We start from the raw sequence: 57,671 nt of genomic DNA on the forward strand, positions 1-57,671 counted from the left end.
ACGGTCTCGGTCTGCTCGGCGTTGACCACCACAGTGATGATCACGTCACACTCAGCGGCCATGTGCGACGGTGACAGGCAAGCCACACCGCCCTCTCCGGCGAACTGTTCTGTTACGACAGCGCGCACATCACAGGCATGCACATTAAAACCGCTGCGCAACAACGAGCGGGCAATGCCCAGCCCCATCGCACCCAGACCGACTACACCGACATTCTTGTTATTCATGGGGTACTCCAGTGGAAAGCAGCGACTGTCGCCTGCGAGACACAGACGTTGGCCGCGTTGTGAATAGGGCTAGACAGAATCAGCACCGTGCAGACCAACCAGCTGAGGGACGCTGTGATTCATGACGTGAGTCGGGATCTCATTGAGCATCAAGGCCATCCTGTTTTTGTCGTGTTATCAGGTTGTCATACCGGCTGGTGCAGATCATCTACCAGTGATCTGATTATGTGAAGTATTTTTTATTAATAACATTTTTTAACATCGCTCTCGCCGCGAAGGAACGAGATGCGTGGGCCGCTAAGAGTGGCTCGTCCAGAGTGATGTGAGAGTGGCTCGAAAGACTGGGTACAGGATTAGATCGACGCACCTGGTGGTCATGGACCGGGCAGCCGGTGACTGGCTGGCAATGCATTGCGCAGTGAATGGTGAGCCTTCAAGAACGAGCGTTCGCACGTTACCAAAGCCAGCACCATCATCTTCCGCTCCAGGCAGACCGACTGCGTAGCGTGTCCGATGAAAGCCAAATGCTGCCCGAACACATCGTTGCGCAAGATTGCTCGCAGCGTCCATGAAGCCGCTCGTGATGTGGCTCGGCGCATTGCAGCAACGCCGGAGTACGTGCGCTCTCGCCACGAACGCAAGAAGGTCGAAATGTTGTTTGCCCACCTCAAGCGCATCCTGAAACTGGATCGCCTGCGACTACGTGGCATGAGTGGTGCGACCGATGAGTTCACGCTGGCGGCCGCGGTGCAAGCCCCAGTCACGGTGACATCGGACGTGCACATTGTCTCTTCGCGTAACGGAGCTTGAACAAAACAAGCAATCGAGTCTATGGCAGTATCTGGCCCATTGCACTCTGGAGCCCCCTGCGACAAGTCTGCTTGATTTGTTCGGCAGACTTGGCATTGGATAATGGGAATCTGCTTCAAGTGTTTCGATCAGCAGCAAAGGTGCTACTTCATCAGATCGAATTGGATCCATTTAGAGCTGACTTAGTAGAAAATCAACTAGCTCAGCCGACTAACTAACTAAGCATCAAGCAGAATAGCCACCATACTCAATCATTGAGTTGCGCGAGCACAAACGCTCGCCGGAGAGCAACTCGACCATAACTCCAGGATCTGGGCATCCACTTGGGGTGAGGAATTTGTTCAGCTGGATAAAGGCGCAGGCAATCGGGGCATTGAGACGGCAGATACTATTGCATCTCCTTTACAGTAGCGCAGCCGACAAGAAGTAACGCAATTCCTTCGAGGCAAAGTGTACCAACTACGTTACAACTTACTCTGTTTAATATAGATGCAGTTGAACAACGGCGCCAGTGCTAGAGAGTCATATTGCGTAGCTGCATAAACGATCAACGGCAGTTTCCCGGTTTTCAATGCCCGCTCGATTCAAGCGTGACAATCGGACGATTGGGCAAGATTCGACTTTGGATGTCGATTGCATGGTGCAGGTAAGTGAACTTCGGCTGACAAGCGGGCGACAGTTGGCCAGTACGCGTAAACCCGGCTCGAAAGGGTCCAGGCCAAGAGTTCCCGCCACCCACAAGTAAACTGTACTCAGCAAAGGAAGACACTCATGCACACCATTCGCAACACGTTGGTGGTAGTGGATTCACAGCAGTCCAGGGATCTGATCTTGAACAGAGCCAAAATGATTGCCGGCGCTACCCGGTCGCACCTGCATTTGCTGGCCTGCGACAAGGGAAACCACCATGGCTCTTACCTGAACGACATTCAAGGCGAACTGACACAGGAAGGTTATAGCGTCAGTACCCAGCAGGCCTGGAACGGAAGTTCACACAAAACCATCATCGCCGCCCAACAGGCGGTGGGATGCGGCTTGGTAATCAAGCAGCACCTACCCCACACATCACTGATGAAAGGCCTTCTCACCCCCGAGGACTGGAAGCTGTTGCGATACTGCCCCAGCCCGGTACTGATAGTAAAAACCGCAAGACCCTGGACCGGTGGCACCATTCTCGCGGCCATTGATGCCGGTAACAGTGATGTGGAACACCGCGTCCTGCATTCCGGCATCGTTAGCCACGGGTACGACATCGCCGCAATGGCCGGCGGCACTCTACACATGATGAGCGCCCACCCCTACCCCCTGCTCTCGGCAGCCAACCCCGTACTCCAACTCAAGGAAAGCATTCAGGCTCTATATCGCGAACTGTGCAAGACGTTCCAGGCAGAATTCAACATCAGCGACGATCGCCTGCATATCGAGGAAGGCTCAGCCGAGGTGCTGATCCCGTACATCGCGCACAAGCTCGAAGCCGCACTCACGGTAATCGGTAGCGTGGCCCGTACCGGGCTGTCCGGCGCATTGATCGGCAACACTGCCGAGATGATTCTGGACACACTGGACAGTGACGTACTGGTGCTCAAGCCGAACGACATCATCGCCCACCTTGAAGAACTGGCTGCCCCGCCACCGAGCCCATCGGCCGATACCGCGACATCTTCCTGGCCGTATAACCACCACAACCATCGACCACATACTTAGGAGCAAGTAACTGCTCCGGACAACATCCTCGCCCCAAGCAGGGTGCCAGGGCGTTACTGGTTGATCCACCCCCTCACAGGAGTCCCATCCCATGCCCTCAGTCCAGTCCAACCAACAGTTGTGCCGCGACCTGAAAGCTGCTTCGCATGCCATAGCACAGGCTGCCCATGACTTGTTCGCAGCAGCAAAGCAGTACAACGAGGCCGAGATGAAGGAAGCGACGCTGAAGATCGAAAAGCTGCGCCGGCTGGCAGCCCGGCTGATTGCGCATGCGGACGAGGTGAAGGCAGGAAAGATTGTGCGCATTACAGAGATGGGTAGCTGGCCTGGCGGTGATATTTAGGTGGAGATCATGGGGCTCACCAAACCGAACCAACACCTGCGCCGAGACCTGAAGCAGGCGGCCGCCCTGCTCAAATAGTCGGGCGTGGATCTGATGCAGGTAGTTGTGAGGCTTTCGGAATCTGGCCTTGAGGCTGACGCCCAGGAACGGCTAAAGATCGCGCAAGTATTTCAGGAGGCTGAGGACAAGCTGGCAACCGATGAGACCGCCAACTCGTTAGCTAACCTGGCGCCCCTAAATGGGCATGATCCGTATGTGTATCAGTAAGACGTTCTCACCCACCTTCCGACTCAGCGGGCAAGGACTATTGAGGACTTGTTGCCGCATCGCTCGGGAGCAAGATGCAAACCAGAATGATTTCGGCAACAGTTACACCAACTCATTCCACTCGCGTACCATCACCAAATCTCGTTGGATATCCTTGCCGCATTGAAAACTCGTTTCTCCCACTGTTTGAAACCCATTACGTTGGTAGAAGCCTATGGCCCTGGCATTCTGATCATTCACCGTGAGTCGGATGCGATTGGAAACAATAGCAAGCGTTGCGGTTAGTAAGCACTGCGCAGCGCCAGTGCCATGATGCTCCGAAGCGACATAGCATCGTTTCAACTCAGGAATGCCGTCTGCCAGTGCGATCCCTAATCGATCTGGTGTGTAGTCGATCAAGCTGAAACCCACGACATCTCCGGCTTTCTCCAGCACCAGTACCTCTTGACTTGAGGAGGTCAACGCGGTCTGAAAGACCAATGGAGTTAGATTTTCACTGATGTAAAGCTCTAGTTCTTCCGTTGGAGTGTCTGCTGGGCACGCCATCGAAAAGGTATCCTTCGCGATTCTGCTGATGACGTCAGAGTCATCAATTATCGCTGAACGTACACGCATTCATCGCTCCTTGGGTTGGTAGAGGGTCGCGCGCCCCCTCGGGGACGCGATTGTGCAACTCAAGTGTTACGAAATGAAATCAGGAAAGGCAAGCTTCCATGAATGGATATGTTTTGCCAAGAGCAGCCAAATAATTATCAGGAATACATTGATACAGAAAGGTCTGATAGACGGAACATGACGGCTGCCGCTAACCAGCAAATGATTTAAGCGGAAAAAAGCAGATTCCATAGGCCGCTTTGGGTGAACGCACAACAACCGAGTGCTAACGGCTCTGCAGCCCCAAAACATCCTGATGCGGGAGCAGGAAATAAAAAGCCCCGGCGTTATGCCGAGGCTGGGTGCGATACTTCTTTGTGGCTTCGAGGCTATTAATCACCTGGCTTGGGGCTGGCGCCAGGATTCTTCTCTTCCTCTTCCAACTTCTTTTCGTGCAAAAACTGCCTCGTTTGCTGCGCCCAATAAAGCGCACCAACAAGGATGCTCGCCTCCTCCCAATTTGAAAAAACTCCTACAATCTTCTCCCCTTCATAAACCACCCAAAGCAACTTCGGAGGATTTTCTGGAATCGTTACGCCATCAATCCATTTGCTCTTCAGGCTTTGAATTTGAATGACGTTACGCTGCTTTACTTCAATTAAGCTCATTTAAGCTACTCCACGGCGGCAGTCGCTAGCGTAAAGGCTGAAAAAAATCTGGGCAAGAAAAAGCGCAGTTCAATGGCCAGGCTTCTGAAGTCGCGTCTCATAACGCGCAAGATCGACATAACGGGGTTAATTCACGGCCAATTGGCCACTATGGTCAAGCAGCGTCTACGAAGATTTGTTCCTGATCGAATATCTCGGTCTCATGGATCACTGCGACCTCTTCAAACTGCTCCAGGCGCTTTCCGTCAAGAAGACTGCCTCCCCGCACCGGGCGGCCTTGAGTACAGGCGTCATTTCCTCATCCACACGTGGGATTTGCGGCGTCGCGTCCTTGCGTCCACATCCCGTTTCCGCCTCCAGGTAGTCCGAATTTCCTGCCCCGATTGGGAGTATCGGGCCATGCCCAATCACCCGGCCGTTCTTCATAGTGATGGCATATAGCAATGCAAGGTCAACGGTCAGACCTCGATGACCGGAACTCCACTGGAGAACACCATGGCTATCACCTTGAGCGGCAGCATCACCACTGATGAATCAGGCGGTTTACAGAACCTCACTGCCACATCCCGCATCTTCGGCGACAGCGACGATAATGACATTGCCGTTGCCGCAATCAACAACTCCGAAGATGCCAACGACCTCCCGTTGGCGTTCGAGTCCCGATTGTTCACGCTGTTGGGCGTCGTTACTCCAATGCAGACAGCGCTGAGTGGCTATACCGGCGACGCTGGCAACACCGGTACCGACCTGATCACCATCACCGGCGGCTACCTCGATCTCGCCTTCACCGATGCCAAGGGCAGAGCGCTCGGCGACCCGACCAATCTCAATGCCGGTACGGACTGGAGCGGTCTCTATACCCTCGATGGCAGGAGAATCTTCCTGTACACGGACTTCCACCAACAACATCGTCCTGGGCCACATAGGCGCTGAAGGGACCACTGACGCGCCCGAGGACGACGTGGCAGATCCGAACGGCACCATCGTTTTCTCAGTCTATCTGGAACAGACCGCAACCGGCGCCAAGGTCTGGATGGCGCAGTTCGCACCGCTCAAGAACCCGGTTACCTAGAACCCCGACGACGTGGTCGACATGACGGACCACCTCTGGGTCACCACCAGCCAGGATGTCGCCTTCGACTACGCCGGTGTGCCGTCCGGGCAGAACAAGTTCCTGATGTTCAAAGACAGCAGCTCTGACGTGGGGATCGTCGTCACCGGCCTGGATCCGGACAAGATCGTCAATGGCAAGGACGCGGGTGACACCGTCAATACCAGCCAGGGCGCCGGCGCCACGACCATCGGCACCAACAACCAGGGGGTCGATCCTGGCGAAGGGATGATCTTCACCTTCGTGTCCAAACCCAACCCGCTCTACACCGTGCCTGACCTGACGCACGGCGAGGCGATCGTCGAAGACAACATCGACTTTGGCGCACTCTTCGGCGCGACGGGTGCGACCTTTGTCATTGCGCAGCAGACACCGCCCAAGGCGTCCACGGCCAGGATCAGCGCCTACACCACGGATTTCGAGGAGAAGAATCTCTACTACGAGGGGCTCCTGGACGCGGACGACGAACTGGCCTACATCTCCAGCGTCACGATCCGCGATGGCAACGGCAATATCATCGCCGGTCTCGGAGGTGTCACCGCCAACACGACGGTTGGCAATATCACCGTGACGTTCAACCTCAGCAATAACAACGCCGATCGCACCGTGACGATTGCTGGCTTCCAGTCCAAGTACTCGATCGAATACACCACCAGCGAACTGCACAACCGCGTGTTGATCGAGAACATCGGAAATGCAAATCCCCAGCTCAACTCCCCCTTCGATATCGGCGGCTTCCGTTTGCCCAACATCGAACCCGCGACCCAGGAAATCGGCAGCCAGGTGTACTTCGAGGACGATGGTCCGACAGCCTCGGCGGCGCTCGGTGCCGGCCTGGACACCACCGAAGGCAATAGCATCCTGTTGACCAAGGAAGGCGCGCTGGTGGTCGGCCGCATCTCCGGCGGCCCCGATAGCGGCGAAGCCGCCTTCGCCGTGGCGATCGACGCCATCACTGGCGTGCTCAGCGTCGTGCAGTACCACTCGATAAAGCACCCCACCGGCGGCGCCAGCTACGATGAGTCGCTCGCCATCGACAACGCCGCGCTGCTCGCGGTAGTCACCGTCACCGACGGCGATAGCGACACCGACTCGGTCGGCATCGGCGCCCGTGTCGCCTTCCAGGACGATGGCCCGACGGCAACCGGCACGCCCGAGACAGCGACAGTGGACGAGGACGGCTTGCCCGACGGGATCGCAGGCGGGACCAACGATGTAAGCGGGGAGCTCGCGTCCGCTTCAGGCAGCATCGCCTCGATCTTCCAGTCCGGCGTCGACAATCCGCTGACCTATGGCCTGGCCACGGACACCAGCAATCTGGCGCAGACGCTGACCTCCAAGGGCGAGGCGGTGAAATATAACGTGACCGGCAACACGCTGACGGCCTACGTGGACGTCGGAGCCAGCGACGGTTACCAAGCCGCTGACCGCGAAGTGTTCACCTTTGCGCTGACCGCGGCGACCGGCGCCTACGTTTTCACGCAGCTCGACCAACTCGACCACCCGAGCCTCAATGGGGATCCGGGCGACAACACCGAGAACGATCTTGTCCTCCAGCTCGGCACCATCCTGCAGGCTACCGACGCAGATGGCGATACGGTGACGGCCACAGCCGAAAAGCTGATGATCACGGTCGATGATGACTCGCCGGTGGTAACGGCCAAGTCGAACCTGGTCTACCCGAACTCCGCCAATCCGACCCCCGGTGGCACCGGCACCTTCGCTTACGACATCGGCGCGGATGATCGACTGGGAACACTCTACAGCGCCTTGAACAGCGACTTGTCCGTGAGCATGACGGGCGTCAAGGTGGGAGCGAACGCCTTTACCCCTGGGTCGGTAACCTGGGACTCGGAAAACGACACCTCGGCGGTGTTCAACATCGCCTTTAGCTATATGTCCGACCCGACCCAGGGCACTACCACCAATGCGACCGGTACGCTGAGGTTCGACAAGGTGGCCGACACCTACACGCTGAGCCTGACCGACGAGATCGAAAGCTTCAGCATCCTGAGGACATCGACTGCGAAGGGTTTCACCGGCTACGCGATCAACGGCACGACGCCGATCAACCAACAGCCGCCGGTCTCGGTGGCCGAGCTGGCCAGCGACTTCTTCGTGCAGTTCAGTGGATTCGCCGAAGCGGGCGGCGGAACCGGAGCCAACAACATCAAGGCGGGTGGCGACAACGCCTTCAGCGCTAATGAGCTGTTCTCGGCGGCGACGTCCTGGGTGAGTGTTTCCGGGACTGCGGCCGGCGTGGCCGGCGACACCATCCAGCAGGGCGAGGTGATGGACCTGGACTTCTTCACCGCCAATCCATTCGGCGACACCGGCTTGGCGCCCACCGCCACGAGCAACGGGATTTTCATCAAGTTCGACGGCATCGGCAACGAGGATCTGGTGCTGGTGTTGAAGCTGGTCGATTCTGACGACCCCAACAATCAGATTACCCGGGCGATCATTGTCGACAGCCAGGACATCATTCTGAAAACCCCCTCCACCACCAACAACAACTTCCATCCAATTGCGAATCCCGCGGCATACGGGATCACACTGGATCAGAACGACGGCGCGGTGATCCTCGAGCGCAATGACTACAACTTCGGCGACGACGACTACGTGATCCAGGGCTTGCAGGTGCTGGTTTCGACCGAGGGCGTCACCGGCGACGGGTACAACCTCAACGGCAACGTCGGCCTCGGCGGGGCAAGTACCGGTGCCACATTGGCATTCGGGAACGAGTCTGGTGAGGGCAGCAAGAGCAATCCCGTGGAGGCTGGCGAAGCAGGAACCTGGGACGGCGACGTGGTCAAGATCGTTGACATGGGCTTTGTGACCTCGTCGACGCCTGACGCCAGCCTGACCTTCAACGTGACGGTGACGGATTTTGACGGAGATTCGACCACTGCCGAGACCCTGGGCGTGACCATCGCTGGCGGCAAGACCTTCACCGGCGGCACGGAAATGGACACCTTCAGCTTCAAGGCCCTGGATGCCGATACCGACGGGGCGCTGTCCGCACCGACTAGCGTGATCTCCCCCGGCTTCGTCTCCGGCTTCGACAAGCTGGACTTCACGACGGCAGGTACTGGAGCCAACTACAGCGAGTCGCTGAATTCCGTTGCCGACCTGAACGCATTCATCTCGAATGCCAATGGCGCGCTGAACAGCACCACCCACTACTACTTCGGCGTCGTTGGAGGCGACGGCTACCTGGCACATGACAGTGACGATACGGGTATCACCAACATCATCCAGTTGGTCGGTGTGACCAACATGGAAAGCACTGACATTGTCTGAACGCTGCTGCAGGTAAACGGCCTGGCTCCCCCAAAGGGGGCCAGGCCGTTTTCATTGGGCGGCTGCGTTCCTGAACCCATGCGGCCACCCTTTTCCCGAGCCACCTCTTAGAATCGCCCCCAGACTGCGCTCCAGCCCCCTCAAAACAGCCCCCCCTTGCAGGGATTCGCAGGCTTCTTCGCCCCAATCAATACCAGAGCAAGCCCAGCCAGGCCCGCGCCGCAGCACCTGCAGGGAGTGCGAAAAAAGTGACCTGTTTAGCCTGCAGGCGTGGCGGGGGGACGACGTGAACAACGAATGGGCACGGATCATGCTTGGGCAGAGAAACAGTTCAGGGGTTGATCGAGATGAGCTGCAAGCCTTGCCGGTGATCGATGGGCCGTTTAAAGGTATGAGTCAGCGCGATGGCCGGAAAGTCTGGAATCAGGAGGGAGTTCGGCATGCTGCTTTTCAAATCCAAGCGACAACTAGCGCTTGAACGAGACCTCGAGGGACTCTTGCTCCGTCTCAAATCCCTCAGTACCGCCACCAAGCTGATGACGTCTCATAAGCTGCGCAAGTATCGACGGACCCTGGAAAACGACATAGGTGGACTACCTGGGTTTATGGCGTTGTCGGTTGACGGAAAAGTCAATTACATGATTCCTATAATTTCGCAAATGAACGAAGCCAAAGATCAGCAGAATGAGGTCGATTTCATGGCGGCCTACCTGACCGTCATGCTGCTGGAAAGCATCAGCTGTGGCTATCACTCGACGATGAACATGGTCTTTGGTGTGATGGAAAAGTTCGCCGCGTTCCGGTGGGATGAATCATAAAAATCCATCCAACAAGAAATCCTGGAAGCGCTTATCAGCGACCAGGTGCTGCGTGAGCTGCGCACCTTGGCGAGCCCAAGCGGCTTCGATCCCTCATGAACAGTAAGCATCGCCCATAAAAAGGCCCTCACACCCGACTCAAGTGTGGGGGCCTTTTTGTTTGGTTCTTCACGGATTACCGGGAAAGACGCTCTTGATCTTCATGAAAAAGAATTCGCTGTCCCGGTAACCGTACGCCATCCGCTTGATGACCTTGATTCGATTGTTGATGCCTTCCAACTGGCCCGTATGCATCGGCCAGCGAACCCGGCTGACGATGCCCCGCCAGTAACCCTTCAGTCGTTTGGCAAACTGGATCAGAGGCGGTATTTCGCTTTCATGCGCATGGCGCAGCCATTGCTGCCAGGCTGATCGCCAGCCCCAGGCGGTGCTCGGTGTCCAAAGCGTTTTGAGTTCAGCCTTCATCAAATAGACCGTCATTAACGCTTGGTTGGCCGCCAGCAGATCCTCCAAACGCACCTGTTGCTCCGGCGTTTTCAGGTTCTGCGGGTTGCGCAGCAACAGCCATCGCGCTTGCTTGATGACCTTTCGGGCAGGCTTGTCATGACGTAGCCGATTAGCTTCATCGACGCGGACTCGATCAATCACCTCTCGGCCATATTTGGCCACCACATGGAAGAGGTCGTAGACCACGCGCGCTTTTGGGCAGTGCTGACGAACCTCCAGGTCAAAAGCGGTGTTCATGTCCATCGCCACCGCTTCGATGCGAGCGCAACCCTCTGGGCCCAGCTCTTCGAAGAATGGCCTGATCGCCGCACGGCTGCGACCTTCGCCAATCCACAGCACTCGCCGGGTATCGGCGTCCAGCACGACGCTGGCGTAACGATGACCTTTGAACAGCGCGAATTCGTCCATTACCAGGCGCCGTGGCTGCGCCTTTGGCAAAACACTCAGCGCCGCTTGCAAGGCTCGACGCTCCAGCAACCGCACACTGTCCCAATGCAGCCCGAACAGTTGAGCCACGTGTTTTGTGGGCAGGCGCTCGCAGGTTTGAATGACGGCCTCGGCCAGGCGGCGTGTCATGCGGGCATAGCGATCCAGCCAACTGACCGCTTCCATGCGTTTGCCACAGTCGCGACACCCGACACGTCGGAGCAACACGCTGAGGCGCACTGCTCGGCCGAGAATGGGCAAATCACGAATGACTCGCTGGCAGTACTCATGCGTGGTTGAACACGGTTGTTGGCAGCCGCCACAGGAAGGAAACCGGGTGGCGTGAGGCATCAGGTCGATCTGTAGCGTATCGCCATCGGGCTTGATCGTAACGACAGAAAAGCCCTCCCAAAAGGGAAGGAAAGTATTAATATCACGCATAAGAACGCCGGTTTGTTAGATGTGTTTGCTCGCACGAACATCATCAATCAAATCGGCGTTCTTGTTTCTGTGTTTCCCGGGATTCCGTGAAGAACCTTTTGTTTGCCCCCCCTAAACTGGGTGACCAGACCCCGGCCCTCTGGTTTTACGCAGAGTCGGCCACTCACTCGAAAAAGGTATTCACCATGTGAGACTTGTTACCCCTCTTCAAACTCAAACGGTTTGAAGCGAACAACCACTGACCTATTCAATGCTCAGGGGAGATTTGATCTGGCAAGGGAGAAAGCCGGGATCGACAAGGCCGAATTCCAAATGCGCGATTCGCGGGCAAAAGCAGCTACTGATAAGGAAGAGTCGACTGGAAACATTCGAGAGGCGATGGACCAACTGGGCCACACCACCGCCGTGATGACCAAGCACTACATCCGCAATCGGAAAGGCAAGAAAGTGACGTCGACAAAACAGGAATTGCGGCAAGATTCAAAAATTGCGGCAATAAAAAACTAAGGGCCTGCATGAGGTATCTCACGCAAGCCCTTGATATTCATGGTGCCCGAAGCCGGAATCGAACCGGCACGCCCTTACGAGCGGGGGATTTTAAGTCTCTTTTTGTACGGTTTACCGAGCTTTATAAAAACTTACCAACCCTTGTTTTGCATGGGGTCTAGGCATATTCTCCCTTTATCAAAACCTATCACTTGCCACCTTTGGTGATTGACCGGTGATTGACAGACCACTAGGGGGAAGTCGTTTGAAATCGCAAGAAAAGTGTTTCGACTTCAGCAAAACCACTTTGAGCAGAATCGTACCAACGGCAAAGCGAGTCTGGTATCGAGATGCCGTTACGCAGGGGCTAGCCCTGTGCGTCACCCCAGCCGGTAGCAAGACCTTCTATGTAGTGTGTCGTGTCAGCGGCTTGGGCCGTAAAGGGAATACCGAGTTCATTCGGCTTAACACGTTCCCCGGTATGACGGTTGAGCAAGCCCGTGCTGAGGCCAGAACCAAGCTCAAGACATTAAACGCGGGCGATAGTGTGCGTGCTAACACGCTCGCCAAAAAGCACGAGCTGACCCTTGGTGACGTTTGGGACATTTGGAAGGCTGAACGCGCACTAGGGCCAAATCCCGAGCAGCCAATTAAGCGAAGCTGGAAGAAAGACCAGCGTCTATATGACTGCCACTTGAAGGCGAAGGCTAGCCGGCGAGTAAGCGAAATCAGTACCACGTTGGCGAGCAAGATTTTTCGCGACGTGACAGTGCTGAGTGGGCCAGTGGAAGCCAATCATGTAAAGCGCCTGGCGCGAGCCATGTGGAATCATGCGATTGAACGTCACGGGCTTAAGGTGAGCAATCCCTGGTCAGGCATCAAAGACAATTACGAGTGCAATCGTGAGGAATGGATTGAGCCTTCGCAAATGCCAGCGTTGTTCAAAGCGATTGACTCTGTAGGCAATCAGGACGCCGCCGACATGATTCGACTATGTCTGTTCACGGGCGCCCGCTCTGGAAACGTAAAAGCTATGACGTGGAAGGCTCTAGACCTAGATGCTGCCATCTGGACTATTAGCAGCGCTCATCATAAGAACAAAAAAATCCTGACGATTCCTCTTGCTCCACCGGTGGTGGAGATTCTTAAAAGTCGTCAAGGCGTGAGTAAAGAGTGGGTTTTCCCGTCAAGCACAAGCAGTACCGGCCACTTGACGGACATACGTCAAAGCTGGAAGGCAGTGGTCGCCGCATTTGCTAAAGAGTTGGATATGGACGCAGTGCCGGACCTCCATATTCACGACCTGCGCCACACAACGGCGAGCTGGTTAGTGACCCAGGGCGTTTCGCTTCCTATGGTTGGCAAGTTGCTAGGTCATACCACGACAGTGACTACGGCTAAATATGCACACCTTGCAATCGACCCGATTCGTGAGGCGCTGACTCACACTACAGCCGCAATGGGGCAGGCCGCCGGCATTCAAAAATAAGCAGCCATTATTCAAGGCGCGGTCAAAAGCGTCTAACCGTTTCGGCTGGTCGTAACTAGCTGCGAGGCCTGCCATCTACTCAAGATGCGCGCGCCCGGAGGCGAGAGAATGAGCAAGAAATCAGAGCCACTAGACACACCAACTTACCGAAAAACAAGAGCTGCTGTTCTCGGGTTCACTAAGGGCCTCTCCATTTCTAGCCCTACTACTTCTGAGCCCGAAAGCCGTCTAGAAATGTTGCGTTCAATGTCGCAAATCATAGGTGCATCTCAAGACGGCGAGTTACAAAAGACAACAAAGGAAGGTGTAGCGAAAGGTTTCGCTATGATCGAAGGCGTCATTCATAAGTACCCGGAAGCCCGGGGTGAAATAGAAGAAAGCCTCACCTGTTTGCTAGTAGCGGCGGTCGGCGAACTTGTTTTCTGTCATGGCCAAAAGATTAAAAGTGAGCGACGCCGGATTGCCCCTCTTGCAGCGCAAAATCAAAGCAAAGCTGATGTTAAGGATCGCGCAATGAGCATTGCAGCCGAGCTCTGGAGCCTCGATGAGGCCCGTGAAATCAAGACGTCAGAGATGGCAGACAAAATTTACAGAGCGCTTAGTGCAGAGGGTTTTGTAAAAGGCCCGAAAGGGCTGCCGGATACCGTAAACACTATCAATGGATGGATAAAGCCCATTGCACCTGAGTATGCCCGAAAAGGTGGCCGTCCCCGAAATCCCCCCCGAACGTAACGCTTAATCCCATAAGCGTAACGGGCGGGGGATTTTTTAACCTCGCCAGTTAACGTCCAATGCCCGAAATGCTTTTGCATTTACAGGGCTTGATGAGAGCCCGTTAAATTTCACCTTTACGGGGCTACATCATGCCAAACACCCACACCGCAAACATCGAAGCCATGATCGAAACCATGGAGGCCGAGATGCTCGCCGCCCTCGGTTTTGACCCAAAAAAACCACCGCCGTATCTGGACGACAAGCAGGCCGCCGCTGCGATTGGAGTAAAGCCTGGGACGCTGTCTGTCTGGCGCTCAACTGGTCGCTACAACCTGCCCTATATCAAGGTTGGCCGCCTGGTGCGGTATCGACCGAGAGTCCTGGCCGAGTTCATGGTGCGCCGCACTGCCTGCCATACCGGTGAGGTCGCCTGAAATGAACAAGGCACTCCGTCCTGAGTACAAAGCAGCCAAACGCTACGGCTTACCAAAGAGTGAGCACCGCCGCGCACGCAACGTGCTGAAGATGCTGGTGCGGCGCGAACCAGCCCGTCGCCTGTCAATCGTCAGGAGCTAACCCCTTGAACAATAACCAACCCTGCAACTCGTCCGGGGCGGCAAAGCCGTACCCAAAATCAGGCCGGCACTACCTGTTCAGGCTGCCCGCCGCTGCTGCTTATCTATTCCTAGGCGCACACAACGCACGCCAGCTGTGCGAGGTTCAAGAGTGGGTGCCCACTCTCATCGCTATGCGAGTGGTGGTCCGAATGAAAAAGACCTCGATTCACCAAGCAACGGAGGGTCTGCAGTGATGGCCTTTCATGTCGAGATTCAGCGCATCGCTCACGCAGCCCTGGCCGTGGCTGAAAACCTACTTGCCGATTGGCTACCGGACGGCAAGCGCCGCGGCAAAGAGTACTGGCCGATCAACCCTGTACGCGGCGACCGCAAGCCGGGATCGTTCAGCATCAACATGATGACTGGCACCTGGCACGACTTCGCCTGCGGCGACAAAGGTGGCGACCTTGTATCGCTGCTAGCCTACCTTCGTGGCTGCCGGCAGATGGAGGCCGCCCGGCTGATCGCTCAGCAGCTCGGTATCGCCTTCAACGCTGACCCGCATAAGCATGACCACCTGCAAGACGAGATTGAGCGCCAGCGCATCGCCCGTCTGCGACAGCATCGGCAGCAGCAGGACGAGATCGAGCAACAGGCCAGGTGGGAGCAGTCCGCCGCACGTGCTCAGCTTCTGTGGGGTAAGGCCAAGGCTGCCGATCCGGACTTTCCCTACCTGATGCGCAAAGGCATCAAGCCGCACCACCTGCGCCAGCTTGGCAAGCTACTGCTGATTCCAATCTATTGGCGCGGCGAGCTGGTTTCGCTCCAGTTCATCACCGCCGACGGCGAAAAACGGAACCAGAAAGATGCACGGATGGCCGGTTGTTATTGTCCGTTTGGTCACATTGAAGTTAGCCGCGAATTACTGATCGTAGAAGGGGTTGCCACGGCCGCCACGCTCCACGAGGAAACCGGCCTGCCGGTCGCCGCCGCCATGAGCTCTGGCAACCTGCTACCGGCTGGCCTGGAGCTGCAACGGCGGTATCCCGAGGCCGTACTGATCGTCGGCGGCGACGATGACCGCAGCAAGGCGGCCGAGGGCAAGGTCAATACAGGCAAAGCGGCTGCGATTCACGCGGCTGCCATGCTCGGTTGCGGGGTGACCTTTCCGAGCTGGCCGGCGTATGCGCCGCTGTATTTGAGTGACTACAACGACCTGCGCCAATGGCTGGAAGGTCGTAAATGAAAAAGTCACTAATGACCAAAGTGCAGAAGCCCATCACCGAATGGCGCGTGCCCGATCAGCTGCCAACCGAGCCGCCACCCAAACCTTACCCAACCGACAGCTTGCCGTCGATCATGCGCGATGCCGTGCGCGCTATTGCTAAGCACGTTGCCGCCCCGGAGGTACTGGCCGGTCAATGCGCCATAGCAGCTGCCGCCTACCTGGTACAGACGCGCATTAACGCCCCACACCTTCACAATCCGGACGGGATGCCCTGCGCGCTGTTTCAGTTGGCCCTGGCCGGCTCCGGTGACCGCAAGACCGAATGCTACCGACTGGCCTTCAAAGTCATCGAGGAAGCCGAGCGCACCGCGCGAGATGAGTATGCTTTGGCTATTGCCGAGATTCGCCAGATGCAGGAGGGTTTGAACGGTAAGGCGCTGCAAGAGTTCAAAGAAAGCGTCACGCCGCCATCCGATCCACGCACCCTGTACACCGACGCCACTTTCGAGCGTATCGCCGGGGACTTCATCAAGGGCATGCCTTCGGCCATGTGGGCAACCGATGAAGGCGGCCGCATTCTCGGCGGGCACAGTATGAAGTCCGACACCATCGCGGCCACCTTGGGCGGCTTGGTCAAGCTGTTCGACAACGGCAGAGCCGAGCGTGACCGGGTAGGCGAGTTCGGCAACGGCATTGCCTATGACCGTCGTTTCAGCGTCCACATGCTGGCGCAGGAGGTCACAGTACGGCAGGCATTAAATGATCCGTTGTTGCAAGGGCAAGGCTTCTTGCCGCGCTTTCTGATGAGCGCCGCACCCTCGCTGGCCGGTACACGACTAATGACCATTGAAACGATGAAGGACAGCGCCTATAGCGACCCGGCAGTGCAACGCTATTGGAAGCGCTGCGAAGAGATCGCTCGAATGAAATCGTTCGCTGGTCAAGATGGCGCAGTAACACCCCCCGTCATCGAACTAACTCCCGGCGCCGAAAACGGATGGCTTAAGTTCTACAACCGCGTCGAAATCGAACAAGGCAGCCTCGGCGAATACGGTGGACCGCTAAAGCCATTTGCCAGCCGCAGCGGTGAACTGGCGCGTCGAGTCGCTGCTGTGTTCGCTCTCTTCGAGGGCGAACAGCAGATCAGTGAGCAGACTATGAAAGCTGCCTGCGAGATCGTTGAGCACTCCTTGCAGGAATGGGCGCGGTACCTCGGCCACCACGCAGCAGAGTCAAACAACAACCGCGAGGCACTTGAGCTACTGGGTTGGTTGCAGGCTCGACCTGCCATACGCAGCGTGACGGGCATTCTAAAGGGCGGGCCGCGCAAGTTCCGCTCGACAGCCAAGGCACGCGGGGCATTGCATACCCTGACTGCAGCTGGATGGCTGGCTTTTCCTGCAGGGGATAAACAGGAATTCGAGATCAATCCGCACAAGCCTACCGATGAAGTGGCGAATGTGGCGACTCCGGCGAAAAGCGGTGTCATTCCTGTCGCGGTGATTGGCGAAAGCATGGCGAACGGTGGCGAAACTGCCACCACCCAAGATCATGTCGCACGCCCGGACCAAGAAATTCGCCACGATTCGCCACTCCCTCGCCACGGCGAAAACCAGCTAAACCGGGCGCTTTCGCCGGATTCGCCAAATTCGCCGCCACCTACGCCAGTAGATGATTCCGGCCAGTGGTGCATGACAATATGACCATCGCTGACCTGATCCGTCGCGTCACCGATGCCGGCGTGACAATGACGCTCAGCACAGCCGGCCTTGAGCTTAACGCTCAGGGTCAGCCGCCGGCCTCGCTGCTAGCAGAACTGATCGTGCACAAGACCGAGATCATCGCCTCACTGACCGTCGCCAGCGTTCCAAGGCAGGCCAGCGCCTGGTTGTGGCTACTGGTGAAAAATAATGGAGACGTTATCCAGTGTGGCGTCACTGGCAAGGAGCGACCCGCATTCGACATCACAACTGTGCGCATCCTAGCAGTGCCCGGCTTCAATCGCTGGCTATCCGAGCAGGAGGTCGCCATGGCCTTGGCCGGCACGCTCGAAGCGCCAACACCGCCACCTACCCCGTCATGCACCTAGCTGCCACACGTTGCGCGCCGGCTGGGCGTGCTGCCTGTCGTACTACTGGAAGAAAAACACCTCGGACCGCACGGCCTGATCGAGTGGGCCGGCACCGACCCTGAGCGAGTAGCAAATTCAATCCGGCACAGTTCGGCATGGATTAACCGATCGTTCCGTGATCCGCCCCAATAACGAACAGACAGGACCTTCGCACGGACTCAACAGATAGACACCGTCTCAACGCTGGCCAAGACAAGCTAAACAGAGGACTAATTGATGCGAACCATTGCCGCGCAAACAAACAACGAAGCGATGCTGATAACCCGCGACCAAGTGCCAGCGGCAGCAACGAATGGCAACTATGAGCCAGTACGATTTAACGCCGTGAAGCACGGCATTCTTTCCAAGCTGGCGGTACTGGCACATGAGAATCATGCCGAGTTTGATGATCTCCTGGCAGCACTGATCGATGAGCACCGGCCAGCGGGCATGACCGAGCGGCACCTGATCGAAGAGCTGGCCACGATCATCTGGCGCAAACGGCGGGTGCTACTGGCTGAAGGTGCCAAGATCAACGAAGGGCTGAACACTGCCGTAAATAGCCCGGAGTCGGTTATGCCGTCAGCGGCGCCTTTTCAGCGTGGCTTGTCAGGTGAGAGTGCCAACCTGCGGGAGCTATTGGACTCAACCCAGGATGAAATAGCCGAACGCAAACATGAAGCCGAACTCGACCTTGCTGCTACCCAAAAGGCGTCTTCGATACTTCGCAAGGGTGGGCCGAATGCCTACGCCAAAGCCCGGCGTGCGCTGATCCCTGAGTCCCGAGACTGGTGGGACGGGCACGTTGAGGAAGGGGTCCACCCGGCAACTGCCGAAGGGTTGACCGCATTCATCCGCGAAACGCTGGAGCCGCTCTGCGACCGCACGCTGCAAGAAGCCGCATTTACCCCCGCAATCAAAGTGCAAATCTTGGGCAAAGGGCTGCAAGCCAACCTATTGGAGAAGCTAAACCGCTACGAAACGCACCTTGATCGTAAATTTGAACGAACACTTGCCATGATTTTGAAGCTGAAAGACCTGCGCGGCACATGAATTCCTACATCACCAAAATCGGCACAAGGCTAGAAGGGACATGGTTCTCAGTCAGTCCTGACGAAAACTTCACTGAAAATTGCCAAATGATTTCGACAAATCCCTGGGAGAGAAAATGGGTGGATGGGGTAGCGGGTGTGGACAGGTTGGCAAGGACACCACAGACGACATGCAGGCGCTGGATGTTCGTCGCCTGCAGCGTGATGGACTGTTTTCACCGGGCAGGATCGTCGAGAGGTACTGGTCGCTCAATGGCGAAAAAGTCGGCTCCATCCAAATTCAGGTAAAGGCTGAGCAAGTAACTCTCAACTACCGAACCCGAATCAGTGGCGACGAATGGCAAACGGTGGAGTATCCCGTCTTTCTGGAATGGACAGACTGCACCTATGGTGGGCGGCGGCCATGGTTTATTTGCCCTGGGCACAATTGCGGGCGACGGGTGGCGATCCTGTTCGGCGGATCAGTCTTTGCCTGTCGGCACTGTCACAAGCTGGCGTATCCAAGCCAGCGATGCCGCTTCCGTGATAATGCTATGCATCGTGCCGACAGAATCCGGGAAAAGCTGGGTTGGAAGCCTGGCATCCTCAACGGTGACGGAGTCAAACCCAAGGGGATGCACTGGAAAACCTACACTCGCCTGAAGACCGAACATACGCAGTGTGTGGTGGCAACGCTGATGGCTATGGAAGACCGCTATGAGATGTTCGAGCGCGAACTGGCCTTTATCGAATAACTGTAGAAGTGTGCCGACTGAATCTGTTTCGCAAAACGCACTCCGTGGAGCCAGAGGCACACTGGCCCACGTTTGCACACCAACCCTAAGAAACTCTTTGGGAAAGATGTGCAGCCTTTGTTTGGCGCCCTTCTGTCCGCTCTGGTGTGCGTCCTTTTGAGTAAAGGAACTGACATCCTCGCAAATCTGAAGCTCGTCCTAGCGCCCGATTCGACCTGCAACGATTTCCAAACAGCGTACCCGCAACTCATCCCGATCAACGCCGAAATGGGCTTGGCGATGGGCATCCGCAGTTAAGGCTATGACGTTCTCAACTGTATCAGGGCCGCCCTCTGAAAGTGGAATGATGTGATGGGTTTCCAGATAGACACCGCCATTCGCCATCAGAAACCCGGAAACCTCCGTGAGCTCACAGGCACCTCCTGAGCGTTCCAATACCCGCCGACGAACACTTGGATCACGATAACGTTGCACGCCGCCATAGGTATACGTATCAGGCCTTTCATCAGTAACAAACTGATCTCTAACGGCTGCATCACTGATCATACCCAGGCCCGACTCAACGGGAATCTCCTCAACATCAGTTGTTCGGAGACTGACACTCACTTGATTGCGATTGCCGCGAAGCAATACGAACGCCCCAGTATCATCATCAAACGACTCGACGAACCATTGCTGATCATCCAATTGACGCCCAATCGCTCGATCATGCTCTGATCCTTCATCTTCCTTTTCACGAACGGGCCCCGACACTATCACTACCCGTACGGGGGTCGAATTCATGTAGGCCAGTTGGACGGTAGTGCTGAAATGCTGTGCACGACTGATACGTGGATCTTTGATCGTTCGATTTTTGTTTTTTGGGTCTTTCTCAAGCTGTTGAATCAACGTCTCGGCGTACGCCCTCAAGTTTTCGGCAAAAAAAACCCGTCCCTGGCTGTCGATACGTATTCCTTCGAACCAGATGCACAACAGCAATATGCTTCTATCATCGCTGCGGAAAGACCACTCATAGCAGTAGCCACCATTTGATTGAGGTTGGGCGACAGGCTTTCCGTCTTTTCTCCTGAACCCCCATGCCTGGACATCAATACCCGCGCCTTGAACGCAGTCCATGATCATCGATTTGCTGACAGGTCTTAAATATTCCAGTGCAGTGCTCATTACCAATTCTCTATCGATTCCGTGCGTGGCTGAACCTGAGGATATCAGGGCATCATCAACCGGTCGTTAAACGACACGTTCCAGATACGCGGCATTAAGCATCATAAAAATATACTTTGTGAATTGATGATCCTTTGGTACGCTGATGCCACGTTAAATGACACCAAGGAGCCAGCCGCCATGTCCCGCATCTTCCTTTATGCACGAGTGTCCACATCCAACCAGTTCACAGAGAACCAGTTGCAGGAAGTGAAGAACGCTGGCTTCGATGTACAGGCGAGCCGCGTAGTGGAAGAGACAATCTCAGGTAGCATCGCGGCCAAGGAGCGCCCCGGCTTCCAACGGTTACTGGATCGTATGGAATCTGGAGACGTGCTGATCGTCACCAAGCTTGACCGGCTGGGGCGTAACGCCATGGATGTACGCGCCACAGTTGAGCATCTGGAGTCGAGTGGTATCCGTGTTCACTGCCTCGCTCTCGGTGGTGTAGACCTCACCAGTGCAGCGGGCAAGATGACAATGCAAGTGCTGGGTGCTGTAGCAGAGTTCGAACGTGATTTGCTGATTGAGCGTACACAAGCTGGGTTGGCACGTGCCAAGTCTGAAGGCAAGAGGCTCGGCCGTCCTGAGGCTCTGGACACAACAGCCGCTGTGCAACGTCTGAAGGCCAAGGACATGACACAGAACGAAGTGTCGATTGAACTACAGCTTGGTATTGCCACAGTCAAGCGTCATTGGAACAAGGTTATCTGAGTCAGTGCTACGGGGCTCTCAGGAGCCCTAGGGTTATTATGAAATTGCGCAGCTTTCTCATCTAGCAGGTTGCTCAGCGTTAACCACCCCTAACACAAAACCAACAAATAGTGGAGTGTACCCAATGTCACTAACCCCTAACCACTGACGTCATCTAGATATCTGGTAAAAAAATCAAAATATCGACTGCCGCTTGGTAACAATACAGCAATATTTTCTTTTGCCCTGGTCAACCCTGTGTACACCAACTCCGGTCCATCCAAATCATTTACCAGGACAAATACCGTAGGCGATTCAAAGCCCTTGAAACTATGCAGGGTCGAGAGTTTCATTACTCCGCTATTCAGATTAAATCCTTGCTTCCGAATTGAACTTAACCGGCGCAGCTCCTTTCTTTCCTCCACCGGGCCAAGCCTTTTGCTGCGGACCCACTCAACATCTTCCTTAGAGGCAAAACTCGTGATCGTCCTTTCCTGATGCAGAGGGCCATTTCTGATAAAAAAATCAATCCCTCTCAGCACATCTTCCTTTGACGACACAATGGTGATGTCATTCGGATGAATGCGCTCTCGCTTCGCGATAGAGATAATAATCTCAGCAACATCGCGCAATTTATCCGCAGACCAAGTTCCGACAGCACTCACCCCAAATAAAGAGGCTGTATTCTGATAGGAGTCATCCCCATCAAAATTATATTTCTCTGACAAAAACTGCTCTTGAAAAGCAACAGCCAATCGCAAAATTGGAGAATCCTGTTTGTACCTGAAGCTCTTTGACAAACGCTGCCAACGCCCGAATCCGGAAATAACATTTGCTCTTTTTTCTTGATCGACTGCACGCTCATAAATATTCTGCTTTTCATCCCCAAACAGAACCATTTCACCGTCTTCAGCCAGGAAGTATTTTCTTATGATCCTCTGCCACTCAGGCTTGTAATCCTGAGCTTCGTCGATGAGGATGGTTTGGTACCTATCAGCGGCATAATAATCTAGAACAGCCTCATTCGAATAATAATGCTCCTCAAGGTACGCACTGGGATCCACCAAGCCCTTTGGCACCTGCACATCGATTCCGGCGCTATTTAGAGCAGCGCTAATAAATTTGTGATAATTGAGGATATGAAAATCCCCCCAGCTGAAATCTTCGCGAACCTCATTAAGTTTATCTTTGATAAACATGCGAAGTGTCAAATTGAATGTGAGTATCAACACGGGCTCGCCATGTCGCCTGTGGGCATTGACAGCACGCTTCGCCAGGACGGAGGTTTTACCGGATCCTGCTACTCCGCAGATCTTAACTCGGTCACCCACTGAGCTCTCGGAAAGCCGCTCCTGTGGCTTTGTATAAGGAATGGGTTTGCCTTCATTGGCATAGTGGAATGGCGGCTGCAGCAAGCGCATGAGCTCTGTATATACGCCCTCCTCGAACTGAGGGTTTTGCTTGCCACCTGCGAATGCAATTTTTTTCAGCGAGTCTCGTGTAATCGCTACAGTTCCCACATCACGTTCAAGCTGTTTCTTCTTGTTGGCAAGGTAGAGCCGCTTCTTCTCATACGGCTCATACCCGACCTTTTGCTCGCGAAATGCCTGTTGATTTTCGTCCAACTCACTTCGCAGCTCACGTATTACGGGCTCATAAAATGCTGCAATCGTATTTCTTGTAGCATTGTGGAAGTACACATGAACCTTTATTAGGCCGTAAAAAGTTTCGCTGGCCATGCTTTTTTCAAGCAGACCGTTTGTGTGCACTTCAAAAAGGTTCTGCTTGTAGGAGAACGCCTGAGCAAAAGGCGACCTCAATAGAGTCTGATTTTTCGCCAGGTGCCATTTATTTTTCGTATCAACACTGTAGTTGGCAAGATTCCAGTCCTTGACCTCAACAACAATAGCGCCAACTCCTTTTTTGATTATTACGACATCGGGACGCTCGCCATTAAAGCAGGGTTGGAAGTAAACCTCAGCATCCGGATCAAAATTGTCTTGAAGGTAATTTAGTAAGAAAATCTCACCTTCCGTAGGCGGCTGCTTGGAAAGCTTTGCTTTTTTAATATCTGGAATAATCTTAGCCAAGTCTTCACCACAACTATTTTAACGGTAAAATAATAGACACAACGTTAGCCAGACCATTTTCAGTTGCCAGATAGCGACTATTCAGTTCAGCCACCCGGCTTTCATCTAAGCAGGCAACATCAGTCAGGTGCTCGCGCTGCCCATGATCGGGGGGTTCAACAAAACCACGATCAAAGCGCAAACCGGCACGCTGGCTGAACACATAACGGGCATGAAAATCCTGGCCTAAAGCAGCATCTGGTAATAGGTGAATATGTAGGCAAACACCCTGATCCAGCACACCTTCAAGCATCCTTTCATAATCGGCAGCAATAAGATCAACGCGACGCTCATCCGTGCTTTGTGCGGTAAAAATGCTCACTTCAACCAAGCGATGCTCCTGCTCGCGACAAAGATCAACCATCGCCTGCAATACCTTGCAGCATTTAGGTTTGGCCTGAAAATAAGGGTCAACCAACACAATGCGATCAGAGCTCAGTAGCACATAGCGCGCAGCCTCGGCCAAAGCTTGAGCATTACGCTTAACCTGCACATCGCGGCGGTTATCAAACAGCGCCTCATCGACCTCGGCCAAACAATGAAATCGCTCTGCCTCAAACTTATCCCGCACCAAAATCGCTGACAGGCTTTCGCGTACAGCATCGTTTTTGGCATTGCCCAGCCAATCATCACCGGCAAATGGCAAGCCCATGCGCACCAGGCGGTCGTCTTTGGCTTGGCGCAGCTTTTCCTCGATACGCTTAAGCTCCACATCCCCCAGGCCGTTACACTGGCAGGCCTCCATCACCAAGCGCATCCAGGTTTTGGGAAAGCGTGCGATTAGCAAGCCTTTGCTGTACCCGAACTTCTCCAGCGCGTAGCGCAGGTCGTGCCAGTTATTAATGGCTTGGGGCTCAATCGCAAAAAGCGCATGCATTAGAACAACTCCTCACTGCGCTCAGCAAAAAAGCCACTTGGCCAGCGGCTGGTGAACTCGCCATAGCGATCAATTGCAATGCGCGTGGCCTTTACCCCGCCTGCCGCCGTGTCGAGATAGATAATCGACACGTCCTCAGGCGTCAGTGGCTGTAGACCATCGGGCAGCTCGCCCTCTGTGCTTTCGCGAATGCGCCGCAAAATCCGCAAAATCAGATGTTCGCTATGGGTTTCAATCAAAAAGCTGCACTGGCGATTGGCCTGGGTGAGCAAATCACCAATGCCCACCTGAATCCGTGGGTGCACATGCAGCTCTGGCTGCTCGCAGGTAACCAGCCCTTGGCGCGCCACCACAGCAGCCACAATCAGCGGAAACAACTGCGAAATACCAACACCCACCTCGGTAAAGGCTACTTCACACTGTCGCGCTTCATCCCACAGACCCCATTGATTACGTACCTGCTCAATAACCGCGCCCTTGGGCGCCTTGCTTTCAGGCGCTAGCTCCTGCAGTAGCGCTTTCAGCTTTTCCATGTCGATCGGCGCTTGTTGCTCTGACGGATTCTCTTCTTCATCGGCACCACTAAGGCTGATTTCAAGCTTATCCCCGTGTGCATCAAGCATGGCGCGCAACTCACCCAGGCTGTCGTCACCGCCGGAATAAACCACCTTGCTCACCACCGACTTAGCCCGTAGCGAATAGCCAAGGCCGAGATGTTTCATCCACTGGTTAATCTCCGCCAGCAAAGCCGGCGCCTTATGCTGGCGGCTGAGAGCGCTGACCACATCCCAGGCAGCAGCACCGCTGTACCAGTCTTTTTGCTCGGGGTAAGGATTAGGCTGGCGCAAGGCATCAGGCACCATGCGCAACGGACCGATGCACAGGCTCTGATTAAGCAGTGTCAGCAGGTTGTCTAGCGGGGCTACCAACACATCCGAGAGAAATTCATGCAGCCGCGTGGTAATACGCAGGTCGTCATGTTCGAAGGTGCTTTCCAGTCGTTTGCCCAACACTGGCAAAGCACCGGCAAAGCCTTTGAACCCCAACTCGGCATGGGCAAACGCCATTTCAGGGGTATGCCAGGATTCGCGGCGGCTACACAGTTGGGTGGGGCGGTGAGCGTTTAACAGCTCATGCAAGATGCTCACAAAGCCATCGGCTTCGCGCTCCGGGGCTTCATCCAAATCAAGCTCTGCCAGCAAGGCTGGGTGCTGGTAATTGAGCCAGGCCAGCACCGGCTGCTTCATCCCTGCATCGCTGGTCAGCTCAGCAATTAGGCTGTCGTCCAGCCAAAGCTTGTAGCAGGCAACATAGGCGGTTTCGGCCGATTTAGACCAGCCAATATGCAACTCAACGGCAAAGCATGCGGCATCAGCTGTTGGGCTATCGACAGTTAGGCCAAAGTCTTCATTGATCAGCTCATACAGCTGGTTGTAACTGGCGCCGATACTGCCGGTTTTGTCGATCTGAAGCTTGATGACTATGCGCTTATCCAGATCGCCGACATTAACCAGGCTGGCGAAGCCACCAATGTGTTTTTCACCCAGCACATCAATGCGCTGCGGGTCGCAGTGGCCTTTGGCCAGAATTTGCTGCAGATAAAACAGCGCCAGTAGCACCGAGCTTTTGCCGACGCTATTAGGGCCAAACATCAAGGTCACCGGCGCTAGCTGGAGGCTTTGCGTGGCTTGAAATGAGCGGAAGTTGGTGAGGGTGATTTCCGTAATGCGCATGGCTTTTATGCTCTAGCTCGGCGGATGGCCGGCAAATGACTTTGATGTAATGTTTAGGTCGCGATTGGCTATCCGCCTGATGGCGCACAAGATGCCTCGGCCTGTAACCGTGCCGCGAGCAGGTTGTCGAACTCACCGGCAATCTCGAACTGATCGATGCCTTCGGCGAGGCTAAAGCAGTGCATATCGCTCTTGTCGGCCTTGACGTCGCCGCTCTCGAAAAAGATCGCCAGGGCTTCGAGGATGGTCGATTTGCCATAGTCATTGCGACCGACGATGCCGGTCATGGCTTCGTCAATGGGAATAACCGTGGTGGCGCGGTAGCCACGAAAATGGGTGAGTCTGACGGACTTGAGGCGCATTGGGATTTCCTTATCTATAGCTGACCAGAGAAGGCTTTCTGGCTGAGCGAATAAAATAAATGCTCTGCCTCAAGTACTGACTTCCTATATCTATCGATTTTCGACTCGCACTTATTTATCTTCAGGGAAAATTCATTCTGAAGACTTATTGGGGGGACACCAACCTCAAAATCTCTGAACATTTTCAGGTTGAGATGAGCCACAGTTCCACCAACCTTATTCCCCACCAGCTTCTCTTTGAATCCTTTATTCTGAAGGAGGTGAATCAGATAAAAAACATTCAACCTTGACGCAATAGGCCTTACGGTGAAGATACTTTCGTAAGTACTGAACTCCCTGTCAGTCCGCACCAAGGCACAAGTTCCAAGCGTGCCCGACTTACTTACTAGTAAATCTCCTTTTTGCGTCAAGTGATGCTTTGTTAATTTTTTATGCTGCTCCCTAGATATGTATTTAACATCCTCAAAGCTCAGCTCTCCAGAGTTAATATCTTTTGCCCTAACCAGTGGATATCCGTCCACACCATCGACATAGTCAACCGTTGACGTTAATCCCAAAAACAAATCTTCACACAAATCACCAAGCCTGATTGGTGAGAATCCCTTCGGATTGGTCACCGGGTCACCGAACATGTCCAGAAACACGGCGCGGAGGAAGTCGTCGGCGAGCTGGATGGCTTGCTGGCGTTTGCGGCGGATGGTGTCGGTCTTGTCGAGGATGGCGGCGATGCGTTTTTGTTCGGGTAGGGGGGGAGAGGAATTTCATGCTGCCAAAATAGCTGCATGGAAACTCGCGGCATTTTTGCGCCGGCCACCTGTGAGCTAACCCAGTCGACAAAGCTTTTTGAGCGCAAATAATAGGATAGATATTTACGATCAAGTCTCAGAACATCTGGCAACATCGGCACCAGCTCAGTAGTAGCCAGCCCTTTTTCGTCAGGAAGAACCACTTTATTCAGATATGGGCGGAGCTTTGAATAGAGAACATGTCGCTCATCAAAGCCATGTGTAGAGGATCCGGCCTCTGAAACAGGCGCCATGATTTTCTGCAGAACCTTGCCTGTGTCTGCTTCTACCTGATCCAGATTTAGTGTCCACACCTCGTCACTCTTGGCAAAAGCATGCTTACTCGCCTTTGCCGGCGCAACATCGCCCAGTCGAACCAAAGGCCAACTCACAGCATCCCCTCCAGCTCATCCAGATCCGCCAGAATCTCCTGCTCCAGCCCTTTGAGCCTTTGTAGAATCACTTTTGGGTCTTCGTATTGCTCCTGCTGATACACCACTTCCTTGTAGCGGTTGATGGATAGGTCGTACTTATTGGCGGCAATCTCTTCAGCCGGTACGACAAAGGCCTTTTTGCTCTTGTCACCGAACACGGTATTGATGGTGCTGCCGCTGATATTGCTCTCGACCATCTGCCGATAGCGATGCCACTGAGCGATGGCATCGGGTAGATCGTTACTGCCCTCGCCTTTCAGCTCGGTGCGCTTGTCGTCCAGGGAGTAGCCGTCTGCCTGTAGATCGTAGAACCACACGCGCTCAGTGCTGCCACCTTTGGTGAAGATAAGGATGGCAGTACTCACCCCGGCGTAGGGTTTGAACACGCCGCTGGGTAGGCTGACGATGCCTTCGAGCTGGTTGTTGTCGAGCAGCTCCTGGCGCAGTTGCTGGTGGGCCTTGCTGGAGCCGAACACGACGCCGTCCGGCACGATCACGGCGGCACGGCCGCCGAGTTTGAGCGAGCGCAGGATATGGGCAACGAACAGCAGCTCGGTCTTCTTGGTTTTCACCAGCCCGAGCACGTCTGGGTTGGTATTGGTTTCGTCCAGCGTGCCCTTGAACGGCGGGTTGGCCAGTACCACATCGAAGAAGTTCTGCTCCTGACGCGGGTAGTGCTCCTTGATGGATTTGCTCAGGGAGTCCTGGTAGCGGATGTTCGCGCCGTTTACGCCGTGGAGCATCATGTTCATGCTGGAGACGCGCAGCATGGTGGTGTCGAAGTCGAAGCCCCAGAACATCTGGCTGTTGATGTGCTGGCGATAGGGTTCCAACAGGTCACCGGTGAAATGCTGATTGCCCTCTTCATCGGTAAAGATACCCGACTCGCTGGAATGCTCACGGTTGAGGTATTCCATGGTGCGGGCGAGAAAACCTGCGGTGCCGCAGGAAGGGTCGCAGATCACGTCCGTCGGCTGCGGGGCGATCAGTTCGATCATGGCATCGATGATGTGGCGCGGGGTGCGGAACTGGCCGTTGATGCCGGCGGTGGTGAGCTTGCTCAGCAGGTATTCGTAGATATCACCCTTTACGTCGCTCTGGGTCAGCGGCAGGTCGTGGACCATCTCCACGGCGGAGGTCAGCACCGACTCGTTCTTGATCTCCAGGTCGGCGTCCTGCATGTACTCGCTGATATGGCCAAGCCCTTTACGTTCGTCACCCTCGCCTTCGGCGCTGCCCAGTTTTGCGAAGAAGGGATAGACGTTCTGCTTGAGGTGCTTGTGCAGCTCCTTGCCGCTCATGTTGCGGAAGTTCTTCCAGCGCAACAGTTGGCCTTCCGGTGTATCCAGGAACAGACGGTCAAAAGCCTTGCCGGTGCGGTTGGCTTTGCGCTCGTCCACGTCTTCCTGCATATCGAGCATGCGGGCGAACATCAAATAGCTGATCTGCTCGATCACAGTCAGCGGGTTGGTGATGCCGCCGGTCCAGAACTTCTCCCAGAGTTTGTCGATATCGTTGCGAATTTTGCCGGTGAGCATTAGATGGTCTCAGTTTCAGTATTGGTTTCAGTTAGTAATTCTTCAGATTTCTCATCACCGATAAACAGAACCGGGTCAGGGTCTGCAGGGATAAAGTCGATTTCCAACGAGGCCTTGTCGACAAAATAACTTGGCAACTCGGCTTTAATCGCCGGTGCGAGGTTCTTGAACTCACCCACCTGTTTCACCAAGTTACCCTTGCCGCTGACCAGCTGCCCTTCGGCGGTGACGTAGGCATCTGTCGCGCTTTCCAGGCCTTTCTTGATTCTCTCGAAGCTGCCGAGGAAGGTATTGAGCTTCTTGAAGACTGCCTCGGCCTTGCTGGCCAACGCCGCGGTGTGTTTGTTCTGGTCCTCATAGCGCCACAACTGGCGCACGATATTAAGGCTGGTCAGCAAGGTGGTCGGTGTTGCCACCAGCACATTGTTCTCAATGGCCTTCTGAAACAGGGTTTCATCGGCCTTTAACGCCTCGACAAAAGCCGACTCAATGGGGATGAACATGAACACCATGTCCGGCGAGTTCAGGCCTGGCAGTTTGTAGTAGTCACGATCCGCCAACTCCTTGATTCGATTGCCGACCGCCTGCACATGCTCTTTCAGGGCAATCGCGCGCACGCCCTCATCTTCGGCATTGACGTAGCGCGTGTACGCATTGAGCGATACCTTGGCATCAATGATCAGATGCTTGCCCTGTGGCAGGTAGACGATGGCATCGGGGCGCTGCCGACCATCCTCGGTAGTGATACTGACTTCGCGCTGGTAGTCCTTACCCAGTTCCAGGCCGGAGCGATCCAGCACGTTCTCCAGGACCAGCTCGCCCCAATTACCCTGAAGTTTTTTCTGACCACGTAGGGCGGTGGACAGCTCATGTGCTTCAGCAGTGATTCGCTGATTCAGCTCTTTGAGGTGTTCAAGCTCCTTACGCAGCTCACCCTGCTGGGTGGTTTCGCGGTGATGGATCTCCTGCACTTCCTTCTTGAAGCCCTCGATGGATTGCTGGAAGGGATTCATCACTGCGTTCAGCGAGAGCGTGCTGCTTTCCTGCAGGGATTTGGTTTTGGCGTCGAGGATTTCGTTGGAAAGCACCTTGAAGTGTTCGCTCAGGCTGGATTTTTGCTGCTCAAAGTTAGCCACCTCGCGAGCATGGCTGGCCTCACGTTCGTCTTGTTCAGTCTTGAGCTTGGTGTACTGACTGCTGAGGTTTGTTAGGCGCTCCTGCTGGGTATCGTATTTTTCACCTGCAGTGACTAGTTGTGCCTTCAGCTCCACAAGCTGCTCGCGAGTCTCCTTTTCACCCGTCTCAGAGGTCTTGGATTTTTTACCTTCCTCTGCCAGCACTTCTTTCAAGCTACTGACCGCGCTGCGTTCATTCTGCAGTTCTACTTGGGTTTGCTCTAGCCGCTCTTCAACCCCAGCTAACTGCGCCTTTAAACCCAGACTTTCAGTTTTGGCTGTTTCGTTTTGCGTTTCGGCTGTATGGCGGTGCTGATTGGACAGTTCCAGCTTCAGATCCAACGCAGAGACTTCAGCCCTACTTCCTTTCAGCTCTTCAAGCAGCCGCTCTACCGTGGTTCTGGCCGAGATGAGCTGCTCATTTAGACGACTTTCCGTCAGTTCCAGCTGATGGTTTTTCGACTCAGCAGCCTTGAGCTGTCCTTGCTGCACACTCTGTTGTGCCGCTGCATTGGTGAGCGCCTGCTGACTTTGCTCTAACTGAGCAGTCAGCAGCGTGAGCTTACGATTCTGCAGCATTATCGCAAGCAAATAACCAATGCCCAGGCTGGCTATGGCGGCAATCACGCAGATTGTAATAATTTCAGTCGTCCATTGGCTGGCTAGCATGATCACTCCTAGAGGTTGCTTGGCGAGGTGTCCCCGCGCAGAAAGGGTTTAAGCACAGTCACTAAAGCGGTGACATCGCCGGGCGCGAATACACCGTCGATACCCTCGTGGGAAATACTAGAGAACGGCGCGTCGTAGAGTGTTTCGATGACGATGCTGCCGTGCTGGGAGATGTAGTTCTTCAGCAGGTTCATAAAGCGCACCTGCTGTGCAGTAAGGCTGGGGTGAGCGTGGAGGAAATTTTTGAAGTGTTCCTCAATGGCCTCCAAATCAAGGCCGATGATCTCGCGCACGGTAAGGTGCAGCTGATCCGCCGTGCGACCGTAGAATTCGTTGAGCACCTCAAGGCTAACGCCGGGGTGGCTGGTTAGGATGGTCGAGGTGAGCGTCTTCAGTTCAGACTCGGCTATCGGCTCGCCCTTGTGGATTTTCTGCAAGGTCGGGTTGGCGGAGAGCATGTCGTCGAGAATGTTCTTGAGACGGCGACGGTAGTTCATCGCCTCGCTGGCTCCAGCGATCTTCACCTCGCGCTCATTCACTAGCAGACCGTCATCGCCGGTACGGGTGCTGGGCATCGCATAGCCGCCACCGCTGCCGGTCTGGCGGTATTTCATGATGCCGCGCAGTTCCTTGCGGGCATTTTCCAGCTTGTCGATGCTCGGCTGCTGCCAGAAATCGGCGCTGCGCACTTCTGCAATCAGCACATCCTTCTGACGTACGGCCTGGATGTTGACGGCGAGCTTGTCCAGTTCGGCCAGCAGCGTGATCTTGCCATCCTCGAAGCAACTGGCCTGCTCGACCAGGCAGCGCTGGATGCCTGCGATCAATTTGTCCAGCGCGGTGGCGTGCTTGTCACGCAGCACCCGGGCGGACATCAGCGGGGCAATGGTATTGCTGAGCAGGTGCTGGGTTTTTCCGTCGAACCGCTGCAGCAGATTTGTTTGCTCCAACTGGTGGACGACGCGCAGCTCACGCTTTACGGCCACGCTGGACTCCGGCAGGTCATTGATGTCTGCACGCAGCAGTTCAATTGCAGCGTCAAATGCCGCGGCATGATTGTGACGAAGGGCGGCTTGGGCAAACTCCAGGCGTGCTTCGAAGGTGGTTTGCAGCAGTGATTTGCTGCCGGTGTCTTCCGGCTCCTGATATTCCTGCTCGAAGAAATCGAAGTTGCCGTAGTGATCGAAGATCAAGAACTCGCTTTTGTGTTTGCCAGGGCCGAACAGATTGGGGCGCAGGCGCGTGCCACGGCCAATCATCTGCCAGAACTTGACCCAGGATTTGACCGGTTTGGCGAATACCAGGTTGACCACTTCCGGCACGTCGATGCCGGTGTCGAGCATGTCCACCGAGATGGCAATGCGGAAGTCGTTATCCGGTTTTTTGAACTCTTTGATCAGGGTATCCACGTGCGGAATGGCGTTGTGGATGACCTTGCAGACCTTGGTGCCGTACTGCGGGTAAAGCTTGCAGAAGAGTTTTTCCAGATGCTCGGCGTGGTCCTGACGCTGGGCAAAAACGATAGTCTTGCCGACGAGTGAACCGGTCTCATCCTTGATGCCGTTGTTGATCAGGTTTTCCAGGATGATGCGGTCGGTGTCTTCACTGAAGATCTTGCGACCGATGTCCTTGCCAGCGATGGTGGTGCGCTTGGCCTCCTCCTCGCCGAGGTCTTCTTCCAACTGACGCTTCTGCTCTTCACTCAGGTCGTTGTAGTGGATGCCGTCGCGCAGGAAGTCGGTGGTGAGATCCTTGACGCGAAACGGTGTCAGATACGGCGGTTCATTGTTGATGGCAGCATCCAGACCGAACTCGAAGGTGGGGTCGGTGGTTTCGCAGTCAAAAATATCGAAAGTGTTGCGGGCGATAAACTTCACTGGGGTGGCGGTGAGGCCGATTTGCAGAGCATCGAAGTAATCGAACAGGTCGCGGTACTTGTTGTAGATGCTGCGGTGGCTTTCGTCGGCGATGATCAGGTCGAAGAAGCCCACATCCAGCTGAGCGAAGCGGTTTGTCATACCTGGGTAGGTGGCGATATAGATACGCGCGGTCTGATCCACCCTGTTGGTTTCACCAATCACACAGCGCGGCTCGCTGGGCAGGTTCTGTTTGAAGGCCTCATCGGCCTGCACGCGCAGCTCCTTGCGGTCGCAGAGAAACAGCACGCGCTTTGCCCAGCCGGTGCGCAGCAGCAATTCGGCCAGGGCGATGGCCACACGAGTTTTGCCGGTGCCAGTGGCCTGGATGATCAGGGCCTTGCGGCGCTGCTTTTGAAAATGCGCAGCGACGGTCTTGATCGCCTCAATCTGGTAAGGCCTATCGGCAATGCTCAGTTCGGGGTTGTGCCTTTCCAGTTCGGCGATGCGGTATTGGCGCTGGTAGGTCAGGTATTCAAGGCTGTCTTTACTGTAGAGGCCATACACCGGGCGGTAGGTGTTGTACTGCTTATCGTCCCAGATGAAGGTTTCGTAGCCGTTGCTGTAGAAGATTACCGGGCGCCGCATGCCCATGCGCTCGAAGCCGTCAGCGTACATACGGGCCTGTTCGCGCCCGGCCTGCAGGCTGACATTGCCGGATTTCTTGGCTTCGATGACAGCCAAGGGCTGACCGTTGTCACCCCATAGCACGTAGTCCGCACGCCCCTTGCCGGAGACGTTGTCGGGAAAATCGACTTCCACCTCATGGCCGACCTGAGCCGGGTTGCTGACATCCCAGCCGGCCTGCAACAGCATGGCGTCGATCAGCAGTGTGCGGGTCTTGGCTTCACTCCACTGCAGGCTGTCGGCAACCTTCTGGCTTTGCTGCTGACGCTTTTGCTGATCGGGCTTGGCTGGCGGGTCGATCTTGTCGAGGTGGCGGGTGCGCTCCTGCTCCAGCTTGTCCATGACACGCTGCAACTCTTCCTGCTGCTGGTTGAGTTCCTTTTCGTAGCTGGAAACTGTCTTCTGCAGGCTGGCCAGCATCTTAGTCGGGTCCTTCACCTCGGCAAACTCGGGGATGGTGGTCTGCGCAACGCCGTAGTATTTGACGGCCATGTACTTGGCCAATTCGTGCGTTGCATTCAAGGCCAGCTTGGCGTTGCGCACATCCCCCTCGCCACCATGGGCAGTGTCGTTGCCCTGAATACGCAGAAAGTTGATCTGATAGACCAGAGACTTGCTGACGCAATCGACAAACACCGGGTTTTTCACCAGCTCATAGAAGCTCGACTGCGGCAGACGCGGCAGCAGCTCTTCCTTGTAAATGGCCTTAGTCAGCTCTTCGGCAAAGCTGCGCAAGCGCGTAAGGGCGCTACCCGGATCGATGTGCAGCACCGCTTCAGCTAAGCCGGCCAGATTGGCCAGCAGCTCGTTGCCGGGGCGAAGAAACTCGAAGTTGAATGATTTCATAAAGGCGATTCTGTCCATATCGATCCTATAGCGAGGACCGTGCCAGTATTATTCGATGCCGTATTTATCCATCCAGTTGCTCAGCGTCTGCTGGCTTTTGAGGCCTAACAGGCTGGCCGCCCGGGTTTTGTTGTTACCGGTAATCGCCAGCGCCTTGCGCAGATAGCGGTCCGCGATTACAGAGATTACTTTTTGTATATCAATGCCTTGTGAAACATCCATAGCCAACACATCGGCTTCCACCTGCGGTAATTTAAACAGCGCCTGCTCGATATCGTTAGCTGCTATTAAACCGCCCTGACACCAGAGGGCCGCACGGAGCAAGGTGGACTGCAACTCTCGCACATTGCCACGCCACGGATGATGAAGAATAAGGTTTTTTGCTTCTGCGGAAATTTTCTTATTGCTGAGACTGGAATCCTCGCTAGCAATGCCAGCCAGTAGCTTCTCGGATAGCAGAAGCAGATCGCCCTCGCGCTCCCTGAGCGGTGGGAGGTGCAAAACACCGACGGCGATGCGGTAGAACAGGTCTTCCCGGAAGCGCCCCAAAGCAACTTCCTGCATTAGATTACGGTGAGTGGCAGTGATCAGCCGCACATCACCCTTGAGCTCCTGGCTTGCCCCCACAGGGGTGAAGGTGCCTTCCTGCAGCACCCGCAGAAGACGCACCTGCACATCGGGCGTCAGCTCTCCAAACTCATCCAAAAACAGCGTGCCGCCATTAGCCTGCTGGAATACGCCTGCCCGATCAGCAATAGCGCCGGTGAATGCACCCTTCTTGTGGCCAAACAAGGTGGAGTCGACCAGCTCCGGTACGATGGCGCCGCAGTTAACCGCAACAAAAGGCGCTGCAGAGCGCGGACCAGCGTTATGAATCGCACGGGCAAACAACTCTTTGCCCGTGCCGGTTTCGCCGTAAATGAGTACAGGAACCTGCTTGAGCGCCAGAATTTGCGCCTGCGCCTTGAGCACTAGCATGCGCTCGCTCTGCGTAACGATACTGTCGAAGGCAGCATTCACTGGCGCGCCTAGACCTGCGAGCTGCATGAGCTTGTCGGTGCTGATCGCATTAGCCGCAGGGACATACTCGGCGGCGATCTCGAACGGCACCTCGACCTGCTGCACGCCCTGCTCAAGAGAAGACTGGTAGAAGGTCGCCGGGTAGCGAGTCTTGCCGAGCAGAATCCAGACCGCCTGCATAGCCGGCGTGCCGGGGCTTAGCAGGATAGAGAGTTGAGCACCCGGAACACTCAAGCGTTTTAAATGCTGGCTGGCAGCCTGGTAGATCTCCCCGAAATGAACAGGGGAAGACAATGTTGCGTAATGCGCCGTGATGGGCACATTGACCTGCTCGCGGAGCCAGGCAAGATAGGGCTCAACACGCGCAGCTGGATACGAGCAAAGCAACTGGACGCTATCGACAGGCACAGCTTTTAGCGTGGACAGAATCGGGCCTGCCTCACCACCTAAGACGGCCTTGAGATCATTGCCGCCAACCCAACTGACCAACACACGCTGCTTTTTCACCACTGTCCCTGTACTCCCGGCCTCCCTATTGCCTATATAGCCGGCAGGAGAAAAAATGTGCTCTGGTTCGCGACTTGGATAGTAAACCAATCAGTCGCTTCGGGTCTTGATACTTAACTACGGCATGCTCAATGATCAGCTCATAGCGCCTAGCCGTGGCGAATTAGTGCAGTACGTATTGCAGCGTTTTCAAATTGACCCAAACAAGGTGCATTCCAAGGCCAGCGCCCAGCAAATCGTGGTGGCTAATCTGGATGCATCACAACCCTGGCTGTATCACTGAGGAGAACATATGGCGACGCAACCGGTATGGATCACCCTGCATGTGCAGCTGGAAGAACAGCAACTCAACCCGCCGATTTGGCGGCGGCTGCGGGTAACCAGTGACTGCACGCTGCGCAAGCTGCACCACTTTATTCAGGCGGCCATAGGCTGGAGCAGCAGCCATTTGCACGACTTTATGGCGGGCGAGTTACGTTACTTGCCACCCGACCCGGAGTATCCCGAATTTGCTGGGCGCGATGATCGCAAGCAGAAAATCCGTAGCCTGCTAAAAGCCGGTGATCGTGCGCGCTACATATATGACTTTGGCGATTACTGGCAGCATGTGATTGCTGTGGAAAGCATCGAACCAGCAGATGTCAGCGGTAGCTGGTGCGAAGTTCTTGACGGCGCCGGCGCCTGCCCGCCGGAGGATGTGGGCGGCGTGCCGGGCTATCAGCACTTCCTCGAAGCCATCAACAGTCAGCCCCTGAGCGAGGATGGCCGTTACGCACTGGAGTGGGCCGGCGGCAGCTTCGATGCCGATCTGTTCGACCGCCGTGCCGCCAACGCGGCGGTGCAGCGCATCTGCAATAACCTCTGGGGTTAAGCCTCAGCGTAATCCACTCGCGCCAAGCCAAGCAGCAACGGGTACAAGGACTTCATCATGGGTCCGGCCAGGCTCTTACACATTCAGGCCACCTCCATTCCTTGTGCACGGCTAGGCGTAGCAGCTGAAATAGCGACAGATAAGCATGCGGAGCCTAAAACTGTAGTCCGAGAAACGGAAATCCAGATTGGTGATCAAGGGAGTGAAAAATTAAGGGCGTAACGCCAAGGGGGGGGTGCCTATCATCGTTGCCGAAACCGCCTTCGATCAGGCGCAAGGCCTATCACCTCTTCTAGTGCGGTGATTGACCGGTGATTGACAGAAACTTTTACGACTTCAGAAAAACAGAGAGCGCATCTCTGAAACCCTTATGAATAGTGGTGCCCGAAGCCGGAATCGAACCGGCACGCCCTTACGAGCGGGGGATTTTAAGTCCCATGCGTCTACCAGTTTCGCCATTCGGGCGGTAGCGCGGTGAAGCGTCCAGGTTTTGCCAAATAACGATCTGGCAGTTCTGACGCTTGTGCAGCAGAGGTGGAAATATATACATCCCGCCCCGGTGAAGCAAGTTCGCAAATAGCCTTTTCAAGACTAAATCTTGCGGGCTAGTGCAAATAAAAAAGCTCCGTAAATCATAGATCTACGGAGCTTGTTTATTAGTGGAGGCCGAGGTCGGAATCGAACCGGCGTAGGCGGATTTGCAATCCACTAACAAAGCTAAGCAGATCAGTAGGTTAGCATAGACTATATTCCGCAAGCTACTGATTTTAAAAGACCTATAGGCCACGGCAGTAAAGGGATAGCGCTTGGGTTGCGGAACGCTTTTTTGGCTCCCTCACAAGCACTCAACCACCCGCAGTTCCCAGAATTTCAGGTGCCATAGAGTCGGGGGAGTCGGGCAAAGCAGTGCGTGACAACCATGAACTTTCTGCACTCGGTCGAATTTTCTTAACAAGAACCGTCGCAGGCGTGCTGCCCAGGCCATGAACCATTCACAGCTAGACATCAAGCCATTGATTTACATCAAAAAATAAATGAATCCAACCTGGCACAATAGTTGAGTAGGGCAACCTTGCGCAGTCAAAAGCGGCTGTACGCCACTCATAACAATAAGGTTGGCCTCTCATGCATCAGAAATTCACCCGCTGCACATTCCTTGCCTTCAGCACTGCCCTATCGCTGGCTGGCAGCGCCTCACTGGCCCAGGCTACCGAAGGCGGTGTGTCGTCCTGGCCGCTGGGCATTGAAATCTACGGCATGGGTATCCTGCCGCCACCCGGTACCTACGGTCAGATTTTCGTCGGCGATTACCTGGCCGATACCCTGCGCGATAACGCGGGCGACAAGGTGGCCGACATCGACCTGCGTGTCAGCACTATCGTGCCTCGGTTCATCTGGGTCACCGAACAGCAGGTACTCGGTGGCAGCTTGGGCTTCCACGCACTGCTACCGCTCAATGACATGAGGCTTAACATCAAGAACGGCCCGCACGACCACAAGCGCGGTATCGGCGACGCTCATCTCGGCCCGGTGGTCGGTTTCCACCATAGTGACAAGTTCCACACCGCTGTGGGTGTCGACTTCGTACTGCCCACCGCCAGCGAGTACGACAAGAACGACTTGGTCAACCTCGGCACGAACTATTACACCGTACAAGCGGTGTATGCCATGACCTATATGGACCCCAAGGGTTTCAACGCCGATGTGCGCCTGATGTACGATTACAACTTCGAAAATCAGGACACCCACTACCAGTCCGGTCGTGAGCTTCATGCCGACTACACCCTTGGCTGGGGCTTGGGCAATGGCTGGGTACTCGGCGTTGGTGGCCACGCTTACAAACAGGTGAGCGATGACCAGTGCAGCGCCCCCCATTGCGCCGCCGCGGCCTTGGTCGATGCTGCCGATGGCAACCGTGGCAGCTCCTTCTCCATCGGTCCGGCCGTGCAATATACCAGCAAGGATGGCTGGTCCCTCAGCGCCAAATGGCAAGATGAATCCGGCGTACGCAACCGTACCGATGGCCAGGCCTATTGGCTGAAGTTCACCGTCCCGCTCTGAGTGCCTCTACGAAAATGCCCCGTGGCCATCAGGTCACGGGGCAATGGGTTCGGTCCGGATCGACCCGGCGCTAGTTTCCCTTGAGACGATAACTGACCTGCGCGCGACTCATGCCGAGCATCTGCGCCGCCGCCGTGATGTTGCCACCCGAGCGTTCCATTGCCAGGCGCACCAGGTGCAGTTCGATTTCTGCCAGGGAGGTGTTCAACACCCGTTGTTGCCCGGAGACGAAGGCCTGGAGACCTTCCAACACCGGCTCCCGAAGTGCGCCTACGCCGTCTTCAGTCGACTCTGTGGCTGCCCGCACTTTGTCTGCCGACTCATCACGTCGCTCGATAGCAGACAAGCGCCCCTCAGGGGTCAGGCCTATCGCCATTTCCATCAACGGCGCGCCAATTTCGGCCAGATGCACGATGTCTATCACCTCGCCATCGCCGGCGGAAATTACGCCACGCTCGATCAGGTTCTGCAGTTCACGAATATTGCCGGGAAACCGATAGGTCAGCAGTGCGTTGACCAGCCTCGTGCTGAAACCTGCCAGCCGACGTCCATGGCGCAGGCTGAAATGACGCAGGAAGTAACTCATCAGCAACGGGATATCTTCACGACGCTCACGCAACGGTGGCAGATGAATGGGGAACACATTCAATCGGTAGAACAAGTCCTCACGAAAACGTCCGGCCTCAACTTCGCGACGCAAATCCAGGTTGGTCGCGGCGATGACCCGTACATCCACCCGGATCGGCGTCGTGCCACCGACCCGCTCGATTTCACCTTCCTGCAAGGCGCGCAGGATCTTGCTCTGTGCACTGAGGCTCAAGGTCGCTATTTCGTCGAGGAACAACGTCCCGCCATGGGCCCGCTCGAAACGACCGGGACGTGAACGCTCAGCACCGGTAAAGGCGCCACGCTCGACACCGAACAGTTCCGCCTCCACCAGGTTCTCCGGCAAGGTCGCGCAGTTGAGTGCCACAAGCGGCATATGCTGCCGGGAACTGGCTTGATACAGGGAGCGGGCGAACAACTCTTTGCCGACCCCCGATTCCCCGGTCAACAACACTGTCGCCTGGGTCGGTGCGACGCGGTGCAGCAATTGAGTGGCAACAACGAACGCCGCCGAAATGCCCACCAGCGGTTTGCCGTCGGCCGCTTCATCCAACTCGGCAACGGTGGTCTCTGTGCCCGAGGCGTAGGTGCTGCGACTGAGGAAGTCGCCTGGATCCAGATAAGCCAGATCGACATCGATGTCGTCCCACTGATCAGCCGGTTTACCAACGATACGGCAGGCCTGATGGCCCATCGAGCGGCACTCCTCCTCGCGAAAGACTACCAGGCGGCCGAGCAGCGACGAGGCGTAGCCGCTGGCATAACCGATCTCCATCCAACAGGCCGGTTCACCGCCCAGGCCATAGGTTGCAATGTGCTCGTCGTCTTCCAGTGAGTTGTGCCAAAGGAACTCGGAATAGAAGTGGCCAACGCTCGAATCGATTTCGAAGCGCACCACCTCGACGTTGACCATGCCTTCGAGCATGTGCAGCCGCGGTCCGGCGCTATACAGACTGGCGTCATCACCTTCTGGCCACTGCTCGCTGACCTGGGCCGCGTCACGCGCCCCCGCCTGCCAACCGATGCGCGTCAACAGGCCACGTGCCTTGTCGAACCCCAGCGCCTCGATCAGCTCGCGGCGGATCGCCCCAAACGCGGAGCCTTGCAGCAACATCATGCGCTGGCCACACAACCAGACGCTTCCTTCATGCGGGGCGAAGGCAACGGTCTGCGCCAACTGCTCGGCTGATGGCAGGCCGCTGGCGCCGAATTGACTGGCGCGGTCGACGATCATGCGCTTCTGCCGGCCAAGTATCTGCTTGAGGAAATCCTCGTCGGCAGGACGACCGGTCTTGGTAGGCGTAGTACGAGTCATGGGCAATCAACAAGAGGCAGGTGGGTAGCCTATGAGTATGCCCAGCCCTTCCCTCGGGTCAATCCGCTGGCGATCGCCTCCTCTCCCCCTGCTGGTCATTTGTCCGATAACCGCACAACTTCTGTTCATCCATCCAATCTGCGTCGAGCTTTCAACAGCCTGCGACTTCTCTGCATAAATTTCCGCACAACGGCTTTCGAGTTCGAGCCCGAGGCAGGTTTTGCGAAACCATAAATTATCTCAACTTATTGTTTTTAATCGTAATTAATTGAGTAGCTGGACATGGCACGATAAATGTTAGAGGGCACCTGTGCACTTTAATAAAAAGAGAGATGACCTCGAAATGACTACTACCCACTCCGCCAGCCCTGTCTACCAGGACCTTGAATTGCAGCCACTTGCCGGTCAATGGCGGGCAGGTAGCGCCGGTCGCTCGATGGAGGTGTTCGACCCCTTCACTCAGACTCCTTTGCTGCAGATCACCCTGGCCAACCGCGAAGACCTCGACGCAGCCTACCGCAAGGCACGCGAAACCCAGGTCAGTTGGGCTGCCAAAGGGCCGGCCGAGCGTGGCCAGGTGCTGCTCAACTCGGTGAAAATCTTTGACGAGCGTCGTGAAGAAATTATCGACTGGATCATCCGCGAGTCCGGCAGTACGCGCATCAAAGCGCAGATCGAATGGGGCGCCGCTCGCGCCATCACCCTGGAGTCGGCCAGCCTGCCAAGCCGTGTGCATGGGCGCATTCTTGCATCCAATATTCCGGGCAAGGAAAGCCGCGTTTACCGTAAGCCGCTGGGCGTGATTGGTGTGATCAGCCCGTGGAACTTTCCCCTGCACCTGACCGCACGCTCCCTGGCACCGGCCCTGGCGCTGGGCAACGCCGTGGTGGTCAAGCCGGCCAGCGACACCCCCGTCACCGGCGGCCTGTTGCTGGCGCGAATCTTCGAGGAGGCGGGATTACCAACGGGCGTGCTCAGTGTAGTGGTCGGCTCCGGCGCGGAAATCGGCGACGCCTTCGTCGAGCACCCCGTACCGGCATTCATTTCCTTCACCGGATCGACCCAGGTCGGACGCAACATCGGCTGCATCGCCAGCGGCGGTGAGCACCTCAAGCACGTAGCCCTGGAACTGGGAGGGAACAGTCCGTTCGTAGTCCTGGCCGATGCCGACGTCGAGCAGGCCGTCAGCGCCGCCGTGGTGGGCAAGTTCCTCCATCAGGGTCAAATCTGCATGGCGATCAACCGCATCATCGTCGAGCAGCCGCTGCTGGAAACGTTCACCCGGCGATTCGTCGAGCGAGTCAAGGCACTGCCCTACGGCGACCCGAACAAGGCTGAAACCGCGATCGGTCCGGTGATCAACAGCAGGCAACTGGCTGGATTGCAAGAAAAGATCGCCACGGCCCAAGCCGAAGGCGCCACGCTGCTGGTTGGCGGTGAAGCCCAGGGCAACGTCCTGCCGCCGCACGTGTTCGGCAACGTCACCGCTGACATGGACATCGCCCGTGAAGAAATCTTCGGTCCATTGGTGGGTATTCAGTCTGCCCGTGACGCCGAGCATGCCCTTGAACTGGCCAACAGCAGTGAATACGGACTCTCCAGCGCTGTATTCAGCGCAAGCCTGGAGCGCGGCGTGCAGTTCGCGCAAGGCATCCATGCCGGAATGACCCACGTCAACGATATCCCGGTCAACGACGAACCCAACGCCCCCTTCGGTGGCGAAAAAAATTCCGGCCTGGGCCGCTTCAATGGCGATTGGGCGATCGACGAGTTCACCACCGACCACTGGATCACCGTGCAACACACCCCTCGACAATACCCGTTCTGATCCAAACCAAGGCTCCCATGAACCAACCTACCAATAAGAATAAGGAGTACGAAATGTCCTCACTGCTCAACAGCCCGGCTGTGAAACGGACCTTCGCTGCCGGCTTTGCCCTGCCGTTTATCCTGCTGGCCGGAAACGCTGTCGCCGATGGCGATGGCGTCTGGAAAGGCGGAGAGAACGTTTATGCCAAGGTATGCGGCCACTGCCACGAAAAACAGGTCGGTCCGCAAATCACCGGCCGCCAACTGCCCACGCAGTACATCACCGCAATCGTGCGCAATGGCTTTCGCGCCATGCCGGCTTTCCCTGCTTCGTTCATCGACGACAACTCACTGCAACAGGTCGCCGAATACATATCCAAAACGCCCGCCCCCGCGGCCAAACCTTGAGGAGCCAACCATGAACGTTGAACGTCGTGTACTGCTCAAGGGTATGGCCTTGGGCGGCCTGGTCGGTGTAGCCATGAGCAGTTCCGGCCTGGCCATGGCCAATACGGTATTGGGCAGCCAGACCCGTGCAGCTCTGCCGACCCTGGCCTTGGTCAGTGGCGAAGTCGCCGCATCTGCCTTTCTCGAGGGTGTGACTGCGAGCCCGACGGCCAGGCAAGTCAAGGTGCAGCGCACCGACCTCAGCCTGGACTTCATTCTCGGTCTGGAAAAACAACTGAGCAGCGGTCAACCACAACGCATCATCGGCCTGGTCGACGACGCCAGTGCCGCGCTGATCATTGATCTGGCGCGCAGTGCGGGCGCTCGCGTGCAGTGGCTCGGCCAGCATCGCGCCACAGCCAACGCCTCGCAGCACCACCTGCTCAGTGCCGAGGCCACCAGCGGTTGCGCCCCGCAACTCGGCTTGCAGCTCAACGCCTGTGGCACCGGCTTTAGCCTTCGCGAGCACCGTATGGGCGGCCAACGAGCGCCGCTGCAACTTTCTGCGGCTGCGCGTAACAGTGCCGGTTCCGAGCAATGGGCGGCCACGCTGGGCTACAGCCTCGCTGCGTTGGGCACTGCCAACATCGGGCAGGCGCCACTAATCGCCAGCCGTGCGTCGCCGCTTACCGGTAATTTCGTTTCGTTTTCGATCGAAGCTTGAAGGAGCTAACCCAATGACTGAGCAAATCAACAAGCCCCTGCTCCCTCGCGGCGTCGACAGCGCCAACTTCGAGCAAGCAATCGCCAAGTTTCGCAAACTGCTGGGTGATGAAAACGTCCTGATCAAAGACGATCAATTGATCCCCTATTCCAAGATCATGATCGCCGTGGACAATGCCGAGCACACGCCGTCTGCCGCTGTCACCGCCACCACCGTGGAACAGGTGCAAGGCGTGGTAAAGATCTGCAACGAGCACAAGATCCCGGTATGGACCATCTCCACGGGTCGCAACTTCGGTTACGGTTCGGCTGCGCCAGGCCAGCGAGGTCAGGTGATCCTTGACCTGAAGAAGATGAATAAGATCCTGCACGTTGACCCTGAACTGTGTACCGCCCTGGTCGAGCCGGGTGTGACCTACCAGCAGCTATACGATTACATTCAGGAAAACAAACTGCCATTGATGCTGTCGTTCTCCGCACCGTCGGCTATCGCCGGTCCGCTGGGCAACACCATGGACCGCGGCGTGGGTTACACCCCATACGGCGAGCACTTTCTGATGCAATGCGGCATGGAAGTGGTACTGGCCAACGGCGACATCTACCGCACCGGCATGGGCGGGGTTAAAGGCGACAACGCCTGGCAGGTCTTCAAGTGGGGCTATGGCCCGACACTGGACGGCATGTTCACCCAGGCCAACTACGGCATCTGCACCAAGATGGGCTTTTGGCTGATGCCCAAGCCGCCGGTATTCAAACCGTTCGAGATCAAATTCGAGAACGAGTCGGATATCGCCGAGATTGTCGAATTCATCCGTCCGCTGCGCATCGCCCAGGTCATTCCCAACTCTGTGGTCATCGCAGGCGTTCTCTGGGAGGCCTCCACCTGCAACACCCGCCGCTCCGATTACACCAGCGAACCGGGTGCGACCTCCGACGCAATCCTCAAGCAAATTCAGAAAGACAAGAACCTCGGTGCCTGGAACGTCTACGCCGCTTTGTACGGTACTCAGGAGCAGGTCGACGTCAACTGGAACATCGTTACCGGTGCCCTGAAGCAACTGGGCAAGGGCCGAATCGTCACTCAGGAAGAAGCCGGCGATACCCAGCCGTTCAAGTACCGCGCCCAGTTGATGTCCGGGGTGCCTAACCTGCAGGAGTTCGGTCTGTACAACTGGCGTGGCGGCGGCGGTTCAATGTGGTTCGCACCGGTAAGCCAGGCCCGAGGCAGCGAGTGCGATAAACAACAAGCGCTGGCCAAGAAGACTCTCAACAAGCACGGCCTGGATTATGTCGGCGAGTTCATCGTCGGCTGGCGCGACATGCACCACGTCATCGACGTGTTGTATGACCGCACCAACCCGGAGGAGACCAAGCGCGCCAATGCGTGCTTTGCAGAGTTGTTGGATGTATTCGAGAAGGAAGGCTACGCCGTATACCGCGTCAACACCGCCTTCCAGGATCGGGTTGCACAGAGCTACGGCCCAGTCAAACGCAAGCTTGAACATGCCATCAAGCGTGCGCTGGACCCGAACAACATTCTGGCACCGGGCAAGTCTGGCATCGACCTGGCCAACAAATTCTGATTGCTCTTGAGACCCCGTCAGGCCTGTCCTGGCGGGGCTTTGTTTATTTGTAGGAATCGCAATGAATTACACACAATTGCTGGTTGCCAGCGCCCTGCTGCTGGCCGCCCCTCTGACGCTGGCCCAGGGCGACGCCACTCAAGGCCAAGCCCTTTTCAGCACTCAGTGCGGCTTCTGTCACAGCCCCGAAGCGGGCAAGAACATGATGGGGCCGAGCTTGCACGGTGTCTTCGGTCGTCTCAGCGCCCAGGCACCGGCGTTCACCTATTCTGCCGCCCTGCAAGGCGCCAGGCTGCAGTGGAATGACGCTAATCTGGACAAGTGGCTGGCAAGCCCTGCCAGCCTTCTGCCGGGCAATAAGATGATGTTCCCGGGACAGGCTGACGCGCAGAGTCGTCAGCACCTGATCGCTTATCTCAAGAGTTTGCAGTAAGTACGTTGCGAGGTCTGCGGGAAACCAAACTAGAATTCGTAGGCGCATTACAGATTTATCCCATCGCCTTCAGGCAAAAGGCTGTTCTCCAGTAAGTTACGAGGAAGAAATCGCCATGAAAGCTGATGCACTTAAGCCACACGTTGTTGCTATCGCTGTTGCCGCGTCATTGCTACTTGGCGCAAATCAAGTCGCATTCGCCGGTCAGGATAACTGGCCGGGTAGCAAGGTCGCCGCCCCAACTCCGAAAATCCCGGGTATGCCGCCAGAGCTTGCCAGGAATCTGGCGAACTTCGACGACCTCGACTTCCATGTCTATACGGGGCAGCAGTGGGAGAATCTTCACAAGAGTCATGGGAAAGACATCATCGTTCACTACCCCGATGGTCACACGACCAAAGGTATTCCCGATCACGTCAAGGAACTGAAGTTCATGTGGACTTTTGCTCCCGACAATCGCATCACAGAGCACGCGGTTCGGTTTGGCACTGCGGATGCTCAGTGGACGGCCGTCATGGGCTACCTGGATGGCACCTTTACCAAGCCCATGGTCTTCCCGGATGGTACGGTCATTCAGCCAACGGGTAAGGCATATCACCTTCCCATGGCCACCCTCGGTCACTGGAATAAGGAGGGGGTTATGGATGAGGAATACCTGTTCTGGGACAACGCTACGCTCATGCAGCAGATGGGTGTCGGTAAATAAGCAACAAAAAGACGAGGTGGGCGATTGCACATCACCCGTCCATCAATGCATGGCTTGGTTGGACGGGTGCCCACTTACGCGACGGCAACTCGGAGTTTTCTACAGGTTCGTTTGGTCTGGTGGAATACCCTCGGGCAGAAGAGCTGCGCCCTCGCCGTCCTCACAAATCACGTCGTCCATGTCGACGCCGTAACAGGTCATCGACAGTGAACCCATGGCATAACCCCGTAGCAAGGCCTTGGCGCCTGAGCCCGCCGCCGCGACGCCAGCAATGTAGAGTAGCGGGAGAAAATGGTCGGGCGTCGGCACAGCCAGCGCAAAGTCAGGATGTTCGGCCATTTTGATGAGATCGCCGGGCGCCTCCACCATCTGCTGAGCCACTGCATCGTCAAATCGGTGTGCCCAATCTGCGCCGCCTTTCGGGTTGTGCCATTCGATCCGCTGCAGGTTGTGTACGACGTTGCCACTCGACACGATCATCACGCCTCGGTCACGGAGCGACGCCAGCTTGGAACCGAGCCCGATATGGTAATCAAGCGGTTTCAATGCATTGATCGACAGTTGCACGACGGGAACGTCTGCCTCGGGGAAGAGGTGTGCAAGTACACTCCACGTGCCATGATCGAGGCCCCATTGGTCACGGTCTGCGCCAACCCAGTACGGTTTTACCACTTGCGCCACTTCGTCGGCCAACTCTGGCAAGCCGGGAGCTGGATACTCGAAAGCGAACAGCTCTTCGGGAAAGCCGTAGAAGTCGTGAATCGTGCGCGGCCGTGCCATTGCAGTCACGGCTGTCGAGCCGATGAACCAATGCGCCGAAACCACCAGCAGTGCTCGCGGCCGGGGAAGTGCCTGACCCAATTTTCGCCACGCTCGCGTATACCCATTGAGTTCGAGCGTATTCATGGGCGAGCCGTGGCCAATGAAGATCGCTGGCATGGCTGTCATTCTCCCCTCCTATCGCCTGGCGTTAACCGGTTTGAGGATCTGATTGAAGCATTTGGGTGCAACCGTGATTCATTGCTCCCGCTACTCCCTGGCAGGCTAAAACTCATACGTCCAGTCAGCATAGATCACCCGTAACACTACTCGCCGGAGTTACGGACCATTGGGCTTTGAGAACTGTCGGTCGTAATCGGCAGCCAAAAAGCGAACAGTCAGAGAACTGACTGCCATGTGTCCGAATTCACCCTTGAGTTCCGCCGGCGACTATCTATAAAAGGGTCGTTTTTCGCCGCTCGCGACAGACAGAGATCGGCCAGTTGCGGAACACGTGCAAAAAATTGCGGAACACTCCACTTTTTCGAAGACAATAAAAAACCCCGTAGATCACTGATCTACGGGGTTGTTTATAGTGGAGGCCGAGGTCGGAATCGAACCGGCGTAGGCGGATTTGCAATCCGCTGCATAACCATTTTGCTACTCGGCCTCAAAACATCTGCTGTCAGTAGCGCGACATCAAATGCGTACAAACTTGGAGCGGGAAACGAGACTCGAACTCGCGACCCCGACCTTGGCAAGGTCGTGCTCTACCAACTGAGCTATTCCCGCGTCTTGGTGTGGCGCATTCTATAGAATCCAGAAGCCCCGTCAACCCTTTGATTCAAAAAAGTTTTATTTCTTTTCAACGTCGGTCTTCAGATGTGGCCAGGCAGCCCGCAGGTACTGGACCATCGACCACAAAGTCAGGCCAGCCGACACCATCAGCAAGGTGTAGCCCAGCAAGACCCAGAAACTGAAATCCTTGGTATTGGCCAGCAGGATCACCAGCGCCAGCATTTGCGCGGCGGTTTTCCATTTGCCCAGGTTCGATACGGCAACGTGGGCACGAGCGCCCAGTTCGGCCATCCATTCGCGCAGTGCCGAGACGACAATCTCGCGACCGATGATCACGGCGGCTGGCAGCGTGAGCCACAGGTTTCCGTGTTCCTGCACCAACAGGACCAATGCAACCGCAACCATCAGCTTGTCGGCCACCGGATCGAGGAAGGCCCCGAACGGTGTGCTTTGTTCCAGGCGGCGCGCCAGGTACCCGTCCAGCCAGTCGGTCGCGGCAGCGAACGCGAAGACCGAGGCGGAGGCCATGTAGCTCCACTGGTAAGGCAGGTAGAACAGCAAAATGAAGATCGGTATGAGTAGAACGCGTAGAACGGTAATCAGATTAGGGATATTCATCGGCACAACTGGCTACGAGGTGAGGGGGCATTCTACTCGCTGTGCAGATTTGCATAAATCAACTCTGCGAGCTTTTTACTGATCCCGGGGGCTTTGGCAATTTCTTCGATGCTTGCACGAGACAGCTCCTGCAATCCACCAAAATGTTTCAACAAATCACGCCGACGTGTGGGTCCGACGCCGGCGACGCCTTCCAGTGTAGACGTCCGACGGGTTTTTCCACGCCGGGCGCGGTGCCCGGTAATGGCAAATCGGTGGGCTTCGTCGCGAATCTGCTGGATCAGGTGCAACGCGGGAGAATCCCCGCGCAACGTGAACTCATGTGCAGCGTCGTTCAGGTACAGGGTTTCGAAACCGGCCTTGCGCGTCGCGCCTTTTGCCACACCGAGCAGAATCAGGTCGGGCACGGCCAGTTCATCGAGTACGTCGCGGGCCATGGACAACTGACCCTTGCCGCCATCCACCAGCAGGATATCCGGCAGCTTGCCCTCCCCGTCCTTCAGTTTGCTGAAGCGTCGGGTCAATGCCTGATGCATCGCCGCGTAATCATCGCCGGCCGTGACGCCCTCGATGTTGTAGCGACGATAGTCGGACTTGATCGGGCCTTCGGGTCCAAACACCACACAGGACGCCACGGTCGCTTCACCGCTTGAGTGACTGATGTCGTAACACTCCAGGCGTTGCGGCGGCTCATCCAGCTTCAGCACCTCGGCCAGCGCATCGAAGCGTGCCGTAATATGCTGACGATTCGCCAGGCGCGCACTCAGGGCCTGCTCGGCATTGGTCACCGCCAATTGTTGCCAGCGCGCCCGCGTACCCCGCACGCGATGGCTGATGGTCAGTTCACGACCGCGCAACTCGTCGATGGCGGCGATCAGAGTGGGAAAGTCATCGTGGACCACGTTGACGATCAATTCGCTGGGCAAGTCGCGTTCAGGACTGCTGATGAAGTACTGGCCGAGAAACGCGGCCATGACTTCGGAAACGTCTTCTTCAATACCGACTTGAGGGAAGAAGTTCTTGCTTCCCAGTACCCGCCCGCCCCGCACGCTGATCAAGTGCACACAGGCACCGCCCGGGTTGACGAAGGCGGCAATCACATCGACGTCCCCGGTCCCGCCTTCCATGCTCTGTTGATCCTGAACCCGGCGCAATAACGCGATCTGGTCCCGTAACTCGGCTGCTCGTTCGAACTCGAGATTGATCGCTGCCTCTTCCATCCCGGCGGATAATTCGTCAGTCAGTGCATTGCTGCGACCTTCAAGAAACATCACCGAGTGGCGCACATCTTCGGCATACACCTGGGGGTCCACCAACCCGACGCAGGGTGCCTTGCAACGCTTGATCTGATATTGAAGGCAAGGACGGGTGCGGTTCTTGTAATAACTGTCTTCGCATTGCCGAACGAAAAAGGTCTTTTGCAGCAGGCTCAGGCTTTCGCGGATCGCACCGGCACTCGGGTATGGCCCGAAGTATTTGCCCTTGGCCTTTTTCGCGCCGCGATGAATGCTCAGACGAGGAAACTCTCCGTCGGAGAGATAGACGTAGGGGTAGGATTTATCGTCGCGCAGCAGGATGTTGTAGGGCGGACGCCACTCCTTGATCAGCGTCTGTTCAAGTAACAAGGCTTCGGTTTCGTTGGCGGTGATCGTGGTTTCGACCTGCGCGATTCTCGCTACCAGTGCGGCGGTCTTGGGGGCAAGCCCCGTCTTGCGAAAGTAACTCGACAGGCGATTCTTGAGGTTTTTCGCCTTGCCGACGTAGAGCAGCCGCCCTTCGTTGTCGAACATGCGGTACACGCCGGGGCGCCCGCTAACGGTCGACAGAAAGGCGCTCGGATCAAAGGTTTCGTTCATTTTCAGAGGCTGGCGTCGACCATGCCATGACGTACCGCCAACAGCGTCAACTCGACATCACTGCTGATCGAAAGTTTTTCGAAGATGCGGTAACGGTAGGTGTTCACGGTTTTCGGAGACAGGCACAACTTGTCGGAAATGATCTGTACTTTCTGGCAGCCGACGATCATCAGTGCGATCTGGATTTCCCGCTCCGACAAGGCATCGAAAGGCGAATCATTGGTTGGCTGGAAGGACTTGATCGCCAGTTGCTGGGCAATCTGCGGACTGATGTAGCGTTGCCCGGCGAACACCAGGCGGATGGCCTGGACCATTTCCGGCAAACCTGCCCCCTTGGTCAGGTAGCCTGCCGCACCGGCCTGCAACAGCCGCGTAGGAAACGGGTCCTCTTCACATACGGTCACCGCGACGACCTTGATATCAGGATGACTGCGCAATAATTTGCGAGTGGCTTCAAGACCGCCGATACCCGGCATCTTGACGTCCATCAACACCACATCGGGTTTCAGCTCACGCGCCTTGAGCAGGGATTCCTCACCCGACTCGGCCTGGCCGACTACTTGCAGGCCATCGATGTCAGCCAGCATTCGTGTAATGCCTGTACGAACGAGATCATGGTCATCGACTACTAGCACCCTAATCAAGCAGACACCTCGCGATATGGTCTTATTGGCTTGCCAGACACCTTAGCAAAAAGCATCTGGCAGACCTAGCGGAAAGCGTCAGATTAAAAGTTTCAATTCATCTTGAAAGGCTTGTTGCAAGCGTGTTTCAACAATCCAGCCCGAGGATATCCAGCTGCATCCTCAGGAAACACTCGTCCTTGCCCACCACCCTCAATCCCTTGCGCTCGTACAACGCTTGCGCCGGGTTGTTTTTGTTTGTTGTTGCAGCGCGAAGTGTGTCACAACCTTCGGGGCACTCAAGCGATAGAAAGCGCCGTCGTTGGCCAATAGAATTTTCTGATTGAATCTGCGTACCGGCCTCTAGTAAGCTCGGACCATCCATCGGAGACAGACCATGTTCAACGCCCTCTTACAGCTTCGTACCGCCAGCGCCCCGCGCTCGGTTGCGGCTGCCCGGGTGAACGACGGTTGTGCTCCGGTCAGCTTTTATTTTGGGTATTGGTTTAGCCACTGGCGCGCCTGATACCCACACGGCGCCCACTTTAAACGGGTCGCCACCAGAGAATTCTCAACCCCCGGTCGGCCTCCCGACCGGGGGTTTTGTTTTTTCAGCCCCAACACTTTTAGCGACACACCAGACATTCAGAGGATTCAGAACATGAACTACGCCACTTATTACCGTTATGACAGTTTTACCGCCTGGCGATTTACCACCCTCCGCTCGGGACAGCCTGCCGCCTCCGATCGGTCACCCACAGGTGGCAAGCACACACACGCAGCCAATCCGGCCAATTGTCGAACACCCCAGTAGGGCCGAGCGCGCGGGCACGAACCCGCTACCAGCCCAGGAAGCCTTGAATATGAACTCGTCCGTCTCTGCACTGCCGCTGTCCACCTTGAGCCCTGCCAATGAAGCGCTGACCCTGCGCCTGCCCAGCTCATTGCAACTCAAACAGCAATTGCCCCTCAGTAACGCCCTGACCCGGCAAGTCGCCGCCCACCGCCAGGCGGTTCGCGCGATCCTCAACGGTGAAGATTCCCGCCTGCTGGTCATCGTCGGCCCCTGCTCGATGCACGATCCGAAGTCAGCCCTCGAATACGCAGGTAACCTTGCCCGCCTCGCCGCCGAAGTCAGCGACCAAATGCTGCTGGTGATGCGTGCCTACGTCGAAAAGCCCCGTACCACGGTTGGCTGGAAAGGCCTGGCCTACGACCCGCACCTCAATGGCAGCGATGACATGGCCGCCGGCCTGACGCTGTCCCGCGAGCTGATGCGCGAAATGCTCCTCCTGGGCTTGCCCGTTGCCACTGAGCTGCTGCAACCGATGGCGGCCGGCTACTTCGACGACCTGTTGAGCTGGGTGGCGATTGGCGCCCGGACCACGGAGTCGCAGATCCATAGGGAAATGGCCAGCGGCCTGGGCATGCCTGTAGGGTTCAAGAACGGGACAGACGGCGGTGTCGGCGTCGCCAGCGACGCCATGCGTTCGGCGGCCCACCCGCATCGCCATTTCGGTGTCGATAGCCAGGGACATCCGGCGATCATTCAAACCCTGGGCAATGCGGACACCCACCTGGTATTGCGCGGCGGGCATCGCGGGCCGAACTACGACAGCGCCAGCGTCGCCCAGGTGAACAGCGACCTGAGCAAACTGAAGATTCCGGCGCGAATCATGGTCGATTGCAGTCACGCAAACAGCGGTAAAGACCCGTTGCGCCAACCAGTTGTGTTCAAAGATGTGCTTGAACAACGCCTGCAAGGTGATCGTTCACTGATCGGCATGATGATCGAGAGCCATTTGTTCGAGGGCTGCCAGCCGTTGAGTTCGTCATTGAAATACGGTGTATCGGTGACCGATGGTTGCCTCGGCTGGGCCGGGACAGAACAGCTGTTGCTTGAAGCAGCAGATCGGCTGCGAGCGTCAAACAACGCCTGATAATCGGCATCATCCGTACGCCCTCGGGCCTTCATGGGAAGGCTGGAGGGCAAATGGCGATCAATGTCCCATCAGGGACTGCACTTGAACCAGTGTCACCCCCGATTGCTGGCGGGTGCCGTCAAGGCGCTCGACTGAATAGGAAACACGGATCGCGCAATCTCGATGATCCCTCCAGAACGGGTAGGGAACGATGAATACCAACGGCTCGCCCGCGGTGTCCCTGGTTATTACGCGGTCGTCATGGTGATTGAGTTTCTCCCCGTCGCACTCCAGGTAAATCCGTTCTCCTTTTTCAGCCATGGGGTTTTCGATGACGACGGTCACGCCATCCTGCACATCTTGCAGATCCACCCAACCTTCGTCGGCTTCCAGCACAGTGGGTGCTCGCAGTGGACGCCGCTCCAGGATGCCAATCATCAGTGCCGTTACTTCAGAATAACGAGGCCCCTGCCCTGCTTGCTTGATGCAATAGTCGACGGACACGGAGGAGCCCAGATTGAGCGTAATGCACTCCGGACTGACCCAAAACGACAGCTCGGCCCCCACAGCGAAGGACTCGACCTTGAGTGCATCACTGAAACTTGCTTCGACCGAAACGCCCGTCCAGGTCAGCAACACCCAGTCGCCCGCCGCCATGCGCGCATAGGGTTTGATCGTAACGATCGCCCCTTCCTTCACCCGATCCGGATCAAGCGTTCTGCCCACCGCATCGTTCACCGTCGCGGGCAACAGGTCGCATTGCACGTCACCGACACTCAGCTGCAATCGATGGGAATGCACGGGCTCGGAAAATCGGGTGCTTGTGAGTGAGTAGCCGATTTCCAGCGAACCACCCTCAAGCGCCTCGATATGCGCACTGCCCACGGCAAAGATTATGTCCTCGCCGACCCGGTCTTCACTGACAAAACGCGCCACCTGGTGATTGCAGGCGAGGCCTTCGGCATCCAGTCCCGCCCAACTCAATAGCAATTTGTCGCCGCAGGTCATGCCTGGATAAGGCTGGACCCTGATGACGGCTTTTTTGTCAGAGGGGTTCAGAACGCCGTGTCGCGCCTGCTCAAGCATGGGCGGTGGTAATGGTTGCTGCGCGAGATTCGAGGCGACGGGTTCATAAATAGTCATTCATTCGCTCCATTCCCTGGAATAAACACCGGACGGCTATTTAACCTCATGGCAAACAGTCGTGATGTCGGCCTCTCACTCCGGCCCGCTCGGAAAATCGATACGTGCAAAGTAGGTCTTTGATCAGCAGCAACCTGATTGCCGCGAAAAATCCTCGAACTATTCCGACTAAGGCTTCATCCGCTCTTGAGCATTCGCACTTGTTCTATTCCGCTTTCCGCAAGCTTCGGCGGACTTTTCATACATCGCGCCACCCTCGAGTGTTTTAGAGTGAAGCGCCATGCAGTCCCAATGAACTTCTGCGCAAAGGTATGAACATGCAAAGGAATGCAAGCACTCGCCACCCAATACTGCTGGTCCACGGATTGTTCGGCTTCGAAAGAATCGGCAAGTTCGAGCTATTTCACGACATCAGGCAGGCGCTGAGGAACGCCGGAGCCAGGGTGTTCGTTCCCCACCTGTCGGCCATCCATGACAACGAGGTACGCGGCGACCAATTGCTCGCACAGATCGAGCGGGTACTGGAAGGAACCGGTGCACGCAAAGTCAACCTCATAGGCCATAGCCAGGGCGCACTGACCGCACGTTATGCCGCAGCGATTTCGCCACACAGCGTGGCGTCGGTCACTTCTGTCAGCGGGCCGAACCATGGTTCGGAACTGGCCGACTTCCTGCGCAAGGCATTGACACCGGGCGGCCTGCCGGAACATGTGGCCGAGACAGTGGTGACCCTGTTCGCCGACTTCCTCGCGACCTTGAGCAACAATCAGTATCAACCGCGCAACGCCATTGCCGCCCTCAATTCGCTGACTACCGAAGGCGTCGGCGCATTCAACGACAAATACCCACAAGGACTGCCCACCACCTGGGGTGGCAAGGGCTGCGAACAGGTCAACGGTATTCGTTACTACTCGTGGAGCGGCGTGCTGCCGTCGAATGTTCTCGAAGAAGGACTCTATGCGCTCGACCCGCTCAACGCCTTCTGCCGGGCCCTTTCCGGTTATTTCGTCACGGAAAGCGAGCAGAACGACGGCCTGGTCGGTCGCTTCAGTTCCCACCTCGGCACGGTTATCCGGTCCGACTATGCGCTGGATCATCTGGACGCCATTGGCCAACCGACCGGGCAACTACGTATAGGTGTCGACCCGATTGATCTGTATGTCCAGCATGCCAGGCGCTTGCGGGACGCCGGCCTTTGAGCTCTCACCTGCCGTGGATCCCGCGCGGAACGGAACTTTGAGGAGAAATCGCTCACTGAATCCGGTAGGCTCAGCACTTTATCGAGTATTGAAAGGAGTATTTTCCCATGGCTAAAGCCACTGCCCGTCACATCCTTGTCGCCTCCGAAGCCAAGTGCAACGAACTCAAGGCCCAAATCGAGGCTGGCGCCGATTTCGCCGAAGTTGCCAAGGCAAACTCCACTTGCCCATCCAGCCGCCAGGGCGGTGACCTGGGTTCGTTCGGTCCGGGCCAGATGGTCAAGGAATTCGACACCGTGGTCTTCAGCGCACCGCTCAACGTGGTCCAGGGCCCGGTCAAGACCCAGTTCGGTTTCCACCTGCTGGAAGTGACCAGCCGTCAGGACTGATCGACGCTTGAACTATTCACACAACGGCCCGCCTTTTGGTGGGCCGTTGTGTTTGCGATGCGTAATACGGCTGGCGAGGGACGCGCCGCTAGCGTACAAATTGTGGTTAACGACCACCCGGCTCCAAGGCTGACAATGCGACTGGCTTTCCCTACCTTGTTGTTCACTGCCGTGACCCTGCTGATGGCTGCCGCGGGTGTGAATGCGGCACCGCAACCGGCAATGACCGTGTACGGCGAACCGGCGAAATACCCTGCCGGCTTCAGTCATTTCGCCTACACCAACCCGCAGGCCCCCAAGGGCGGCACGATGCGGCGCTCGGCGATCGAAATCGGTCAGTTCGACCATGTTTTGCCTTACATCGACAAAGGCATCGGCGTCACACAGATCGACGGCTTGCTCTATTCACCACTGGCCCAGCGCTCGCTGGACGAGCCTTACACCGTGTACGGTCTGGTGGCAGAGAAGATGGAGCGCTCCGAGGATGGCCTGTCCCTGCGCTTTTACCTCAACCCCAAGGCGCGTTTTGCCGATGGCAAACCGATTACCGCCGAGGATGTGCGTTACACCTTCGACCTGCTGATGACTCAGGGCAGCCTACGTTACCGTACCCAGTTCGCCGACGTCAAAAGCGTCGAAGTGGAATCGCCACTGACCGTGCGCTTTGATTTCAAGAACAACGAAAACCGCACCCTGCCCCTGGACATCGCGACCCTGCCGGTGTTTCCCGAACACTGGTGGAAGAGCCGCGATTTCGCCGGCGGCGGCGGTTATGAAGCGCCGCTGGGCAGCGGCCCCTATAAAGTCGGCAAGATCGATTCGGGGCGCAGCATCACCTTCGAGCGCAATCCCGACTGGTGGGGCAAGGACCTGCCGGTCAGCCGTGGCCTGTACAACTTCGATCATTTCAGCATCGAGTACTTCGGCGATACCGATGTGGCGCGCCAGGTCCTGCGCGGTGGCGCCTTTGACTACAATCGCGAATTTTCCGCCACCGGCTATTCCATCGGCTACGACAGCCCTGCCCTGAGCGACGGTCGCCTGCAAAAGGCCCACCTCGCCACCGAGGCGCCGCAGCCGGCCCAGGGTTTTGTGTTCAATCTGCAAAAGCCCATGTTCCAGGACCGCCGCGTGCGCCAGGCGCTGGTGATGCTGTGGGACTTCGAGTGGAGCAACCGGCAGATGATGCGTGACATGTACATCCGCCAGCAGAGCTTTTTCTCCAATACCGATCTCGCGGCCCGGCAACTGCCGGATGCCGGTGAGCTGACGATTCTCGAACCGCTGCGCGGGCAGATTCCCGACGAAGTCTTCACCCAGGTGTTCGAGGCACCGAGGACCGACGGCAGCGGTGTGATTCGCGACAAGCAGCTGCAAGCCCTGGACTTGCTCGAACAGGCCGGCTGGAAACCCGATGGCGACCAACTGGTCAATGCCGACGGCGAGCCGTTGAGCTTCACGTTCCTGGTCAGCCAGAACGGCATGGACCGCCTGCTGCTGCCCTATAAACGCACGTTGAAACAGATCGGCATCGACCTCAACATCCGCCGCATCGACTCGTCCCAGTACGTCAATCGCCTGATGAGTCGCGACTACGACATGATCGTCACCGGCTACCCGGTCACCACCTCTCCGGGGGGCGAACTGGTCAATTATTTCGGCTCGGCGGCGGCCACCGACCCTGGTTCCAACAACTACATGGTGTTGAAGAACCCGGCAGTGGACACCCTGATCACCGGGCTGATCCGCGCCAATACCCAGGCTGAC

Annotated in this window: 48 protein-coding genes, 3 tRNA genes and 4 pseudogenes (2 of these 55 only partly in view); 30 read left to right on the plus strand and 25 right to left on the minus strand. The window is 56.4% G+C overall.

Features of this window, described 5'->3' with window-relative positions; translation table 11 throughout:
- Window positions 1–227, minus strand: partial view of an L-threonate dehydrogenase gene (ltnD, locus tag AC3IX1_RS15260; RefSeq protein ID WP_489384787.1) — the 5' end (the start) only. Its footprint begins 679 nt before the window's first position; 227 of the gene's 906 nt are visible here — the first part of the coding sequence; its start codon is at window positions 225–227; its stop codon lies off the left edge, out of view.
- 399 nt (window positions 228–626) lie between these two features.
- Between ltnD and AC3IX1_RS15265 the strand changes: the two are divergent.
- The 4 genes and pseudogenes from AC3IX1_RS15265 to AC3IX1_RS15280 all read left to right on the plus strand — a co-directional run.
- Window positions 627–1,037: pseudogene (locus AC3IX1_RS15265) on the plus strand (transposase); the annotation flags it as partial.
- Between the two features lie 771 nt (window positions 1,038–1,808).
- A complete protein-coding gene (locus AC3IX1_RS15270; RefSeq protein WP_489384788.1) occupies window positions 1,809–2,741 on the plus strand; it encodes a universal stress protein in 933 nt (310 codons plus the stop codon).
- 91 nt (window positions 2,742–2,832) lie between these two features.
- Window positions 2,833–3,084: a hypothetical protein gene (locus AC3IX1_RS15275; RefSeq protein WP_489384789.1), complete on the plus strand. Its 252-nt coding sequence runs from the start codon at window positions 2,833–2,835 to the stop codon at window positions 3,082–3,084.
- 213 nt (window positions 3,085–3,297) lie between these two features.
- Window positions 3,298–3,441, plus strand: a pseudogene (locus tag AC3IX1_RS15280) (transposase domain-containing protein); the annotation flags it as partial.
- A gap of 12 nt (window positions 3,442–3,453) precedes the next feature.
- Here the strand turns inward: AC3IX1_RS15280 and AC3IX1_RS15285 are convergent.
- Together AC3IX1_RS15285 and AC3IX1_RS15290 are read right to left on the minus strand one after the other, a co-directional pair.
- Complete coding sequence (locus AC3IX1_RS15285; RefSeq protein WP_489384790.1) at window positions 3,454–3,966, minus strand: GNAT family N-acetyltransferase; 513 nt, start codon at window positions 3,964–3,966, stop codon at window positions 3,454–3,456.
- Window positions 3,967–4,337: 371 nt separating this feature from the next.
- Complete coding sequence (locus tag AC3IX1_RS15290) at window positions 4,338–4,613, minus strand: hypothetical protein (protein ID WP_489384791.1); 276 nt, start codon at window positions 4,611–4,613, stop codon at window positions 4,338–4,340.
- A gap of 495 nt (window positions 4,614–5,108) precedes the next feature.
- Here AC3IX1_RS15290 and AC3IX1_RS15295 point away from each other — a divergent pair, with 495 nt between their 5' ends.
- The 3 genes from AC3IX1_RS15295 (at window position 5,109) to AC3IX1_RS15305 (ending at window position 9,845) form a co-directional block, all read left to right on the plus strand.
- Complete coding sequence (locus AC3IX1_RS15295) at window positions 5,109–5,546, plus strand: hypothetical protein (protein WP_489384792.1); 438 nt, start codon at window positions 5,109–5,111, stop codon at window positions 5,544–5,546.
- A gap of 160 nt (window positions 5,547–5,706) precedes the next feature.
- The gene (locus tag AC3IX1_RS15300) at window positions 5,707–9,027 is read left to right on the plus strand and encodes a DUF5801 repeats-in-toxin domain-containing protein (protein ID WP_489384793.1); all 3,321 of its coding nucleotides are present in this window, start codon (window positions 5,707–5,709) and stop codon (window positions 9,025–9,027) included.
- A 440-nt stretch (window positions 9,028–9,467) separates the two neighbouring features.
- The gene (locus tag AC3IX1_RS15305) at window positions 9,468–9,845 is read left to right on the plus strand and encodes a hypothetical protein (RefSeq protein ID WP_489384794.1); all 378 of its coding nucleotides are present in this window, start codon (window positions 9,468–9,470) and stop codon (window positions 9,843–9,845) included.
- A gap of 168 nt (window positions 9,846–10,013) precedes the next feature.
- On the opposite strand, the gene AC3IX1_RS15310 is transcribed toward AC3IX1_RS15305, so the two are convergent.
- Window positions 10,014–11,219, minus strand: a complete 1,206-nt coding sequence (locus tag AC3IX1_RS15310; RefSeq protein WP_489384767.1) for an ISL3 family transposase — start codon at window positions 11,217–11,219, stop codon at window positions 10,014–10,016.
- Window positions 11,220–11,451: 232 nt separating this feature from the next.
- On the opposite strand from AC3IX1_RS15310, the pseudogene AC3IX1_RS15315 reads away from it, so the two are divergent.
- The 9 genes and pseudogenes from AC3IX1_RS15315 to AC3IX1_RS15355 form a co-directional block, all read left to right on the plus strand.
- Window positions 11,452–11,726: pseudogene (locus tag AC3IX1_RS15315) on the plus strand (site-specific integrase); the annotation flags it as partial.
- A 244-nt stretch (window positions 11,727–11,970) separates the two neighbouring features.
- Window positions 11,971–13,194 (plus strand): tyrosine-type recombinase/integrase, encoded by a 1,224-nt coding sequence (locus tag AC3IX1_RS15320; RefSeq protein WP_489384795.1) that lies wholly within the window; start codon window positions 11,971–11,973, stop codon window positions 13,192–13,194.
- Between the two features lie 108 nt (window positions 13,195–13,302).
- Complete coding sequence (locus AC3IX1_RS15325) at window positions 13,303–13,926, plus strand: hypothetical protein (protein ID WP_489384796.1); 624 nt, start codon at window positions 13,303–13,305, stop codon at window positions 13,924–13,926.
- 131 nt (window positions 13,927–14,057) lie between these two features.
- Window positions 14,058–14,342, plus strand: coding sequence for a helix-turn-helix domain-containing protein (locus AC3IX1_RS15330; RefSeq protein WP_489384797.1), 285 nt, complete (start codon window positions 14,058–14,060; stop codon window positions 14,340–14,342).
- 376 nt (window positions 14,343–14,718) lie between these two features.
- Window positions 14,719–15,711, plus strand: a complete 993-nt coding sequence (locus tag AC3IX1_RS15335) for a CHC2 zinc finger domain-containing protein (protein WP_489388752.1) — start codon at window positions 14,719–14,721, stop codon at window positions 15,709–15,711.
- A complete protein-coding gene (locus AC3IX1_RS15340; RefSeq protein WP_489384798.1) occupies window positions 15,708–17,396 on the plus strand; it encodes a DUF3987 domain-containing protein in 1,689 nt (562 codons plus the stop codon). The genes AC3IX1_RS15335 and AC3IX1_RS15340 overlap by 4 nt, the downstream gene beginning before the upstream one ends.
- The gene (locus AC3IX1_RS15345) at window positions 17,393–17,782 is read left to right on the plus strand and encodes a hypothetical protein (RefSeq protein WP_489384799.1); all 390 of its coding nucleotides are present in this window, start codon (window positions 17,393–17,395) and stop codon (window positions 17,780–17,782) included. Before AC3IX1_RS15340 ends, AC3IX1_RS15345 begins: the two co-directional genes overlap by 4 nt.
- 258 nt (window positions 17,783–18,040) lie before the next feature.
- Entirely contained in the window at window positions 18,041–18,856 is an 816-nt protein-coding gene (locus tag AC3IX1_RS15350) for a hypothetical protein (protein ID WP_489384800.1), read from the plus strand.
- Between the two features lie 169 nt (window positions 18,857–19,025).
- Window positions 19,026–19,589, plus strand: coding sequence for a hypothetical protein (locus tag AC3IX1_RS15355; RefSeq protein ID WP_489384801.1), 564 nt, complete (start codon window positions 19,026–19,028; stop codon window positions 19,587–19,589).
- A 198-nt stretch (window positions 19,590–19,787) separates the two neighbouring features.
- Here the strand turns inward: AC3IX1_RS15355 and AC3IX1_RS15360 are convergent, their stop codons facing one another.
- Window positions 19,788–20,753 (minus strand): HNH endonuclease, encoded by a 966-nt coding sequence (locus AC3IX1_RS15360; RefSeq protein ID WP_489384802.1) that lies wholly within the window; start codon window positions 20,751–20,753, stop codon window positions 19,788–19,790.
- Window positions 20,754–20,933: 180 nt separating this feature from the next.
- Here AC3IX1_RS15360 and AC3IX1_RS15365 point away from each other — a divergent pair, with 180 nt between their 5' ends.
- Window positions 20,934–21,506: a recombinase family protein gene (locus tag AC3IX1_RS15365; RefSeq protein WP_489384803.1), complete on the plus strand. Its 573-nt coding sequence runs from the start codon at window positions 20,934–20,936 to the stop codon at window positions 21,504–21,506.
- Window positions 21,507–21,643: 137 nt separating this feature from the next.
- On the opposite strand, the gene AC3IX1_RS15370 is transcribed toward AC3IX1_RS15365, so the two are convergent.
- The 10 genes from AC3IX1_RS15370 to AC3IX1_RS15415 form a co-directional block, all read right to left on the minus strand.
- Window positions 21,644–23,575, minus strand: a complete 1,932-nt coding sequence (locus AC3IX1_RS15370; protein WP_489384804.1) for a nuclease-related domain-containing DEAD/DEAH box helicase — start codon at window positions 23,573–23,575, stop codon at window positions 21,644–21,646.
- Between the two features lie 13 nt (window positions 23,576–23,588).
- The gene (locus tag AC3IX1_RS15375; protein ID WP_489384805.1) at window positions 23,589–24,491 is read right to left on the minus strand and encodes a hypothetical protein; all 903 of its coding nucleotides are present in this window, start codon (window positions 24,489–24,491) and stop codon (window positions 23,589–23,591) included.
- The gene (locus AC3IX1_RS15380) at window positions 24,491–26,224 is read right to left on the minus strand and encodes a DUF3696 domain-containing protein (protein WP_489384806.1); all 1,734 of its coding nucleotides are present in this window, start codon (window positions 26,222–26,224) and stop codon (window positions 24,491–24,493) included. Before AC3IX1_RS15380 ends, AC3IX1_RS15375 begins: the two co-directional genes overlap by 1 nt.
- 68 nt (window positions 26,225–26,292) lie before the next feature.
- Window positions 26,293–26,586, minus strand: a complete 294-nt coding sequence (locus AC3IX1_RS15385; RefSeq protein WP_489384807.1) for an AAA family ATPase — start codon at window positions 26,584–26,586, stop codon at window positions 26,293–26,295.
- A gap of 14 nt (window positions 26,587–26,600) precedes the next feature.
- On the minus strand, window positions 26,601–27,203 hold the full coding sequence (locus tag AC3IX1_RS15390) for a restriction endonuclease subunit S (RefSeq protein WP_489384808.1): 603 nt from the start codon (window positions 27,201–27,203) through the stop codon (window positions 26,601–26,603).
- A complete protein-coding gene (locus tag AC3IX1_RS15395; RefSeq protein WP_489384809.1) occupies window positions 27,200–27,763 on the minus strand; it encodes a hypothetical protein in 564 nt (187 codons plus the stop codon). The genes AC3IX1_RS15390 and AC3IX1_RS15395 overlap by 4 nt, the downstream gene beginning before the upstream one ends.
- Window positions 27,760–29,343 carry a type I restriction-modification system subunit M gene (locus tag AC3IX1_RS15400; RefSeq protein WP_489384810.1) on the minus strand — a complete coding sequence of 528 codons (1,584 nt, stop codon included), beginning with the start codon at window positions 29,341–29,343 and terminating at the stop codon, window positions 27,760–27,762. The genes AC3IX1_RS15395 and AC3IX1_RS15400 overlap by 4 nt, the downstream gene beginning before the upstream one ends.
- Window positions 29,343–31,187 (minus strand): DNA recombination protein RmuC, encoded by a 1,845-nt coding sequence (locus AC3IX1_RS15405; protein ID WP_489384811.1) that lies wholly within the window; start codon window positions 31,185–31,187, stop codon window positions 29,343–29,345. Before AC3IX1_RS15405 ends, AC3IX1_RS15400 begins: the two co-directional genes overlap by 1 nt.
- An 8-nt stretch (window positions 31,188–31,195) precedes the next feature.
- A complete protein-coding gene (locus AC3IX1_RS15410; RefSeq protein WP_489384812.1) occupies window positions 31,196–34,576 on the minus strand; it encodes a type I restriction endonuclease subunit R in 3,381 nt (1,126 codons plus the stop codon).
- A 48-nt stretch (window positions 34,577–34,624) separates the two neighbouring features.
- Entirely contained in the window at window positions 34,625–36,103 is a 1,479-nt protein-coding gene (locus tag AC3IX1_RS15415) for a sigma-54 interaction domain-containing protein (protein WP_489384813.1), read from the minus strand.
- Between the two features lie 106 nt (window positions 36,104–36,209).
- Between AC3IX1_RS15415 and AC3IX1_RS15420 the strand changes: the two genes are divergently transcribed.
- Together AC3IX1_RS15420 and AC3IX1_RS15425 are read left to right on the plus strand one after the other, a co-directional pair.
- Entirely contained in the window at window positions 36,210–36,386 is a 177-nt protein-coding gene (locus AC3IX1_RS15420) for a BrxR family transcriptional regulator (RefSeq protein WP_489384814.1), read from the plus strand.
- A gap of 9 nt (window positions 36,387–36,395) precedes the next feature.
- A complete protein-coding gene (locus AC3IX1_RS15425) occupies window positions 36,396–36,974 on the plus strand; it encodes a plasmid pRiA4b ORF-3 family protein (protein ID WP_489384815.1) in 579 nt (192 codons plus the stop codon).
- A 378-nt stretch (window positions 36,975–37,352) separates the two neighbouring features.
- Here the strand turns inward: AC3IX1_RS15425 and AC3IX1_RS15430 are convergent.
- Window positions 37,353–37,439: transfer RNA gene (locus AC3IX1_RS15430), tRNA-Leu, on the minus strand.
- Between the two features lie 660 nt (window positions 37,440–38,099).
- Here AC3IX1_RS15430 and AC3IX1_RS15435 point away from each other — a divergent pair.
- Window positions 38,100–39,035 carry a SphA family protein gene (locus AC3IX1_RS15435; RefSeq protein ID WP_489384816.1) on the plus strand — a complete coding sequence of 312 codons (936 nt, stop codon included), beginning with the start codon at window positions 38,100–38,102 and terminating at the stop codon, window positions 39,033–39,035.
- 70 nt (window positions 39,036–39,105) lie between these two features.
- On the opposite strand, the gene AC3IX1_RS15440 is transcribed toward AC3IX1_RS15435, so the two are convergent.
- Window positions 39,106–40,956, minus strand: a complete 1,851-nt coding sequence (locus AC3IX1_RS15440; protein ID WP_489384817.1) for a sigma 54-interacting transcriptional regulator — start codon at window positions 40,954–40,956, stop codon at window positions 39,106–39,108.
- A gap of 343 nt (window positions 40,957–41,299) precedes the next feature.
- On the opposite strand from AC3IX1_RS15440, the gene pchA reads away from it, so the two are divergent.
- From pchA to AC3IX1_RS15470, 6 genes are all read left to right on the plus strand, one after another.
- A complete protein-coding gene (gene pchA / locus AC3IX1_RS15445; RefSeq protein ID WP_489384818.1) occupies window positions 41,300–42,784 on the plus strand; it encodes a 4-hydroxybenzaldehyde dehydrogenase in 1,485 nt (494 codons plus the stop codon).
- Between the two features lie 53 nt (window positions 42,785–42,837).
- Window positions 42,838–43,173: a c-type cytochrome gene (locus AC3IX1_RS15450; RefSeq protein WP_489384819.1), complete on the plus strand. Its 336-nt coding sequence runs from the start codon at window positions 42,838–42,840 to the stop codon at window positions 43,171–43,173.
- 10 nt (window positions 43,174–43,183) lie between these two features.
- Entirely contained in the window at window positions 43,184–43,876 is a 693-nt protein-coding gene (locus tag AC3IX1_RS15455; RefSeq protein ID WP_489384820.1) for a hypothetical protein, read from the plus strand.
- Window positions 43,877–43,889: 13 nt separating this feature from the next.
- The gene (locus AC3IX1_RS15460; RefSeq protein WP_489384821.1) at window positions 43,890–45,458 is read left to right on the plus strand and encodes an FAD-binding oxidoreductase; all 1,569 of its coding nucleotides are present in this window, start codon (window positions 43,890–43,892) and stop codon (window positions 45,456–45,458) included.
- Between the two features lie 61 nt (window positions 45,459–45,519).
- Entirely contained in the window at window positions 45,520–45,891 is a 372-nt protein-coding gene (locus tag AC3IX1_RS15465; protein ID WP_489384822.1) for a c-type cytochrome, read from the plus strand.
- A gap of 115 nt (window positions 45,892–46,006) precedes the next feature.
- On the plus strand, window positions 46,007–46,597 hold the full coding sequence (locus AC3IX1_RS15470; RefSeq protein WP_489384823.1) for an ester cyclase: 591 nt from the start codon (window positions 46,007–46,009) through the stop codon (window positions 46,595–46,597).
- Window positions 46,598–46,696: 99 nt separating this feature from the next.
- On the opposite strand, the gene ygiD is transcribed toward AC3IX1_RS15470, so the two are convergent.
- The 7 genes and pseudogenes from ygiD to AC3IX1_RS15505 all read right to left on the minus strand — a co-directional run.
- Window positions 46,697–47,545 (minus strand): 4,5-DOPA-extradiol-dioxygenase, encoded by an 849-nt coding sequence (gene ygiD, locus AC3IX1_RS15475; protein WP_489384824.1) that lies wholly within the window; start codon window positions 47,543–47,545, stop codon window positions 46,697–46,699.
- A gap of 407 nt (window positions 47,546–47,952) precedes the next feature.
- A tRNA-Cys gene (locus tag AC3IX1_RS15480) sits at window positions 47,953–48,026 on the minus strand.
- A gap of 46 nt (window positions 48,027–48,072) precedes the next feature.
- A tRNA-Gly gene (locus tag AC3IX1_RS15485) sits at window positions 48,073–48,148 on the minus strand.
- 63 nt (window positions 48,149–48,211) lie between these two features.
- Complete coding sequence (pgsA, locus tag AC3IX1_RS15490) at window positions 48,212–48,772, minus strand: CDP-diacylglycerol--glycerol-3-phosphate 3-phosphatidyltransferase (protein WP_489384825.1); 561 nt, start codon at window positions 48,770–48,772, stop codon at window positions 48,212–48,214.
- A gap of 32 nt (window positions 48,773–48,804) precedes the next feature.
- The gene (gene uvrC / locus AC3IX1_RS15495) at window positions 48,805–50,628 is read right to left on the minus strand and encodes an excinuclease ABC subunit UvrC (RefSeq protein ID WP_489384826.1); all 1,824 of its coding nucleotides are present in this window, start codon (window positions 50,626–50,628) and stop codon (window positions 48,805–48,807) included.
- 2 nt (window positions 50,629–50,630) lie between these two features.
- Entirely contained in the window at window positions 50,631–51,272 is a 642-nt protein-coding gene (gene gacA, locus AC3IX1_RS15500; RefSeq protein ID WP_008015884.1) for a response regulator transcription factor GacA, read from the minus strand.
- A 127-nt stretch (window positions 51,273–51,399) separates the two neighbouring features.
- Window positions 51,400–51,510, minus strand: a pseudogene (locus tag AC3IX1_RS15505) (GNAT family N-acetyltransferase); the annotation flags it as partial.
- A 604-nt stretch (window positions 51,511–52,114) separates the two neighbouring features.
- Between AC3IX1_RS15505 and AC3IX1_RS15510 the strand changes: the two are divergent.
- Window positions 52,115–53,191, plus strand: a complete 1,077-nt coding sequence (locus tag AC3IX1_RS15510; protein WP_489384827.1) for a 3-deoxy-7-phosphoheptulonate synthase — start codon at window positions 52,115–52,117, stop codon at window positions 53,189–53,191.
- 60 nt (window positions 53,192–53,251) lie between these two features.
- Here the strand turns inward: AC3IX1_RS15510 and AC3IX1_RS15515 are convergent, their stop codons facing one another.
- Window positions 53,252–54,316, minus strand: a complete 1,065-nt coding sequence (locus AC3IX1_RS15515; protein ID WP_489384828.1) for a hypothetical protein — start codon at window positions 54,314–54,316, stop codon at window positions 53,252–53,254.
- 317 nt (window positions 54,317–54,633) lie between these two features.
- Between AC3IX1_RS15515 and AC3IX1_RS15520 the strand changes: the two genes are divergently transcribed.
- From AC3IX1_RS15520 to AC3IX1_RS15530, 3 genes are all read left to right on the plus strand, one after another.
- Entirely contained in the window at window positions 54,634–55,515 is an 882-nt protein-coding gene (locus AC3IX1_RS15520) for an esterase/lipase family protein (RefSeq protein ID WP_489384829.1), read from the plus strand.
- Between the two features lie 107 nt (window positions 55,516–55,622).
- On the plus strand, window positions 55,623–55,904 hold the full coding sequence (locus AC3IX1_RS15525) for a peptidylprolyl isomerase (protein ID WP_008051985.1): 282 nt from the start codon (window positions 55,623–55,625) through the stop codon (window positions 55,902–55,904).
- 135 nt (window positions 55,905–56,039) lie between these two features.
- Window positions 56,040–57,671, plus strand: partial view of an extracellular solute-binding protein gene (locus tag AC3IX1_RS15530; protein ID WP_489384830.1) — the 5' portion only. 237 nt of this gene lie beyond the right edge of the window; 1,632 of the gene's 1,869 nt are visible here — the first part of the coding sequence; it begins with the start codon at window positions 56,040–56,042; its stop codon lies beyond the right edge, outside the window.

Source organism: Pseudomonas sp. KH_046_2, from assembly GCF_057838985.1.

Coding starts and splice junctions, on each gene's coding strand:
- AC3IX1_RS15270 (WP_489384788.1), top strand. CDS start 1,809: ATGCACACCATTCGCAACACGTTGGTGGTAGTGGATTCACAGCAGTCC.
- AC3IX1_RS15275 (WP_489384789.1), top strand. CDS start 2,833: ATGCCCTCAGTCCAGTCCAACCAACAGTTGTGCCGCGACCTGAAAGCT.
- AC3IX1_RS15285 (WP_489384790.1), bottom strand. CDS start 3,966: ATGCGTGTACGTTCAGCGATAATTGATGACTCTGACGTCATCAGCAGA.
- AC3IX1_RS15290 (WP_489384791.1), bottom strand. CDS start 4,613: ATGAGCTTAATTGAAGTAAAGCAGCGTAACGTCATTCAAATTCAAAGC.
- AC3IX1_RS15295 (WP_489384792.1), top strand. CDS start 5,109: ATGGCTATCACCTTGAGCGGCAGCATCACCACTGATGAATCAGGCGGT.
- AC3IX1_RS15300 (WP_489384793.1), top strand. CDS start 5,707: ATGACGGACCACCTCTGGGTCACCACCAGCCAGGATGTCGCCTTCGAC.
- AC3IX1_RS15305 (WP_489384794.1), top strand. CDS start 9,468: ATGCTGCTTTTCAAATCCAAGCGACAACTAGCGCTTGAACGAGACCTC.
- AC3IX1_RS15310 (WP_489384767.1), bottom strand. CDS start 11,219: ATGCGTGATATTAATACTTTCCTTCCCTTTTGGGAGGGCTTTTCTGTC.
- AC3IX1_RS15325 (WP_489384796.1), top strand. CDS start 13,303: ATGAGCAAGAAATCAGAGCCACTAGACACACCAACTTACCGAAAAACA.
- AC3IX1_RS15330 (WP_489384797.1), top strand. CDS start 14,058: ATGCCAAACACCCACACCGCAAACATCGAAGCCATGATCGAAACCATG.
- AC3IX1_RS15335 (WP_489388752.1), top strand. CDS start 14,719: ATGGCCTTTCATGTCGAGATTCAGCGCATCGCTCACGCAGCCCTGGCC.
- AC3IX1_RS15340 (WP_489384798.1), top strand. CDS start 15,708: ATGAAAAAGTCACTAATGACCAAAGTGCAGAAGCCCATCACCGAATGG.
- AC3IX1_RS15345 (WP_489384799.1), top strand. CDS start 17,393: ATGACCATCGCTGACCTGATCCGTCGCGTCACCGATGCCGGCGTGACA.
- AC3IX1_RS15350 (WP_489384800.1), top strand. CDS start 18,041: ATGCGAACCATTGCCGCGCAAACAAACAACGAAGCGATGCTGATAACC.
- AC3IX1_RS15355 (WP_489384801.1), top strand. CDS start 19,026: ATGCAGGCGCTGGATGTTCGTCGCCTGCAGCGTGATGGACTGTTTTCA.
- AC3IX1_RS15360 (WP_489384802.1), bottom strand. CDS start 20,753: ATGAGCACTGCACTGGAATATTTAAGACCTGTCAGCAAATCGATGATC.
- AC3IX1_RS15365 (WP_489384803.1), top strand. CDS start 20,934: ATGTCCCGCATCTTCCTTTATGCACGAGTGTCCACATCCAACCAGTTC.
- AC3IX1_RS15375 (WP_489384805.1), bottom strand. CDS start 24,491: ATGCATGCGCTTTTTGCGATTGAGCCCCAAGCCATTAATAACTGGCAC.
- AC3IX1_RS15380 (WP_489384806.1), bottom strand. CDS start 26,224: ATGCGCATTACGGAAATCACCCTCACCAACTTCCGCTCATTTCAAGCC.
- AC3IX1_RS15385 (WP_489384807.1), bottom strand. CDS start 26,586: ATGCGCCTCAAGTCCGTCAGACTCACCCATTTTCGTGGCTACCGCGCC.
- AC3IX1_RS15400 (WP_489384810.1), bottom strand. CDS start 29,343: ATGCTCACCGGCAAAATTCGCAACGATATCGACAAACTCTGGGAGAAG.
- AC3IX1_RS15405 (WP_489384811.1), bottom strand. CDS start 31,187: ATGCTAGCCAGCCAATGGACGACTGAAATTATTACAATCTGCGTGATT.
- AC3IX1_RS15410 (WP_489384812.1), bottom strand. CDS start 34,576: ATGAAATCATTCAACTTCGAGTTTCTTCGCCCCGGCAACGAGCTGCTG.
- AC3IX1_RS15425 (WP_489384815.1), top strand. CDS start 36,396: ATGGCGACGCAACCGGTATGGATCACCCTGCATGTGCAGCTGGAAGAA.
- AC3IX1_RS15435 (WP_489384816.1), top strand. CDS start 38,100: ATGCATCAGAAATTCACCCGCTGCACATTCCTTGCCTTCAGCACTGCC.
- AC3IX1_RS15440 (WP_489384817.1), bottom strand. CDS start 40,956: ATGACTCGTACTACGCCTACCAAGACCGGTCGTCCTGCCGACGAGGAT.
- pchA (WP_489384818.1), top strand. CDS start 41,300: ATGACTACTACCCACTCCGCCAGCCCTGTCTACCAGGACCTTGAATTG.
- AC3IX1_RS15450 (WP_489384819.1), top strand. CDS start 42,838: ATGTCCTCACTGCTCAACAGCCCGGCTGTGAAACGGACCTTCGCTGCC.
- AC3IX1_RS15455 (WP_489384820.1), top strand. CDS start 43,184: ATGAACGTTGAACGTCGTGTACTGCTCAAGGGTATGGCCTTGGGCGGC.
- AC3IX1_RS15460 (WP_489384821.1), top strand. CDS start 43,890: ATGACTGAGCAAATCAACAAGCCCCTGCTCCCTCGCGGCGTCGACAGC.
- AC3IX1_RS15465 (WP_489384822.1), top strand. CDS start 45,520: ATGAATTACACACAATTGCTGGTTGCCAGCGCCCTGCTGCTGGCCGCC.
- AC3IX1_RS15470 (WP_489384823.1), top strand. CDS start 46,007: ATGAAAGCTGATGCACTTAAGCCACACGTTGTTGCTATCGCTGTTGCC.
- ygiD (WP_489384824.1), bottom strand. CDS start 47,545: ATGACAGCCATGCCAGCGATCTTCATTGGCCACGGCTCGCCCATGAAT.
- pgsA (WP_489384825.1), bottom strand. CDS start 48,772: ATGAATATCCCTAATCTGATTACCGTTCTACGCGTTCTACTCATACCG.
- uvrC (WP_489384826.1), bottom strand. CDS start 50,628: ATGAACGAAACCTTTGATCCGAGCGCCTTTCTGTCGACCGTTAGCGGG.
- AC3IX1_RS15510 (WP_489384827.1), top strand. CDS start 52,115: ATGAACTCGTCCGTCTCTGCACTGCCGCTGTCCACCTTGAGCCCTGCC.
- AC3IX1_RS15515 (WP_489384828.1), bottom strand. CDS start 54,316: ATGACTATTTATGAACCCGTCGCCTCGAATCTCGCGCAGCAACCATTA.
- AC3IX1_RS15520 (WP_489384829.1), top strand. CDS start 54,634: ATGCAAAGGAATGCAAGCACTCGCCACCCAATACTGCTGGTCCACGGA.
- AC3IX1_RS15525 (WP_008051985.1), top strand. CDS start 55,623: ATGGCTAAAGCCACTGCCCGTCACATCCTTGTCGCCTCCGAAGCCAAG.